The following is a 56,432-nucleotide window of genomic DNA, read 5'->3' on the forward strand; positions in this document are numbered from 1 at the left end:
CTGAACCTGGCGCAGATGATGAAACAGAAGGATGAAAGCGTGACCGGCCTGACCAAGGGCATCGAGTACCTGTTCCGCAAGAACAAGGTCGACTGGGTCAAGGGCTGGGGCCGCCTGGACGGCGTCGGCAAGGTCGTCGTCAAGGCCGAGGACGGCAGCGAAACCACCTTGCAGGCCAAGGACATCGTCATCGCCACCGGCTCCGAACCGACCCCGCTGCCGGGCGTGACCATCGACAACCAGCGCATCATCGACTCCACCGGCGCCCTCTCCCTGCCCCAGGTGCCCAAGCACCTGATCGTGATCGGCGCCGGCGTGATCGGCCTGGAGCTGGGTTCGGTGTGGCGCCGCCTCGGTGCCGAGGTGACGGTGATCGAGTACCTCGACCGCATCTGCCCAGGCACCGACGAAGAAACCGCCAAGACCCTGCAAAAGGCGCTGGCCAAGCAAGGCATGGCCTTCAAGCTCGGCAGCAAGGTCACCCAGGCCAGCGCTTCGGCCGATGGTGTCAGCCTGACCCTGGAGCCTGCCGCTGGCGGCAGCGCCGAAACCCTGCAGGCCGACTACGTGCTGGTGGCCATCGGTCGTCGCCCGTATACCCAGGGCCTGAACCTGGAGAGCGTGGGCCTGGAGACCGACAAGCGCGGCATGCTGGCCAACGACCATCACCGCAGTTCGGTCCCGGGCATCTGGGTGATCGGCGACGTCACCTCCGGCCCGATGCTGGCGCACAAGGCCGAGGATGAAGCCGTGGCCTGCATCGAACGCATCCACGGCAAGCCGCACGAGGTCAATTACAACCTGATCCCGGGCGTCATCTATACCCGCCCGGAGCTGGCCACTGTCGGCAAGACCGAAGAGCAGCTCAAGGCCGAAGGCCGTGCCTACAAGGTCGGCAAGTTCCCCTTCACGGCCAACAGCCGCGCCAAGATCAACCATGAGACCGAAGGCTTCGCCAAGGTTCTCGCCGACGCCAACACCGACGAGGTGCTGGGTGTGCACTTGGTCGGCCCGAGCGTCAGCGAGATGATCGGCGAGTTCTGCGTGGCCATGGAGTTCTCGGCCTCGGCCGAAGACATCGCCCTTACCTGCCACCCGCACCCGACCCGTTCCGAGGCCCTGCGCCAGGCGGCGATGAATGTGGATGGGATGGCGATGCAGATCTGATCGGCAAGTCTGTCGTTCATCCATGTGGGAGCGGGTTTACCCGCGAAGATGACACCTCGGTGCCTGGCACGGGCTATGCCCGTGTTCGCGGGTAAACCCGCTCCCACAAGGATCGCTCAACTGTTTGAATAGCGAGCAAGACAGTTGCACTGACATCCGCCCATCAGCCGTGCGCCAGCTTCTGCTCCACACCCTCCCGGAACCGCGACGCCAGGAACGGCGTGATATCCAGCGGCAACGCCTCGTTGTGGACAACCTTGTCCAGCAGCACCCCGGTGATCGCCGACGTCAGGATCCCGGTGCGGAAGTGTCCACAGGCATTGAAGTACCCCTCGACATTATCCACAGGCCCGAGGATCGGCAGCTCATCCGGCGACCCCGGGCGTAGCCCGGCCCAGGTGCGCTTGAGGTTCACCTGCGCCAGCTCCGGCACACAACGGATGGCCCCCTGCACCAGCCCACTGATCTCCGGGAAGGTGTTGCTGACATCGAAGCCTTTCTCTTCAGTGGTACTGCCGATCAGGATCTCGCCATTGTCCTTCTGCGCCATGTAGCAATCGCTGGTAGTGATGCAGCCATCGAGCAGCTTGGGCAGGCGCTCGGTCAGCACGATCTGGCCCTTTACCGGCTTGACCGGAATGCTCAGGCCCGTCGCCCACTCGCTCAGCTCGGCAGCCCAGGCGCCCGCGGCGTTGATCAGTGTGTGGCAGTGGAACTCGCCGGCTTCGGCAGTGCGCACGCCCTTGATCCGCGAGCCTTCATGCAGCACCCCGGTGATATTCACGTTGGGGTACAGGTCGACACCGTTCTGCCGCGCCGCCTCCAGGAAAGCATCGCCCAGTCGGAACGGGCTCACCTGGTGATCGCAGAGGAACTCCAGCGCGCCATTGGCCTGCTGCGTCACCGCTGGCTCCGAGGCCCGCAGCGCGTCGCGATCGAGCCAGCGTACCTGGTCGGCCAGGTGGGGGATCTGCTTGACGATGTGCTCGGCGTACAGTTGGTCCTCGTCATCCTGGATGATGTACTTGAGCCCGGTGCGCTCGAACTTGAAGTCCATGCCGTGGCGCTCGATCAGCTCGCGGTGCAGCTGTGGATAAATCGCGTTGGACTGCAGGGCGAAGTCGAAGAAGCACGGCGGCAGGATATGCGGGGTACTGGAGTCGACCACCACCGCCGCGCCATTGGCCTCGCGCTTGCTGCGCGAGGACATCATGCGAAAGAAGATCACCCCACAGCCCAGCCCCACCGATTCGCCGATGGCCCACAGGCCACCCGCCGATGCGCGCGTGGCGTTGCCCGGGCGCTTGCTGTCGATCAGGGCGATTTTCAGGTTGCTGCGTTTGGACAGCTGGTAGGCGCAGGACGCGCCGATCACGCCGCCACCGGCGATGATGATGTCGTAGTGCTTGGCCATGCTCAGGCCTCCGTGCCGAGGTGTGCGAATGCGGAAAACGGGATCGGGTCCACCGGGAAGCGCGGGCGCAGCCAGCCGACATCCTGGCGCCCGGTGACGCTACGCAGGCGATCGCTGCAGTAACCGACGCACATGCGCCCCTGGCAGTCGCCCATGCTCACCCGGGTGCGCATCTTCAGGCTGGCCATGTCCTGCACGCCCTGTTCCAGCGCCAGGTCGATCTGCTCGCGGGTGACGTGTTCGCAACGGCAGATCACCGTGTCGGCCTGGGGCAGTTCGACCTGCGCAGCCCCCCGTGCGGTGAAGCGTTCCACGCCCGCGCGGAAGCGCTTGATCGCGGCGAGCTTGCCCAGATACAGCTCGCGCCGTTCGATGGCCTGTTCGGCATTGAGCTTGCCCATCTGCAGGAGCATCGACAGTGCAGCGATACGCCCGGTCAGCATCGCCGCCTCGCCACCACGGATACCGGCCATGTCACCCGCCAGGTGAGTGTTCGGGCGGCTGCTCTGCTGCCACACGTTGCACACCGCGCGCAGGTAGCCGTCTTCGCTGAAACCGTGTTCCAGGCCCAGTTGCTGGCTGAGCTGGGTGCGTGGGATGAAGCCGTAGCCCACCGCCAGCGTCTGCACCGTCTCGCGCTGGACGCGGGTCATGTCCGGCTTCCAGTCCTGGGTGTAGGGCGCGACGCTGACCTCGCACAGCTCATCCTCGCCCGTGGCCCCCACCACGCCCCAACCGTAGTGCATGGGGATGCCGTTGAGCTTCATGTAGGCGAGCATGCTCAGGCCATCGAGGAACAGCTGCGGCTTGTTCATCAGCGCCAGGCTTTCCTTGGCGATGCGGTTGAACGCGCAGGCTTCATATACCCCGCTGACCTTGGCCCCGGCGGCATGCAGCTGGCACGCAACCAAGGGCAGCAACGGCCCGGTGCCGGCGATCAAGGTGCTGCCCAGCGGCTTGACCACGCCGCTCTTGATCTGCAACTGCAGCCCGCCCAGCAGGATCACCCCCGGCAGGGTCCAGCCGGGGAACGGCACATTGCGCTCGTGGCAGCCGGCGGCCAGCAGCAGGTGGGAATAGTCGATCTCGTGCAGTTGCTCGTCGCCATCGAGCACCATCAGGCGCTGGTCATCGCCGCCCACCACGCGGTGGTTGAGGCGCAGGTCGATATGGCTGGCGCTGACGGCAAAGTCCTCGTGCAGGGTGTTCAGGGCCTTGGCGTAGCGCGGGCCTAGGTAACCGAGGTCGATGCCGGCACGCAACGGGCCGCGGTAAACCACCCCACCTGGGCGCGAGGCTTCGTCGAACAGCAGGCTGTCGACGCCGTGGGCGGCCAGCTCGATGGCCGCCCCCATGCCAGCTGAGCCAGCACCGACGATCACTGGGCGAAGGCTCATGAGCGGGCCTCCCCGTGCATGCGGTTCACTTCGGTCTCGATCTGCATGCCCGGCTTGACCACCGTCTGGCACGCCCGGCGCTTGGGCCGCCCGTCAATCTGCACCAGGCAGCAGTGGCACACACCCATGCCGCAAAAGGCGCCGCTGAGCTGGTCGTGGTCATTGCGCGCCAGCTGGCGCAGGCCAATGGCATTGAGCACGCTGAGGACGGTCTCCCCCGCGCTGGCCACTGCCGGCAGGCCATTGACCAGCAGGGTCATTTCCGCGCCTTCCAATGGCTGGATATCGTGCTTTCGTTGCAACGTCTGCATTTCCTGTCGTCCTTGATGACTGGTGGGTCGGGGGACGTTAGGGCAAACGCTGAGTGAAAACATTGATCCATGCCAGACGCATGATGTTGGAAATTTCCTGGGCGACGGACGTGCGACGGACTTCACGTAAGTCGTGGGATTCGAGAACGCGACCCTGGAAAAGACAAATGGGGCCGCTTTGCGGCCCTTCGCGGGTAAACCCGCTCCCACAGATTTCGCGCCAGCTTGAGGCTTTACGCAATCCTGTGGGAGCGGGTTCACCCGCGAAGGGCTGCAAAGCAGCCCCATTAGTGGCGATGAAACGTTAACTGTTTGGCATGAGCGCAGAGCCTGTCTGTTACTCCACCGTCACCGACTTGGCCAGGTTACGCGGCTGGTCAACGTCGGTGCCCTTGAGCACGGCAACGTAGTACGACAGCAGCTGCAGCGGGATGGTGTAGAGGATCGGTGCCAGGGCGTCAGCGATGTGCGGCACCTTGATCACATGGGTGCCCTCGCCGTTGCTCATGCCGGCGTGCTCGTCAGCGAACACCACCAGCTCGCCGCCACGGGCGCGCACTTCCTGCAGGTTGGACTTGAGCTTTTCCAGCAGCTCGTTGTTCGGCGCCACGGTGACCACCGGCATGTCGTTGTCGACCAGCGCCAAGGGGCCGTGCTTGAGCTCACCGGCCGGGTAGGCTTCGGCGTGGATATAGGAAATTTCCTTGAGCTTGAGCGCACCTTCCATGGCCACCGGGTACTGCGCGCCCCGGCCAAGGAACAGGGTGTGGTGCTTGTCGGCGAACAGCTCGGCGATCTTCTCCACCACGCCGTCCATCGCCAGGGCTTCGCTCAGGCGGGCCGGCAGGCGGCGCAGTTCTTCAACCAGTTCGGCTTCGACGCCGGCCTGCAGCGTGCCGCGCACCTGGCCCAGGGCCAGGGTCAGCAGCATCAGCGACACCAGCTGGGTGGTGAAGGCCTTGGTGGAGGCGACGCCGATTTCCGGGCCGGCCAGGGTCAGCAGGGTCAGGTCGGATTCGCGCACCAGCGAGCTGATGCCCTTGTTGCAGATCGCCAGGCTACCGAGGAAGCCCAGTTCCTTGGCATTGCGCAGGGCGGCCAGGGTATCGGCGGTTTCGCCGGACTGCGAGATGGAGACGAACAGGGTGTCCTGCTGCACCACCACCTTGCGGTAGCGGAACTCGCTGGCCACTTCCACCTGGCAGGGAATGCCGGCCAGCTCTTCGAGCCAGTAACGGGCGACCATGCCGGCGTGGTAGCTGGTACCACAGGCGACGATCTGCACGTTGCGCACCTTGGCGAACAACTCGGCGGCCTGGGGGCCGAAAGCCTGGACCATCACGTGGTCCTTGGCCAGACGGCCTTCGAGGGTGCGCTGCACCACGGTCGGTTGCTCGTGGATCTCCTTGAGCATGAAGTGGCGATAGTTGCCCTTCTCCGCGGCTTCGGCGCCTTCGTGGTACTGCACCGTCTCGCGCTGAACCGGCTGGCCGGCCTGGTCCCAGATCTGTACCTGGTCACGGCGGATTTCGGCGATGTCACCCTCTTCCAGGTACATGAAGCGGTCGGTGACCTGGCGCAGGGCCAACTGGTCGGACGCCAGGAAGTTCTCGCCATGGCCCAGGCCGATCACCAGCGGGCTACCGCTGCGGGCAGCTACCAGGCGGTCCGGCTGGCTGGCGCTGATCACGGCCAGGCCATAGGCGCCATGCAGGCGCTTGACCGCAGCCTTGAGGGCGTCGGTCAGGTCCGGAATGGTCTTGAGCAGGTGGTGGATCAGGTGAACGATCACCTCGGTGTCGGTTTGCGAGGTGAACACGTAACCCAGCTGCTTGAGCTCTTCGCGCAGGGCTTCGTGGTTTTCGATGATGCCGTTGTGCACCACGGCCACGTCATGGCCAGAGAAGTGCGGGTGGGCGTTGGCCTCGGTCGGTGCACCGTGGGTGGCCCAACGGGTGTGGGCGATACCCAGCTGCCCGGCCAGCGGTTCGGCGCTGACGGCGGCTTGCAGTTCGCTGACCTTGCCGATACGGCGACGGCGCTCAAGGCCGCCCTGCTGGCTGTAGACGGCCAGGCCGGCACTGTCATAGCCACGGTACTCGAGGCGCTTGAGGCCTTCGATGAGGATTGCTGTGATATTGCGCTCGGCAACGGCACCAACGATTCCACACATAAGTTGTTGCTCCTAGCTGATAGCGGCGCAGATCAGATTGATGCCGCGGGCTTGAATGCGGTCGCGTGCCTCGGCGGGCAGGCGATCATCGGTAATAAGGGTACTGACGCTGCTCCAGGGCAGCTCCAGGTTGGGGATCTTGCGGCCGACCTTGTCCGACTCGACCATCACGATCACCTCGCGGGCCACCTCGGCCATGACCCGGCTCAGGCCCAGCAGTTCGTTGAAGGTGGTGGTGCCACGCTCCAGGTCGATGCCGTCGGCGCCGATGAACAGCTGGTCGAAATCGTATGAGCGTAGAACCTGCTCGGCCACCTGGCCCTGGAACGACTCCGAATGCGGGTCCCATGTGCCGCCGGTCATCAGCAGCACCGGCTCGTGTTCCTGCTCGCTGATGGCGCGGGCCACATTGAGCGAGTTGGTCATCACCACCAGGCCAGGCTGGCGCCCGAGCTGGGGAATCATCGCCGCAGTGGTGCTGCCGCTGTCGATGATGATGCGCGCGTGCTCACGGATGCGTTCGACTGCGGCCCGGGCGATGGCCTGCTTGTACTGGGACACCGGCTGTACCGTCTCCGCCAGCAGCTCCTGGGGCATGGTCACTGCACCACCGTAGCGGCGCAACAGCAGGCCGTTGGCTTCCAGGGCGGCGAGGTCCTTGCGGATGGTCACCTCCGAGGTTTCGAAACGTTTGGCCAGGGCGTCGACGCTCACTTCGCCCTGCTCGGAGAGCACAGCCAGGATGTTGTGGCGACGTTGAGGGGTGTTTCGTTTCGACATGGCTGCTTTAAGTTTCGATTCGAAAGTTAGGTGGCGCAATCAAAACCTAAAATCGATGTTCAGTCAAGACACGGGCACACATCGTGAGCGCTGGCTTGCTCCACGAATGGACATCGACGTTATCGCGGGGCAAGCCCGCTCCCACAGTGATTGAGCAAGCACCGACAAAAAAGCCGGCTTATTCACATAAGCCGGCTTTCGATCGAAACCGCTGTGGATAACTCAGCCCTTCTTGATCTTCTCCGGCCGTTTCCAGCCTTCGATGTTGCGTTGCCGTGCACGCGCCACGCCCAACTGGCCGGCCGGGACCGTCTGGGTGATGGTCGAGCCTGCGGCAGTGGTGGCACCGGCCTGGATTTCCACAGGCGCCACCAGTGAGTTGTTGGAGCCGATGAACACGTCCTCGCCCATCACAGTGCGGAACTTGTTGGCGCCGTCGTAGTTGCAGGTGATGGTGCCCGCACCGATGTTGGTACGCGCGCCGATCTCGGCATCGCCCAGGTAAGTCAGGTGGCCAGCCTTGGCACCTTCGCCCAGGTGGGCGTTCTTCAGCTCGACGAAGTTACCCACATGGGCCTTTGCCTCCAGCACGCTGCCTGGGCGCAGGCGAGCGAACGGGCCGGCATCGCTGCCTTCGCCCATCACGGCACCGTCAAGATGGCTGTTGGCCTTGATCACCACGCCCTTGCGCAGGGTGCTGTCCTTGATCACGCAGTTGGGACCGATCTGTACGTTGTCCTCGATGACCACCTTGCCCTCGAGGATGACGTTGATATCGATCAGCACATCGCGCCCGACGCTGACCTCACCACGCACATCGAAACGCGCCGGGTCGCGCAGGGTGACGCCCTGGGCCATCAGACGGTGACCAGCGCGCAGTTGATAGTGACGCTCAAGCTCCGCCAGCTGGCGGCGGTCGTTGGCACCCTGCACTTCCATCGGGTCGTGGGGCTGCTCGGTGGCGACCACCAGGCCATCGGCCACAGCCATGGCGATCACGTCGGTGAGGTAGTACTCGCCCTGGGCGTTGTTGTTGGACAGCCGGCCCATCCAGTCGGCCAGGCGAGCCGCCGGCATGGCGAGGATACCGGTGTTGCCCTCTTTGATCGCCTTCTGTGCTTCGCTGGCATCCTTGTGCTCGACGATTGCGCTGACCGCGCCTTGCTCGTTACGAACAATGCGGCCATAGCCGGTCGGGTCGGCGAGGTTGACCGTCAGCAGGCCCAGCTGGCTGGCGCTGACCTTGGCCAGCAGGCGCTGCAGGGTTTCCACCTCGATCAGCGGCACATCGCCATACAGCACCAGCACGGTATCGGCGGTGACCGCCGGCAGGGCCTGGGCGACAGCGTGGCCAGTGCCCAGCTGCTTGTCCTGCATGACGAAGTTCAGGTCGTCGGCGGCCAGGCGTTCACGCACAAGCTCGGCACCGTGGCCAATGACCACGTGGATGCCCGTGGGCTGCAGTTGGCGAGCGCTGTGGATAACATGGCCAAGCATGGAGTTGCCGGCTACCGGGTGCAGCACCTTGGGCAGTGCCGAGCGCATACGGGTGCCTTGGCCTGCGGCGAGAATGACGATATCGAGGGACATTGACTGGCTACCAATCCTGGGCGGTCAGGGAAATGACCGGGGACTAAATTCTTGAAAAAGAAAAAGGGTAGCCGAGGCTACCCTTTTACTCAATCGCAGCGGAAGTGACCGGCAAATGCCAGGTTACTTGCCTTTGCGCATTTGCTGGACAGTACGCAGCTGAGCTGCAGCCTCGGCCAGACGTGCAGCAGCAGCGCCGTAGTCGAAGTCCGAGCCTTTAGTGTTCAGCGCGTTCTCAGCAGCCTTGAGGGCTTCCTGAGCCTGAGCTTCGTCCAGGTCGGCAGCGCGCTGCACGGTGTCGGCAAGAACCTTGACCATGTTCGGCTGCACTTCGAGGAAGCCACCGGAGATGTAGAACACCTCTTGAGTGCCACCCTGCTTGGTCAGCGTGATCGGACCAGGCTTGAGATTGGTGATCAGCGGCGCGTGGCCCGGAGCGATACCAAGATCACCCAGGTTACCGTGCGCAACTACCATCTCGACCAGGCCGGAGAAGATCTCTCCTTCCGCGCTGACGATGTCGCAATGGACTGTCATAGCCATCTGCTTGCCTCAACCTGATAGCGCCCCTTGCGGGGCGCATGAATTACAGTTTCTTGGCTTTCTCGATCGCTTCGTCGATGCTGCCGACCATGTAGAACGCTTGTTCTGGCAGGTGGTCGTAGTCACCTTTGAGGATGCCGCTGAAGCCAGCGATGGTGTCCTTGAGCGAAACGTACTTGCCTGGCGAGCCGGTGAAGACTTCGGCCACGAAGAACGGCTGCGACAGGAAGCGCTGGATCTTACGAGCGCGGGCTACCAGTTGCTTGTCGGTCTCGGACAGTTCGTCCATACCCAGGATCGCGATGATGTCTTTCAGCTCTTTGTAGCGCTGCAGAACATACTGAACGCCACGAGCGGTGTCGTAGTGCTCGTTGCCGATCACGTTCGGGTCCAGCTGGCGCGAAGTCGAGTCCAGTGGGTCGACCGCTGGGTAGATACCCAGGGAGGCGATGTCACGGGACAGAACGACGGTGGCGTCCAAGTGGGCGAAGGTGGTCGCTGGCGACGGGTCGGTCAGGTCGTCCGCAGGTACGTATACGGCCTGGACGGAGGTGATCGAACCTTCCTTGGTGGAGGTGATGCGCTCTTGCAGAACGCCCATCTCTTCAGCCAGGGTCGGCTGGTAACCTACTGCCGAAGGCATACGGCCCAGCAGTGCGGATACTTCGGTACCGGCCAGGGTGTAACGATAGATGTTGTCGACGAACAGCAGAACGTCGTTACCTTCGTCACGGAACTTCTCAGCCATGGTCAGGCCGGTCAGCGCTACGCGCAGACGGTTTCCTGGTGGCTCGTTCATCTGACCGTAGACCAAGGCTACTTTGTCGAGAACGTTGGAGTCCTTCATCTCGTGGTAGAAGTCGTTACCCTCACGAGTACGCTCACCCACACCAGCGAACACGGAGTAACCGCTGTGTTCCATGGCGATGTTACGGATCAGTTCCATCATGTTTACGGTCTTGCCAACACCGGCACCACCGAACAGACCAACCTTACCACCCTTGGCGAACGGGCAAACCAGGTCGATAACCTTGATGCCGGTTTCCAGCAGGTCGTTGCCGCCTGCCTGGTCAGCGAACGAAGGCGCTGGCTGGTGGATACCGCGACGCTCTTCTTCGCCGATCGGGCCGGCTTCGTCGATTGGGTTGCCCAGAACGTCCATGATACGGCCCAGAGTGGCCTTACCAACTGGAACGGAAATGGCAGCGCCGGTGTCGACGACATCCAGACCGCGCTTCAGGCCTTCGGTCGAGCCCATCGCAATGGTACGAACCACGCCGTCGCCCAGCTGCTGCTGAACTTCCAGGGTGGTTTCCGCGCCTTGTACTTTCAGCGCGTTGTAAACACTCGGCACGACGTCACGTGGGAATTCCACGTCGATGACGGCGCCGATGATTTGAACGATACGTCCGCTACTCATAGCTGGATCCTCTGAATTTTTGAACCGTTAAACCGCGGCAGCGCCGCCGACGATTTCCGAGATCTCCTGGGTGATCGCAGCCTGACGCGCCTTGTTGTAGATCAACTGCAGCTCTTTGATCAAATCACCGGCGTTGTCTGTGGCGTTCTTCATGGCGATCATCCGGGCCGCTTGTTCAGCAGCGTTGTTCTCGACCACCGCCTGGTATACCTGCGACTCCACGTAACGCACCATCAAGCCGTCCAGCAGCTCTTTTGCGTCGGGTTCGTACAGGTAATCCCAGTGATGCTTGAGATCCTGATCCGGGGTTGCCACCAACGGTACCAATTGCTCGACCGTCGGTTTTTGGGTCATGGTGTTGATGAACTTGTTCGAAACCACCGAAAGGCGATCGATACGGCCGTCCAGGTAGGCGTCCAGCATCACTTTGACGGAGCCGATCAGATCGTTGATCGATGGCTCTTCGCCCAGGTGGCTGATCGCTGCTACGACGTTGCCGCCAAAGATGCGGAAGAAAGTCGCACCCTTGCTGCCGATCACGCACAGGTCGATTTCCACGCCCTGTTCGCGGTTTGCGCTCATGTCCTTGACCAGGGCCTTGAACAGGTTGGTGTTCAAGCCACCGCACAGACCACGGTCACTGCTCACCACGATATAACCGGCGCGCTTTACAGGGCGCTCGATCATGAACGGGTGGCGGTATTCCGGGTTGGCGTTGGCCAGATGACCGATCACCTGGCGGATACGCTCCGCGTAAGGACGGCTAGCAGCCATGCGCATTTGTGCCTTGCGCATCTTGCTTACCGCCACTTTCTCCATGGCGCTGGTAATTTTTTGCGTGCTTTTGATGCTCGCAATCTTACTGCGAATCTCTTTTGCGCCTGCCATGTATCACCTATCAGGTTAGCAAGCGGGGGCCGGAGCCCCCGCTGCGGCTTACCAGGTCTGGGTGGCCTTGAACTTCTCGATACCGGCTTTCATGCCAGCGTCGATTTCGTCGTTGAAGTCACCCTTCACGTTGATCTTGGCCATCAGTTCGGCGTGATCACGGTTGAAGAAGGCGATCAGCGCTTGCTCGAAGCTGCCGACCTTGGAGACTTCTACGTCAGTCAGGAAACCACGCTCAGCGGCGTACAGCGACAGGGCCATGTCGGCGATCGACATTGGCGCGTACTGCTTCTGCTTCATCAGCTCGGTTACGCGCTGACCATGCTCCAGCTGCTTGCGGGTCGCTTCGTCCAGATCGGAAGCGAACTGGGCGAATGCAGCCAGTTCACGGTACTGAGCCAGAGCGGTACGGATACCACCGGACAGTTTCTTGATGATCTTGGTCTGAGCGGCACCACCTACGCGGGATACCGAAACACCGGCGTTCACTGCAGGGCGGATGCCCGAGTTGAACATGGCCGATTCCAGGAAGATCTGACCGTCGGTGATCGAGATCACGTTGGTCGGAACGAACGCGGAAACGTCGCCAGCCTGGGTTTCGATGATCGGCAGAGCGGTCAGGGAACCGGTTTTGCCGGTAACTGCGCCGTTGGTGAACTTCTCTACGTACTCTTCCGAAACGCGCGATGCACGCTCCAGCAGACGGGAGTGGAGATAGAACACGTCGCCTGGGTACGCTTCACGTCCTGGTGGACGGCGCAGCAGCAGGGAGATCTGACGGTAGGCAACGGCCTGCTTGGACAGGTCATCGTAAACGATCAGGGCATCTTCACCGCGGTCACGGAAGAACTCGCCCATGGTGCAGCCGGCGTATGGCGCCAGGAACTGCAGTGCGGCGGATTCCGAAGCACTGGCAACGACCACGATGGTGTTGGCCAGGGCGCCGGCTTCTTCCAGCTTGCGAACGATGTTGGCAACGGTGGAACGCTTTTGGCCGACTGCAACATAAACGCAGAAAATACCGGAGTCTTTCTGGTTGATGATGGCGTCGATGGCCATGGCGGTCTTGCCGATCTGGCGGTCACCGATGATCAGCTCGCGCTGGCCACGGCCGACAGGGATCATGGCGTCGACGGACTTGTAGCCAGTCTGTACAGGCTGGTCTACCGACTTACGCCAGATCACGCCTGGTGCCACTTTCTCGACTGCGTCGGTCTGGGTGTTGCCCAGAGGACCTTTACCGTCGATCGGGTTGCCCAGTGCGTCAACGACGCGACCCAGCAGTTCCTTACCAACCGGAACTTCCAGGATGCGGCCGGTGCACTTGGCGCTCATGCCTTCGGCGAGGGTGTCATAGGCACCCAGGATCACTGCACCGACGGAGTCTTGCTCCAGGTTCAGGGCCATACCGAAGACGCTGCCCGGGAACTCGATCATTTCGCCGTACATGACGTCGGCCAGACCGTGGATCCGCACGATACCGTCGGAAACCGAAACAACGGTACCTTCGTTACGGGCTTGGGAGCCGACATCGAGTTTCTCGATGCGACCCTTGATGATTTCACTAATTTCGGAAGGATTGAGTTGCTGCATTGCTCTGCTGCCCCTTCAAACTCAAGATTTCAATGCTTCGGCCAGTTTCGCGATTTTGCCGCGAACCGAGCCATCGATTACCAGGTCGCCGGCGCGGATAACGACGCCACCGATCAGGCTGGCATCCTCCGTCGCGTGCAGGCGCACTTCCCGGCTGAGCCGTGCACTGAGAACCTTGGCGAGTTTGTCTTGCTGTTCTTGGTTCAACGCAAAAGCACTGGTGACTTCCACGTCCACGGATTTCTCTTGCTCGGCCTTGTACAGGTCGAACAGAGCGGCAATCTCCGGCAGAAGCAGGAGACGGTCGTTTTCCGCGGCAACATGAATGAAATTCTGTGCCTGAGTGTCGAACTTGTCACCGCACACTTCGATGAATGCGGCGGCCTTGTTTGCGCTAGTCAGTTGCGGGGCCTTGAGCAGGCGCTGCATGGTGTCGTCTTGCGACACCGCAGCAGCCAGGCCGAGCATGGCTGACCAATTGGCCAGTTGCTGATGGGCCTGGGCGTGCTCGAAGGCAGCCTTAGCGTAAGGTCGGGCCAACGTGGTCAGTTCTGCCATGATCGCCCTCGCTTAAATTTCAGCGGCCAGTTTGTTAACCAGCTCCGCATGCGCGTTTTGATCGATTGTGGCGCCAAGGATCTTTTCAGCACCGCCAACAGCCAGGGCACCCACTTGGGCACGCAGGGCGTCTTTGACGCTGTTAATTTCCTGTTCGATCTCGGCTAGAGCCTGGGCCTTCACACGGTCAGCTTCGACGCGAGCCTGTTCACGGGCCTCGTCTACAAGCTGAGCAGCGCGCTTCTTGCTTTGCTCAATGATTTCAGCTGCCTGTGCCTTCGCTTCACGCAGTTGCTGACCCGCTTTCTCTTGGGCCAGCTCCAGGTCGCGAGCTGCGCGGTTGGCAGCGTCCAAGCCGTCGGCAATCTTCTTTTGACGCTCTTGCAGAGCAGTGATGACCGGAGGCCATACATACTTCATGCAGAAGAGTACAAAAATCAGGAAAGCAACGGATTGGCCAATCAGGGTTGCATTAATGTTCACGCCAACACCTCGCTCGGTCTTTGTTCATCACAGCAATCAACTCGTAAAAAACGAGTGATTAGCCGGCGATCTGACCAACGAAGGGGTTTGCGAAGGTGAAGAACAGAGCGATACCAACACCGATCATGGTTACGGCGTCGAGCAGACCGGCAACGATGAACATTTTGACCTGCAGCATTGGAACCATTTCTGGCTGGCGAGCAGCGCCTTCCAGGAATTTGCCGCCCAGCAGGCCGAAACCAATGGCGGTACCCAGAGCACCCAGGCCGATCAGCAGAGCAACAGCGATAGCGGTCAGACCAACTACAGTTTCCATCTTTCCTCCCGACTTTTACGTCGTATTGGTTAGGTTTTTAGTTTGAAGCGGTAAAACAAATCGTTTGGTACAGCATGCCCTTGCGGACTTTTTAAGCCCTCCCCCCAAACGGGCGGGGAAGGCTATCAGACACGCCAGGCGGTCTTAATGGTTATCTTCGTGCGCCATCGACAGGTAGACGATGGTCAGCATCATGAAGATGAAGGCTTGCAGGGTGATGATCAGGATGTGGAACACCGCCCACGCCCATTGCAGCACCACACCCAGGCCGGACAGCCACAGCAGGCCGGAACCGAACATCACCGCGATCAGGATGAACACCAGTTCGCCGGCGTACATGTTGCCGAACAGACGCAGTGCAAGCGAGATCGGCTTGGCGATCAGGGTGACGAATTCGAGCAGGAAGTTCACCGGGATCAACAGGATCTGAACGAAGATGTTCTTGCTGCCGAACGGGTGCAGGGTCAGCTCGCCGATGAAGCCGCCGAGGCCCTTGACCTTGATGCTGTAGAAGATAATCAGGGCGAACACGCTGAAGGCCATGGCCAGCGTGGCGTTCGGGTCGGTGGTCGACACCGCGCGGAACGGAATGTGCGGATCACCGGAGATCAGGATCGCCAGCTGAGGAATCCAGTCGACCGGTACCAGGTCGACGGCGTTCATCAGGAATACCCAGACGAAAATGGTCAGCGCCAGCGGTGCGATCACCGGGCTGCGGCCGTGGAAGGAGTCCTTCACGCTGCCGTGAACGAAATCGACCATCACTTCGACGAAGTTCTGCAGTCCGCCAGGCTGGCCGGAGGTCGCCTTCTTCGCCGCCATGCGGAAGATGAACAGGAAGATCAGACCCAGCGCAACGGACCAGCCAAGGGTGTCCACGTGGAACGCCCAGAAGCCCATTGCCTTGGCTTCTGCAGCCGAATGGGCGAAGCCCCAGCTGCCGTCTGGTAGTTGACCGTAGGTCAGGTTCTGCAAGTGGTGCTGGATATAGCCCGAAGCGGTTTCTGCTGCCATGGTTGCCTCAAACGCCCTAAGGTCTCGAAAGTCTTTTATTCATCAGCAGGGGCGCGAACCAGCTGACCATAAGGGTCAGCACGAAGACGCCGAATACTGCCAACGGCGCCAATGGCTTCACTCCTGCGAAGGTCAGTGCGAACAGCACTGCCGTCAAAATCATCTTGCCTGCCTCGCCAGCGTAAAACGACTTGACGATGGCCTGCGCCGCTCGGGCTCCGCTGAAGCGAAAAGCCTTCCAGGCGAAATACATATTGGGCAGCCAGGCAATCAGTCCCCCGCAGAGGCCTGAATATCCACTGACTCCCCCTTTCCACTGCCACAACACCAATGTTGCCAGCAGCAGTACAACAAATTGAGCCAGCAGTACCGGAAAAACCGCCCAGCGATGGAAAGGCAGGCGGTTTGGCGTGCGGATTTCCATCACAACTGCTCCTCGGAAGTCGACTACCTGGTCAGCAATGACTTGGCATAATTTGTGCCGACAAAATGCGCGCAGAGTATAGGGGCGGATTAACCCCTATTCAACTATTGGGTAGTGATTTCCGACTGCGCGCTACAACGGGAATTGTTTCAGCGGATGTGAGCAAGCACACCTTGCAACTCGTCAAGCGAGTTGTAACGGATGACCAACTGGCCCTTGCCCTTGTTGCCATGGCGGATTTGCACCGCCGAGCCCAGGCGCTCTGCCAGACGCTGTTCGAGGCGGGCGATATCCGGATCAGGTTTGCTCGGTTCGACCGGATCAGGTTTGCCGTTGAGCCACTGGCGCACCAGTGCCTCGGTTTGGCGCACGGTAAGGCCACGTGCGACAACATGACGCGCCCCTTCTTCCTGTCGAGCTTCGTCCAGGCCGAGCAAGGCACGGGCATGGCCCATTTCCAGGTCGCCGTGGGCGAGCATGGTCTTGATCGCTTCGGGCAGCGCGATCAGGCGCAGCAAGTTGGCCACGGTCACCCGCGACTTGCCGACGGCATCGGCCACCTGCTGCTGGGTGAGTTCGAACTCGTGCTGCAGGCGCTGCAGGGCAATCGCCTCCTCCAGCGGGTTGAGGTCTTCACGCTGGATGTTCTCGATCAGCGCCATGGCGATGGCGGCTTCGTCGGGCACCTCGCGGACCATGGCCGGGATGCTGTCCAGGCCAGCCTGCTGGGTGGCGCGCCAGCGGCGCTCACCGGCGATGATCTCGTAACGGTTGTCGCCGATCGGGCGGACCACGATCGGTTGCATGACGCCGTGGTTGCGGATCGAGTGCGCCAGTTCTTCCAGCGCCTCGGGATCCATGTCACGGCGAGGCTGATACTTGCCGCGCTGGATCAGCTCGACCGGCAGATGTTGCAGTTCTTTCTGGTCGATCTTGACAGCCTGCTCTTCGAGCGCGCTGACGGAAGGACCACTGAGCAGTGCATCCAACCCACGTCCGAGACCTCGTTTCTTGATGGCCATGCGGATTCCTTAAGTTGTTTGTGCAGTGCGTGATGGACGGCGCTGACGGCGAACCAGTTCCCCTGCAAGCGCAAGATAGGCGAGCGCGCCACGGGATTGCTTGTCGTAGGCCAGCGCCGGCATGCCGAAGCTCGGCGCCTCGGCCAGGCGGATGTTGCGAGGGATCACCGTGTCGTACAGCTGGTCGCCGAAGTGCTCCTTGAGCTGCGCCGAAACATCGTTGTTCAGGCTCAGGCGCGGGTCGTACATGGTCCGCAACAGGCCTTCGATCTTCAGCGCCGGGTTCAACCGTGCGGCGATGCGCTTGATGTTATCCACAAGGTCGCTGAGACCTTCCAGTGCGTAGTACTCGCACTGCATGGGGATGATCACGCCATCGGAGGCGACCAGGGCGTTGAGGGTCAGCATCGACAGCGACGGCGGGCAGTCGATGAGGATGTAGTCGTAGCTCTCGCGGATCGGCGCCAGGGCGTTGCGCAGGCGGCTTTCCTTCATCTGCATCTCGAGCAGTACCACCTCGGCGGCGGTCAGGTCGCGGTTGGCCGGCAGCAGCTGGTAACCACCGTGCTCGGAGTAGTGCATGGCCTGGGTCAGGTCGCACTCCCCGATCAGCAGGTCGTACACCGAATGTTCGAGCTCGTGTTTATCCACACCGCTGCCCATGGTGGCGTTGCCCTGCGGATCGAGGTCGATCAGCAGCACGCGGCGCTTGGTCGCGGCCAGCGATGCGGCGAGATTGATACAGGTGGTGGTCTTGCCCACACCACCTTTCTGGTTCGCGATTGCGAATACCTTAGCCATTGTTGCGTGTGTTCCCAGTCATGCCTTGCGGCGCAGTATCAGCAGATGGCGCTGGCCCTGGCAACCTGGAACGGTCAGGGCCTGCTCGCTTTCCACTGTGAAGTCTGCGGGCAATGCTACCAGTTCATCGGCAGGATGCAGCCCTTTCATTGCAAGCCATTGCGTGCGGGCGTCACCCAGGTGGCGGGTCCAGTTGGTGAAATTTTCCATGCTGCTGAAAGCGCGCGAGACGATCCCGCAGAACGGCTGCTCGGGCTGAACCTCTTCTACCCGGCTGTGGATAACCGTGAGGTTGTCCAGCTTCAGCTCCATTTTCACCTGGGTCAGGAAGCGGGTCTTCTTGCCGTTGCTGTCGAGCACCGTCACTTGCTTGTGCGGATGCAGGATAGCCAACGGGATGCCGGGCATGCCGCCACCGCTGCCGACATCCAGCCAACGCTGGGTGTCATTGTGGATAAACGGCATGACGCTGAGGCTGTCGAGCAGGTGGCGCGACACCATCTCGTCCGGGTTACGCACAGCGGTGAGGTTGTAGGCCTTGTTCCATTTGATCAACAGGGCCAGGTAGCCCAGCAGCAGTTCGTGCTGCTGCGCGCTCAGCTCGACGCCGAGCTGGCGCGCACCTGTGGACAACTCTTCGGCGTGTTGCGGGGTGACCAGGGAACTCAAGCGCTTTGCTCCAATTCGCGGCCTGCGCCGCGTTTTTTCAAGTGAATCAGCAACAGGGAAATCGCCGCAGGCGTGACACCCGGGATACGTGAAGCCTGGCCAAGCGTTTCTGGACGGGTTTCGCCCAGCTTGCCCTGGATCTCCTTGGACAAGCCGGAAATCGAGGTGTAGTCGATATCCACAGGCAGGCGAGTGTCTTCACTGGCACGCAGCCGGGCGATCTCGTCCTGCTGACGGTCGATGTAGCCGGCGTACTTGGTCTTGATCTCGACCTGCTCGGCAACCTGTGGATCGATCACTTCGCCGCCGGTGGCTTCGATCAGGCCTGCGTAGTCGATTTCTGGGCGAGCCAGCAGGTTGAGCAGGCTGTACTCATGGTTCAGTGGGGTCGCGAACTTATCCACAATGGCCTGGCCTTGTGGCGTGCCCGGGCGTACCCAGGTGCTTTTCAGGCGCTGCTCTTCGCGCTCGATGCCTTCGCGCTTGGCGCTGAAGGCGGCCCAGCGCTCGTCGTCGATCAAACCCAGCTCGCGGCCTTTCTCGGTCAGGCGCAGGTCGGCGTTGTCTTCGCGCAGGATCAGCCGGTATTCGGCGCGCGAGGTGAACATGCGGTAGGGCTCTTGGGTACCCAGGGTGATCAGGTCGTCGACCAGCACACCGATGTAGGCCTCGTCACGGCGCGGGCACCAGCTTTCGCGGCCCTGCGCGCGCAACGCGGCGTTGGTCCCGGCCAGCAGGCCCTGGGCGCCGGCCTCTTCGTAACCGGTGGTGCCGTTGATCTGGCCCGCGAAGAACAGGCCGCCGATGACCTTGGTCTCGAGGCTGTACTTGAGGTCGCGCGGGTCGAAGTAGTCGTACTCGATGGCGTAGCCAGGGCGAACGATGTGGGCGTTTTCCATGCCGCGGATCGAGCGCACCAGCTCCAGCTGCACGTCGAACGGCAGCGAAGTCGAGATGCCGTTGGGGTACAGCTCATGGGTGGTCAGGCCTTCCGGCTCGATGAACACCTGGTGGCTTTCCTTGTCGGCGAAGCGGTGGATCTTGTCCTCGATCGACGGGCAATAGCGCGGGCCGATGCCTTCGATCACACCCGAGTACATCGGCGAGCGGTCGAGGTTCGAGGCAATGATTTCGTGGGTGCGCGCATTGGTGTGGGTAATCCAGCAGCTCACCTGGCGCGGGTGCATCTGGGCATTGCCCATGAACGACATCACCGGGATCGGCGTGTCGCCGGGCTGCTCGGTCATTACCGAGAAATCCACGGAGCGGCCATCGATGCGCGGCGGTGTGCCGGTTTTCAGCCGGCCGACGCGCAGCGGCAGTTCGCGCATGCGATGGGCCAGGGCAATCGAAGGCGGGTCGCCGGCGCGACCGCCGGAATGATTCTGCAGGCCTATGTGGATAAGTCCACCGAGGAAAGTGCCGGTGGTCAGTACCACGCTCTCGGCGAAGAAACGCAGGCCCATCTGCGTGACCACGCCCTTCACCTGGTCCTGCTCGACGATCAGGTCGTCGCAGGACTGCTGGAATATCCACAGGTTCGGCTGGTTTTCCAGGATTTCGCGCACCACTGCCTTGTAGATGGCGCGGTCGGCCTGTGCGCGGGTGGCACGTACGGCCGGGCCCTTGCGGTTGTTCAGGATGCGGAACTGGATACCGCTCTTGTCGGTGGCCAGCGCCATGGCGCCGCCGAGCGCGTCGATCTCTTTGACCAGATGGCTTTTACCGATGCCACCGATGGCCGGGTTGCAGCTCATGTGACCGAGGGTTTCCACGTTATGGGTCAACAGCAGGGTTTTCACACCCATGCGTGCAGACGCAAGCGCAGCCTCGGTACCGGCATGGCCGCCGCCGATGACGATCACTTCAAAACGGGAAGGGAAATCCACCACGCACCTCGTGCCTGTTTTTACGAATAGAGAAGGTAAGCGGACAAGTATAGGGACTTACCCCCCTTCAAAGAAACCGTCTGAGCAAATTTTGACCAGGCTGTGGATGAGTGGCAGGCAATAGAAATCAAAGAAGAAAAATTTATAAAAGCTTTGTTTTTATGTTTATGTTTAGGGGCCTACCTGTCTGTTGATAACTACATGTAGGCCTTTAACTACGTGATGTACAGCGATTCATAACCCTGGGTCTAAGTAGCCCTGTGGGGTCTGGACAAGGTTGTTTAACCTGTGGATGAAAGTAGTGGTTACCCACAGGCCGCGTTTTCCTCAACAAAAAAGCGCGGTTATCAACGGAGCTGAAGGCGAGTTTTCCACAGAGCACAGGCGAGCGATCGCCGGCCTGTTGATGAAAAATTCAGGCGACGAACGGTCGTATAGGGAGGGATCAGGAGGGGGGTTACCGCAGGCTCCCCCGCAACAAGCGCCAGGCAGCGCTTGCCGGGGGAGCCGGGAAGGGATTACTTGCCGATGCAGAAGCTGGAGAAGATTCGCCCCAGCAGATCGTCTGAGCTGAATGCCCCGGTGATTTCACCCAGGGCTTGCTGAGCCTGACGCAGATCTTCGGCCAGCAACTCACCAGCGCCGGCAAGGGTCAGCTGAGCACGGCCATGTTCAAGATGGCTACTGGCGTGGCGCAGCGCTTCCAGGTGGCGACGGCGTGCGCTGAAGCTGCTTTCCGCAGTCTGTTCGTAGCCCATGCAGGCCTTGAGATGATCACGCAGCAAGTCCAGGCCCATGTCGCTGTCATTGGCACTCAGGGTGATGGTTGCATGCCCGTCGTCGCTCAGCTCCAGGCCAACCTGCTCGCCACTGAGGTCGGCCTTGTTGCGGATCAGCGTGACCTTGGATGGATCCGGGCGCTGATCGAGGAATTCTGGCCACAGGGCAAAAGGATCGCTGGCTTCAGGCGCCGTGGAGTCGACCACCAACAGCACCCGATCGGCCTCGTTGATGGCCTTCAACGCCCTCTCTACACCGATCTTTTCCACATGGTCATCGGTATCGCGCAGGCCTGCGGTGTCGACCACGTGCAGCGGCATGCCGTCGATGTGGATATGTTCACGCAGGATGTCCCGGGTGGTGCCGGCGATATCGGTGACGATCGCCGCTTCACGGCCGGCCAGCTGGTTGAGCAGGCTGGACTTGCCGGCGTTCGGCCGGCCAGCGATGACCACGGTCATGCCATCGCGCAGCAAGGCGCCCTGCCCGGCTTCGCGCTGCACTGTGGACAACTCGCTGCGCACATCATCGAGCATGCGCAACACATGGCCATCGGCGAGGAAGTCGATTTCCTCTTCTGGAAAGTCGATGGCGGCTTCGACATAGATACGCAAGGCAATCAGCGCCTCGGTCAGCCCATGCACACGCTTGGAGAACGCCCCCTGCAGCGAGCGCAAGGCGTTGCGCGCGGCCTGGGTAGAGCTCGCCTCGATCAGGTCGGCAATGGCCTCGGCCTGGGCCAGGTCGAGCTTGTCATTGAGGAAAGCACGCTCGCTGAACTCGCCCGGCCGCGCCAGGCGGCAGCCCAGTTGCAGGCAGCGCTGCAGCAGCATGTCCATTACCACGGGGCCGCCATGGCCCTGCAGCTCCAGCACATCCTCGCCGGTGAACGAATTCGGCCCGGGGAAGAACAACGCGATGCCCTCGTCCAGCACCAGGCCATCGGCATCGCGGAACGGGCCGTAGTGGGCGTGGCGCGGGGTCAGGCTGCGGCCGGTGATGGTCTGCCCGGCCTGGCTGGCCAACGGGCCGGACAAGCGGACGATACCGACACCGCCGCGGCCCTGGGCAGTGGCGATGGCGGCGATGGTTTCACGCACAGTATTCATGCTCGAAGCCTCTACAACGAATTCGAATGACAGATAGCAAAAACGCCCCACGAGGGGGCGTTTTTATTCACAGGCTAGCGTAGCGGCCTGTCAAGCGGCTGCGTTTTTGGTCGCGGCCTCGATACGGCGAGTGATGTACCACTGCTGGCTGATCGACAGGCAGTTGTTCACAACCCAGTACAGCACCAGGCCAGCCGGGAACCACAGGAAGAAGAAGGTGAAGATGATCGGCATCATTTTCATCACCTTGGCCTGCATCGGATCCGGCGGAGTCGGGTTCAGGCGCTGCTGGATGAACATGGTCGCGCCCATGATGATCGGCAGGATGAAGAACGGATCCTTGATCGACAGGTCGGTGATCCACAGCAGCCATGGGGCCTGGCGCATCTCGACGCTTTCCAGCAGTACCCAGTACAGGGCCAGGAACACCGGCATCTGCACCAGGATCGGCAGGCAGCCGCCCAGCGGGTTGATCTTCTCTTTCTTGTACAGCTCCATCATCGCCTGGGACATCTTCTGGCGATCGTCACCGAAGCGTTCCTTCAGTGCGGCAAGCTTCGGCGCCACGGCACGCATGCGCGCCATCGAGCGATAGCTGGCAGCCGACAGCGGGAAGAACAGGCCCTTGATGAGCATGGTCAGGACGATGATCGACCAGCCCCAGTTACCCAGCAGGCTGTGGATATGTTGCAGCAGCCAGAAGATCGGCTGGGCAATGAACCACAGGAAGCCGTAGTCGACGGTCAGTTCCAGGCCTGGGGACAACTCTTTGAGCTTGGACTGGATCTTCGGGCCGGCGTACAGCATGGCGCTGGTTTCGACCTTGCCGCCAGCAGGAACGCTGAGTGCCGGGCCGGTGTAACCGATGATGTAGTTGCCCTGGCTGTCCTTGCGGGTCTGGACGGCGTTGTTGTCGCCCTTGGCCGGGATCCAGGCGGTCACGAAGTAGTGCTGCAGCCAGGCTACCCAGCCGCCGGTCACATTTTCTTTCAAACTGCCCTTGTCGATGTCTTTCATCGACACTTTCTTGTACGGCTCGGCAGCTGTCCACAGGGCGGCGCCCAGGTAGGTAGCGGTGCCGGTGGCAGTGCTCGACGACGGGTCGCCGCTGGCATCGCGCTTGAGCTGGGCAAACAGGTTGCCGTTCCACGCTTGGCCGCTCTGGTTGTCGATCAGGTAGCTGACGGTCAGGTCGTACTCACCGCGCTTGAGGCTGAAGCGCTTGATGTAGTTGACGCCGTTCTCGCTGAACTTCAGGTCGACTACCAGTTGATCCTGGCGGTCGGCCAGCTGGAAGCTCTTCTGCTCCGCGGCATACAGCGGGCGACCGGTGGCACGGGCATCCGGGCCGTTGGCGCCGGTCAGGCCGCTTTGCGCCAGGTAGACACGCTCGCCACCGTTGTCGAACAGCTGGAACGGAATGTCCGGATGGTCCTGGCGGCGTGGGTATTTCGGCAGGGTCAGCTGGACGATGTCACCACCGACCGGGTCGATAGCCAGGTCCAGGACGTCGGTCTTGATCCGGATCAGGTCCTTGCTCAGTGCAACCGGAGCAAGTTCCGCAGGGCTGGATTCAGCATTGGCGCTCGGCACATCGGCGCTGGCGCCGGCGGTTCCGGCCGGGACGGTATCCGGCAGGGCCGGGGCAGCAGTGCTGGCAGCAGTATTCTGAGTCGGCAGGGCAGCCTGGCCATAGTCCTGGTTCCATTTCAGGACCATGACGTAGGACACGATTGCCAGGGCGACGATCAGGATCGTGCGTTTAATATCCATGATTACTCGGCTATCGAAGAAGTTCGGGAGGAAGGAGCTGGTGGAACGGGATCGAAACCGCCGTCGTTCCACGGATTACAACGCCCCAGGCGACGAACGGCCAGCCACCCACCACGCAACAGGCCATGGTTTTCGATGGCTTCGTATGCGTAACAGGAACAGCTGGGATAGAAACGACAGTGACTGGCCATCAGGGGGCTGATGGCGTAACGGTAGAACTGGATCGGAACGAGGGCCAGTTTACGCATTGTGACTGTCTACCCCTGCGGGATTGGCGTTGACCGCTGGAGAGGGCCGACTGCGAGCCAGTCGCTTCCAGAGCTTGCCAAAGTGTTGGTGCAATTCTGGGTTTTCCACTTCGCCCAACCCCTTGCGCGCGACGATCACGATATCCAAACCCGCCAACAGCTGCTGGTTCAGGCGGAACGAATCGCGCATCAGGCGTTTCAGGCGATTGCGTTGAACGGCGAGCTTGACGCTCTTTTTGCCGATCACCAGGCCGAGGCGTGGGTGATCGAGGCCGTTCTCGCGGGCAAGGATAAGCAGGTTTTTCCCTGGAACCTTGCCGGTTGGGGAGTCGAAGACCGCTTTGAAGTGTCGGGGTGTAAGCAGTCGCTTTTCCCGACTGAAGTCCTGACTCACCACCTGTGCCGAAAAATCAAATGGCCAGACGCTTACGGCCTTTGGCACGACGACGCGACAGAACGGCGCGGCCGTTCTTGGTGGCCATACGGGCACGGAAACCGTGGGTGCGTGCGCGCTTGATGGTGCTTGGTTGGAAAGTACGTTTCATGGCGTGTTACCTGGGTTGGTCGACAACGGGCCGGAAGGGCCCCCTTTTTAAGAGATCGGCGATTCTAGAGAAAGCAAGCCCATAGGTCAATTTCCAACCAGTCATTCCTTATGAAGGGTGCCCAGTGGTCAGCGGTCAGGCCAGGTCAAAGGAAGGGCTTCCTACCAACGCTCAAAATGTAAAAAAAAAGAAAGGCATATAAAAAGCTTTTCTGAAGAACTTATAGATCTTAAGTGGATAACCTTCTGTGGATAACACGTCACAGCCCACTATTTGCAAGCTGTACAGAGATTTGAAACCTTGTCGGTAACAGGTGTCTTGTCTGTGCCGGGCCTGCGTACAACCTGTGCAGCAAAAGACCATTTATCCACAGGTGAATTATCCACAGGGCAGGCCCCAGGGTTGTGCATAGCCCTCATGCGGTGTTATCCACAGGGCTTATTCACACCGCAAGATGATGTTTTGGTCGGATTTTGGCTTATTCACCGGGTCTGCATAGGGCCTCATATGTGGATAACTGACCGCCCGCCCGGTACAATGGCGGTTTGTTTTGCCTCATCCGGCTTTCAACTCAGGGGATATCCGTGTCAGTGGAACTTTGGCAGCAGTGCGTGGAGCTTCTGCGCGATGAACTGCCTGCCCAGCAATTCAACACCTGGATCCGTCCGCTACAGGTCGAAGCCGAAGGCGACGAGTTGCGCGTCTACGCGCCCAACCGCTTCGTGCTCGATTGGGTCAATGAAAAGTACCTGGGTCGTCTGCTCGAGCTGTTGGGCGAACACGGCAACGGCATTGCGCCGGCGCTTTCCTTATTAATAGGTAGCCGTCGTAGTTCTGCTGCGCGGGCTGCCCCGAATGCGCCGGTGAGCGCTGCCGTCGCCGCAACCTTGGCGCAGCAGGCTCAGGTTCAGCCTGCTGCGCCGATCGTGCTGCCGAGCGAGCCGGTCATGGCGCAGGTGGCCGAGCCGGTTGCCAGCGGTATTGAAGAGTCCGCTTCGCGCAACAGCTTCGACAGCATGGCTGAGCCCAGCGCGGCGCCTGCTGCAACGGGCCGCACCGAGCAACGTACGGTGCAGGTCGAAGGCGCGCTCAAGCACACCAGCTACCTGAACCGCACCTTCACCTTCGAAACCTTCGTGGAAGGTAAGTCGAACCAGTTGGCCCGTGCGGCTGCCTGGCAGGTCGCGGACAACCCCAAGCACGGCTACAACCCACTGTTCCTGTATGGCGGTGTCGGCCTGGGTAAAACGCACTTGATGCATGCTGTGGGTAACCACCTGCTGAAGAAGAACCCGAATGCCAAGGTCGTCTACCTGCATTCCGAGCGCTTCGTCGCCGACATGGTCAAGGCCTTGCAGCTGAACGCGATCAACGAATTCAAGCGCTTCTACCGTTCGGTCGATGCGCTGCTGATCGACGACATCCAGTTCTTCGCCCGCAAGGAGCGTTCGCAGGAAGAGTTTTTCCACACCTTCAACGCCCTGCTCGAGGGCGGTCAGCAGGTGATTCTCACCAGCGACCGCTACCCGAAAGAGATCGAAGGCCTGGAAGAGCGCCTGAAGTCGCGCTTCGGTTGGGGCCTGACGGTGGCTGTCGAGCCGCCAGAGCTGGAAACCCGTGTGGCGATCCTGATGAAGAAGGCCGACCAGGCCAAGGTCGAACTGCCGCACGATGCCGCGTTCTTCATCGCCCAACGCATCCGTTCCAACGTGCGTGAACTCGAAGGCGCCTTGAAGCGGGTGATCGCTCACTCGCACTTCATGGGCCGCGATATCACCATCGAGCTGATTCGTGAATCGCTCAAGGATCTGCTGGCGCTGCAGGACAAACTGGTGAGTGTGGATAACATCCAGCGCACCGTGGCCGAGTACTACAAGATCAAGATCTCCGATCTGCTGTCCAAGCGCCGTTCGCGCTCGGTAGCGCGCCCGCGCCAGGTGGCCATGGCCCTGTCGAAGGAGCTGACCAACCACAGCTTGCCGGAAATCGGCGACATGTTTGGCGGCCGCGACCATACCACCGTGCTGCACGCCTGCCGCAAGATCAACGAATTGAAGGAATCCGACGCGGACATCCGCGAGGACTACAAGAACCTGCTGCGTACACTGACGACCTGATGACCGTCTGCGTAGCTAATTGAAGGCAAGGGACTAGACCATGCATTTCACCATTCAACGCGAAGCCCTGTTGAAACCCCTGCAACTGGTCGCAGGCGTCGTCGAGCGCCGCCAGACCTTGCCGGTCCTGTCCAACGTCCTGCTGGTCGTACAAGGCCAGCAGCTGTCGTTGACCGGTACCGACCTGGAAGTCGAACTGGTTGGCCGCGTTCAGCTGGAAGAGCCTGCCGAGCCGGGCGAGATCACTGTCCCGGCGCGCAAGCTGATGGACATCTGCAAGAGCCTGCCCAGCGATGCGCTGATCGACATCAAGGTCGACGAGCAGAAGTTGCTGGTCAAGGCCGGCCGCAGCCGCTTCACGCTATCCACCCTGCCTGCCAATGACTTCCCGACCGTGGAAGAAGGCCCGGGCTCGCTGACCTGCAACCTGGAACAGAGCAAGCTGCGTCGCCTCATCGAGCGCACCAGCTTCGCCATGGCCCAGCAAGATGTGCGCTACTACCTCAACGGCATGCTGCTGGAAGTGTCGACCGACACCCTGCGCGCGGTAGCCACCGATGGCCACCGCCTGGCCCTGTGCGCCATGCAGGCGCCGATCGGCCAGGCCGAGCGTCACCAGGTCATCGTGCCTCGTAAAGGTATCCTTGAGCTGGCGCGCCTGCTCACCGACCCGGAAGGCATGGTCAGCATCGTCCTTGGCCAGCACCACATTCGCGCGACCACCGGTGAGTTCACCTTCACCTCCAAGCTGGTCGACGGCAAGTTCCCGGACTACGAGCGCGTGTTGCCAAAAGGCGGCGACAAGCTGGTGGTCGGCGATCGTCAGGCTCTGCGCGAGGCGTTCAGCCGCACCGCGATCCTGTCGAACGAGAAGTACCGTGGTATTCGCCTGCAACTGGCGGCTGGCCAGTTGAAGATCCAGGCCAACAACCCTGAGCAGGAAGAAGCGGAAGAAGAGATCAGCGTCGACTACAACGGCAGCTCGTTGGAGATCGGTTTCAACGTCAGCTACCTGCTGGACGTGCTGGGTGTCATGACCACTGAACAGGTGCGCCTGATTCTGTCGGACTCCAACAGCAGCGCCCTGGTACAGGAAGCCGGCAATGATGACTCGTCCTACGTTGTCATGCCGATGCGTCTGTAACTCGTAGCAGGCGAAATGTCCCTTCTACGTCTTTCGGTCACCGCGGTGCGCAACCTGCACCCGGTGACCCTCTCACCCTCCCCCCGCATCAACATCCTGTACGGCGACAATGGCAGCGGTAAAACCAGCGTGCTCGAAGCCGTGCACTTGCTTGGGCTGGCGCGCTCGTTCCGTAGCACGCGGCTGAACCCGGTCATTCAATACGAACAGCCCACCTGCACGGTCTTTGGCCAGGTAGAACTGGCTGAAGGTGGCACAAGCAACCTGGGTGTTTCTCGTGAACGCCAAGGTGATTTCACCATCCGCATTGACGGGCAGAACGCACGCAGCGCTGCGCAGCTTGCCGAAATGCTGCCCCTGCAGTTGATCAACCCCGACAGTTTCAGGTTGCTCGAAGGTGCTCCCAAGGTACGCCGGCAGTTCCTCGACTGGGGCGTGTTCCACGTGGAACCACGCTTCATGGCCACCTGGCAACGCCTGCAGAAGGCCCTGCGGCAGCGGAACTCATGGCTGCGGCATGGTACACTTGACGCCGTTTCGCAAGCCGCCTGGGATCGAGAGTTGTGTCTCGCCAGTGCGGAGATAGATGAATACCGTCGCAACTATATCAAGGCCTTGAAGCCCGTCTTCGAGCGAACCCTGAGCGAACTGGTCGAGCTGGAAGGGTTGACCCTGAGCTACTACCGAGGCTGGGACAAGGACCGGGAACTCAACGAAGTCCTCGCTACCTCTCTCCTTCGTGATCAGCAGATGGGCCATACCCAGGCCGGGCCACAGCGTGCTGATCTGCGCCTTCGATTGGGGGCAAACAACGCTGCCGACATCCTTTCGCGCGGGCAGCAGAAGCTGGTTGTCTGCGCCCTGCGAATTGCCCAGGGCCATCTGGTTAGCCAGGCTCGTCGCGGTCAGTGTATTTATCTGGTGGATGACTTGCCGTCCGAACTGGACGAGCAGCACCGCCGCGCACTGTGCCGCTTGCTTGAAGAATTGAACTGCCAGGTGTTCATCACCTGTGTAGACCACGAATTTCTGAGGGAAGGCTGGCAAACGGAAACGCCAGTCGCTTTGTTCCACGTGGAACAGGGCCGTATCACCCAGACCCACGACCATCGGGAGTGAAGGCATGAGCGAAAATCAAACGTACGACTCCTCCAGCATTAAAGTGCTGAAAGGGCTGGATGCCGTACGCAAGCGTCCCGGCATGTACATTGGCGACACCGATGACGGCAGCGGCCTGCACCACATGGTGTTCGAGGTGGTCGACAACTCCATCGACGAGGCCCTGGCCGGGCACTGCGATGACATCACCGTCATCATTCACACCGACGAATCCATCAGTGTCCGCGACAACGGCCGTGGTATCCCGGTCGACGTGCACAAAGAAGAAGGCGTGTCGGCAGCCGAGGTCATCATGACCGTGCTGCACGCTGGCGGTAAGTTCGACGACAACTCCTATAAGGTCTCCGGCGGTCTGCACGGTGTAGGTGTTTCCGTGGTGAACGCGCTGTCCGAGAAACTGGTGCTCACCGTTCGCCGCAGCGGCAAGATCTGGGAACAGACCTACGTTCATGGTGTGCCACAGGCACCGATGGCCGTGGTCGGTGAAAGCGAATCCACCGGTACCCACATCCACTTCAAGCCTTCGGCTGAAACCTTCAAGAACATCCACTTCAGCTGGGACATTCTCGCCAAGCGTATTCGCGAACTGTCCTTCCTGAACTCAGGCGTTGGCATCCTGCTCAAGGATGAACGCAGCGGCAAGGAAGAGTTCTTCAAATACGAAGGCGGCCTGCGCGCATTCGTCGAGTACCTGAACACCAACAAGACCCCGGTCAACTCCCAGGTCTTCCACTTCAACGTCCAGCGTGAAGATGGTGTCGGTGTCGAAGTCGCCCTGCAGTGGAACGACAGCTTCAACGAAAACCTGCTGTGCTTCACCAACAACATCCCGCAGCGCGATGGTGGTACCCACCTGGTCGGCTTCCGCTCCTCGCTCACCCGTAGCCTCAACAGCTACATCGAGCAGGAAGGCCTGGCCAAGAAGAACAAGGTCGCCACCACCGGTGACGACGCCCGCGAAGGCCTGACCGCGATCATCTCGGTCAAGGTGCCGGACCCCAAGTTCAGCTCGCAGACCAAGGACAAGCTGGTTTCCTCGGAGGTGAAAACCGCCGTGGAGCAGGAGATGAACAAGTACTTCGCTGACTTCCTGTTGGAGAACCCCAACGAAGCCAAGGCCGTTGTCGGCAAGATGATCGACGCTGCCCGTGCCCGTGAAGCCGCGCGCAAGGCCCGTGAGATGACCCGCCGCAAAGGCGCGCTGGACATCGCCGGCCTGCCGGGCAAACTGGCGGACTGCCAGGAGAAGGACCCTGCCCTCTCCGAACTGTACCTGGTGGAGGGTGACTCCGCAGGTGGTTCGGCCAAGCAAGGCCGCAACCGTCGCACCCAGGCGATCCTGCCGCTCAAGGGCAAAATCCTCAACGTCGAGAAAGCCCGCTTCGACAAGATGATCTCGTCGCAAGAGGTCGGTACCTTGATCACCGCCCTGGGCTGTGGCATCGGCCGCGAAGAGTACAACATCGACAAGTTGCGCTATCACAACATCATCATCATGACCGATGCTGACGTCGACGGCTCGCACATCCGTACCCTGCTGCTGACCTTCTTCTTCCGTCAGCTGCCAGAGCTGGTCGAGCGTGGCTACATCTACATCGCTCAGCCGCCGCTGTACAAGGTGAAGAAAGGCAAGCAGGAGCAGTACATCAAGGACGACGAGGCCATGGAAGAGTACATGACCCAGTCGGCCCTGGAAGATGCCAGCCTTCACCTGGATGAGTCGGCACCTGCCGTTTCGGGTGTACAGCTCGAATCGCTGGTGAACGAATTCCGCGCCGTGATGAAGACACTCAAGCGCCTGTCGCGCCTGTACCCAGAAGAGCTGACCGAGCACTTCATCTACCTGCCAAAAGTCACCCTCGAGCAACTGGCTGACAAGGCACAGATGGACGAGTGGCTGAAAGCCTTCCAGCTGCGCCTGGACAACAGCCAGCGTTCCGGTTTGGCGTACAAGGCTGCCTTGCACGAAGACAAGGAACGTAATATCTGGCTGCCCGTGGTGGAAACCACCTCCCACGGCTTGGCCAGCTACGTGACCTTCAACCGTGATTTCTTCGGCAGCAATGACTACCGCAGCGTCGTCACCCTCGGTGAAAACCTCAGTACCTTGTTGGGTGAGGGTGCCTACGTCAAGCGTGGCGAGCGTCGCAAGTCGATCACCGAGTTCAAGGAAGCGCTCGACTGGCTGATGAACGAAAGCACCAAGCGTCACACCATCCAGCGCTACAAAGGGCTGGGTGAGATGAACCCTGACCAGCTGTGGGAAACCACCATGGACCCGACCGTGCGCCGCATGCTCAAGGTCACCATTGAAGATGCGATCGCCGCTGACCAGCTGTTCAACACCTTGATGGGTGACGCGGTCGAACCGCGTCGTGAGTTCATTGAGAGCAACGCGCTGTCGGTGTCCAACCTGGACTTCTGATCCAGCTGACTGCGCGATATCCGAAAAGGCCAACCCATTTGGGTTGGCCTTTTTCGTTCCCCGTGGAACAGGATCCTACGGCTCTGATCCCTGGACAGTGTTCCACGTGGAACGCTTCAAAGTCCCAAGGCTTTGAGACGCCGATAAAGCGTACGTTCGCTCATGCCCAGATGCGCTGCGAGTTCGCTGCGAGACCCTCTGAAGGTTTCCAGCGCATGGGCCAGCTGCGGCATTTCATGTTTCCCGCGACCACGCAAAGCCTGGTGATCAACCACCGGATGAAGGCCCTCGGGAAGATGCTCGGGACGGATCAGACCGTCATCGGCAAACAGCCGAGCCCGCTCCAGGATATTTCGCAGCTCGCGAATATTACCGGGGAAGCTATGCAGGGTCAGTCGTTCAAGCGCTTCAGCGGTTACCTTGGGCGACTGCTTGCCCGCCATCCTTTGCAACAGGCTTTCACAGAGCAAAGGCAAGTCTTCAGCCCGCTCGCGCAAGGCCGGTAACCGTATCGGGAAACCGCTGATGCGGTAATACAGGTCTTCCCGGAATGTGCCACTAGCAGCCATTTCCTTGAGTGGCTTGTGGGTTGCCGAAACCAGACGAAAATCCGAATGCACCGTGCGCGTGCTGCCGACCGGGCGGAAACTGCCGGACTCGATCAAGCGCAGCAGTTTCACCTGCATGGCCAGCGGCACTTCGCCGATTTCGTCAAGGAACAGGGTGCCGCCATGGGCCGCTTCAGCCAGGCCGATCTTGCGTTGAGTAGCGCCTGTGAAGGCGCCCTTCTCATAGCCGAACAATTCGCTCTCGAACAAAGACTCGGTCAAACCCGTACAGTCCACCACTACCAACGGCCCGTTGGCTCGGGGGCTTCCCAGGTGCAACGCGCGGGCGAACAGCTCCTTGCCCGTACCAGACTCACCTTGCAGCAATACCGGGATTTGCGCCGGCGCCGCCCGTTGCAAGCTGGCGACCGCTGCTTTGAAGGCCGCTGCACGCCCGACTAAACCCTGCTCCTGAGGTTGCGCCGATGCCAGGGTGACGCTGGTCAGGCGCTCGACGAAGGCCACCACCCTACCCTGATCGTCGAGGATCGGCCTCAGCTCCACATCCACATGTTCCGGTCCGCGAGGCGTGTGGTGGATATGCAGCACACGCTCGGGGACTTTGCTGTCCAGCGATTTGCGCAGCGGGCAGTGCTCACCGGCCTGGTCGCAGGGCACTGCGTAGTGGTGCGAGACTCGGTGGCATTTCTCGCCCACAGGCGCATGATCGTCGCTGCCGAACTGACGTCGGTAAGCAGCATTGGCGGCAAGGATGTTGTAGTCGGTGTCCAGGATGATGCTAGGGAGCAGATCGTGTTCGAGGTAGGACACCAGCGCGAGAATCGCGGGATGGGAAGCGGCAAGCATGACAGCACCAGATAAAAGACCCGCCGAGCGTAGCAAGGACTGCCAATCACTGCCATTGGCTGACAGTCGACTGCCAGCAACTGTCACCTTTGCCTGCGGGGCGCGCCGCTTTCGCGCAGGCTGTCCCGACGCAATGCCGCAGTTACGGGGCAGCGCGCCTATCAGAAAGGCATGGCATGCATCTTGATAAAGCACCGTTCACTGCCTAAGCCTTCAAGGAGGCACGGTGGATAACTGGAGAGCGCAATGATCATCGGCAACAACCTTCATGTTGAAGCATTCTTCGACAAGACCACCTCGACCATCAGTTACCTGGTGATGGACGGCGAGACGCGTCAGTGTGCGTTGATCGACAGCGTGCTCGACTACGACCCAAAGTCCGGGCGCACCTGCACGGCGTCCGCGGACCAATTGATTGCCCGCGTGAATGAGCTGGGCGCCAAGGTTCAGTGGATCCTGGAAACTCACGTGCATGCCGACCACTTGTCTGCGGCGGCCTACCTCAAGGAAAAACTTGGCGGCCATACCGGCATCGGTGCGCTGATCACCCAGGTGCAGAAAGTGTTCGGCACCCTGTTCAACGCCGAGCCCGGGTTCGCCCGCGACGGCAGCCAGTTCGATGTGCTGTTCGTCGATGAGGAAGGCTTTCGCATCGGCAACCTGCATGCCCGCGCCTTGCACACCCCCGGGCATACGCCGGCCTGCATGAGCTACATGGTCCAGGACGCCGGCGAGACCGCCGTGTTCGTTGGCGACACTCTGTTCACGCCCGACTACGGCACTGCCCGTTGCGACTTCCCCGGCGCCAGCGCGACTACCTTGTACCAGTCGATCCGTCGGCTGCTGGCCTTCCCTGACCAGACGCAGTTGTTCATGTGCCACGACTACCTGCCGGGCGGCCGTGAGCTGCGCTACGTCACCACGGTGGCCGAGCAACGTGCCGACAACATTCATATTCATGAAGGCGTCAGCCAGGACAGCTTCGTGGCGATGCGCGAAGCCCGTGACAAGACCCTGGACATGCCCGTGCTGATCCTGCCATCGGTACAGATCAACATGCGCAGCGGCCAGTATCCCGAGCCCGAGGAAAACGGCGTGAGCTACTTGAAGATCCCGCTGAACAAACTGTAAAGCGCATCACCTACATAACGAGATTCAAAGGAACACCGCCATGCCTGCCTTGCTGTCCCCTGCTGATTCATCCCCTGCCGACCACCACAAAGTGGTGATAGTCGGTGCCGGTGCCGCCGGTATCGCCACCGCCTCGAGCTTGATCGCCCGCGACCCGTCACTGGACATCGCCTTGATCGACCCCGCCGATGTGCACTACTACCAGCCTGGCTGGACCATGGTCGGCGCCGGTGTGTTCAAGGCACCGAGCACCGCCCACACCATGGCCGCCACCCTGCCCCGTGGCGTGCGCTGGATCAAGGCGCGGGTCGAAGGTTTCGACCCGCATGGGCAACTGGTCATGCTCGAAGGAGGTCGAGCCGTCAGTTACGAACAGCTGGTGGTGTGCCCGGGCCTCAAGCTCGACTGGAGCGCCATCGAAGGCCTGAGCGATACACTCGGCCGCAACGGTGTCACGTCCAACTACCGCTACGACCTGGCGCCCTACACATGGGAGCTGGTGCAGACGCTCAAGCAAGGCCGTGCCCTGTTCACCCAGCCGCCGATGCCGATCAAATGCGCGGGTGCGCCGCAGAAGGCCCTGTACCTGTCGTGCGATCACTGGTTGCGCAATGGCCGGCTCGGCGATATCAGGGCCAGCTTCTTCAACGCCGGCGCCGTGCTGTTCGGCGTGCCGGACTACGTGCCGGCCTTGATGAGCTACATCGACAAGTACGGCGTCGACCTCAACTATCAACATCGCCTGACGGCGGTAGATGGCCCGAACAAGCGCGCCACCTTCGTGCGCACACTGCCAGATGGCAGCAGCGAAACCCGCGTCGAGGCCTTCGACATGCTGCATGTGGTGCCGCCGCAAGTGGCGCCGGACTTTATCCGCCAGAGCCCGCTGGCCGATGCCGCTGGCTGGGTGGATGTCGACCCGCACACCCTGCGCCACCGCCAGTTCGGCAATATCCACGCCTTGGGCGACGTGGCCAACACCAGTAACGCCAAGACCGCCGCCGCTGCCCGCAAGCAGGCACCGGTGGTGGCCAACAACGTGCTGGTGGCCCTTGGGCGCCTGCCGACCTTGGCGCAATACGACGGCTATGGTTCCTGCCCGCTGACAGTGGAGCGCGGCAAGATTGTCCTGGCCGAGTTCACCTATGGCGGCAAGGTGGCGCCGAGCTTCCCGCGCTGGTTGCTCGACGGGCGCAAGCCGACCCGGCTGGCCTGGCTGTTGAAAGCGCAGATCCTGCCGCCGCTGTACTGGAAGGCCATGCTCAAGGGCCGTGAATGGATGGCGCGGCCGCAGCCGCTGGTGGTCGAGGCGCAGCAGTGATCGAACAGCAGCTGCTGGGCGCCGGGCTCGGCGCAATCATTGGCGCGGTGCTGGCACTGACCGGCGCCGGTGGCGGCATCCTCGCGGTGCCGCTGCTGGTGTTCGGCTTGGGCCTGAGCATGGTCGAGGCGGCGCCGATCGGCCTGCTCGCCGTTGGCCTGGCGGCGGCGGTGGGCGCCCTGCTCGGCTTGCGCGAAGGGCTGGTACGTTATCGCGCGGCCCTGTTCATCGCCCTGATCGGCATCGCCGCCTCGCCCTTTGGCCTGATGCTCGCCCATCAATTGCCCAATACACCCTTGGCCCTGGTGTTCGCCGGGGTGCTGGTTTACGCCTGCCTGCGCATCTGGCGCAAGGCGGCCAGGCAACTGCGCGGCGAAGCCAATGACGCCCATCGTTTCATCGAGCCCTGCGTGCTCAACCCCTTGCAAGGCCGCTTGCGCTGGACCTTGCCCTGCGCCAGGGCCCTGGCCTTTACTGGGCTGATGTCGGGGTTGTTGTCCGGCCTGCTGGGCGTGGGCGGTGGTTTCGTGATCATCCCGGCATTGAACCGCTACACCAACCTGCGCATGACCAGCATCGTCGCCACCTCGCTGGCCGTGATCGCCCTGGTGTCCACCGGTAGCGTGGTGAGCGCCAGCGTGGCCGGTGTGATGCACTGGCAGGTGGGTGTGCCCTTCGCCATCGGTGCGGTCATCGGCCTGCTGCTGGCACGGCCGCTCGCCGCCCGCATCGCCGGCCCACGCCTGCAGCAGCTTTTCGCCGTGGCGGGCTGGGCAGCTGCGCTGCTACTGGCCGGCAAGGCGCTACTCGGCTAGCAGCTCATCCTGCTCGGCGGCGCACAGCGCCAGCAGGTAATCCCACACCACCCGCAGGCGCACCGACTTGTGCAGTTCGCGGCGGGTGCAGATCCAGTAGCTGCGCTGGATGGTTTCGCTGGGCAGCACCCGCACCAGCTTCGGGTCGTGGCGGGCCATGTAGTTGGGCAGCACGGCGATGCCCAGCCCGGCCTGGGCGGCATGCTGCTGGGCGATTACGCTGGTGCTGCGAAACGCTACGCTGGGTGTGCGGCAGAAGCTGTTGAGGAACAGCAGTTCCTGGCTGAACAACAAGTCGTCGACGTAACCGATCCAGCTGTGCCGGGCCAGGTCTTCGCGGTTGCGCAATGGCGGTGCGCGGTCCAGGTAGGCTTGGCTGGCGTACAGCGCCAGGCGGTAGTCGGTGAGCTTGCGGGTGATCAGCAGGTCGGCGTTGGGGCGCTCCAGGTGGATGCTGATTTCGGCCTCGCGGTTGAGGATGCTGACGAAGCGCGGCACCGCCACCAGCTCCACTTCCAGCCCCGGGTAGCGCTCGAACAACGCGTTCATCCGCGGGGTGAAGAACATGATGCCGATGCCTTCGGTGACACCCAGGCGAATCTTGCCCAAGGGGGTGATGGCTTGGGTGATTTCCTCCTGCGCCAGCAGGGCGACGTTCTCCATGGCCTCGGCGTGCTTGAGCAGTGCCTGGCCGGAGGGGGTGAGGTCGTAGCCTTGGGCGTGCTGGACGAACAGCGCCGTGCCCAGGCTTTTCTCGATGCTCTCGATATGCCGGGCCACGGTGCTGTGGGTGGTGTTGAGGCGCTTGGCGGCGGTCAGCAGCCGGCCGCTGCGCTGCAACTCGAGGAAAAACCGCAGATCGTTCCAGTCGAACATGCTGATCCCTTTGGCTGTTCGTACTGGCCTTTTCGCGGGTAAACCCGCTCCCACAGGTGCTGCGCAGATGCTGACAGTTGCGCTGTATCTGTGGGAGCGGGTTTACCCGCGAAGAGGCCGGCTCAGGCAGACCGCTGTGCTAAAACGCACAACGGCTGCGCAAAATCTCGTGTTTCCTCAGCGAAATTAATCAATAAGATGGACCGGGACAAGAATAATAATCAGGCGCGAGGTTGCACATGCCATCAGCCGATTCTGTCTACGACTACGTGGTCGTGGGTGCCGGGCCCGCCGGTTGCCTGCTGGCCAACCGTCTGTCCGCCGACCCTGCCTGCCGCGTCCTGCTGCTGGAAGCCGGGGGCCGCGACAACTATCCCTGGATTCACATCCCCGTCGGTTACCTCTACTGCATCGGCAACCCCCGTACCGACTGGTGCTTCAAGACCGAAGCGCAACCCGGCCTGAACGGCCGTGCCCTGGGTTATCCACGGGGCAAGGTGCTCGGCGGCTGTTCCTCGATCAACGGCATGATCTACATGCGCGGCCAGGCTGCCGACTACGACCGTTGGGCCGAGCAAGGCAACGACGGCTGGGCATGGAAGGACGTGCTGCCGTTGTTCAAGCAAAGCGAAAACCACTTCGCCGGCGCCAGCGACAGCCATGGCGGTGACGGCGAATGGCGGGTTGAACAGCAGCGCTACAGCTGGCCGATCCTCGATGCCTTCCGCGATGCCGCCGAGCAGAGTGGCATCGCCAAGGTCGACGACTTCAACACCGGCGACAACGCCGGCTGTGGATACTTTCAGGTCAACCAGCGCCGCGGTGTGCGCTGGAACTCGGCCAAGGCTTTCCTCAAACCCATCCTCAAACGGCCCAATCTGACCGTATTGACCGGCGTCGAGGTCGATCAGGTGCTGCTCAGCAACACGCGCGCCCGGGCGGTGAAAGCGCGCTGGCAAGGCGGGTGGCATGAGTTCGGCGCTCGCCGCGAGATCATTCTTTGCGCAGGTTCTGTAGGGTCGCCCGGTATCCTGCAACGCTCAGGCATCGGCCCGCGCAAGCTGCTCGAAGGGCTGGGCATCGGCGTGCGGCACGACATGCCCGGCGTCGGCGGCAACCTGCAGGACCACCTGCAACTGCGGCTGATCTACCAGATCGACAACACCCGTACCCTCAACCAGATGGCCAACAGCCTGTGGGGCAAACTGGGCATGGGCCTGCGTTACGCCTATGACCGCAGCGGCCCGCTGGCCATGGCGCCCAGCCAGTTGGGGGCATTCGTGCGTTCGGGCCCGGAGCAGGCCAGCGCCAACCTGCAATACCACGTGCAGCCCCTGTCGCTGGAACGCTTCGGTGAGCCGCTGCATCGCTTCCCGGCCTTCACCGCCTCGGTGTGCAACCTGCGCCCGGTCAGCCGTGGGCGTATCGATATCCGCTCGGCGGACATGCACGCCACACCCCTGATCGACCCCAACTACCTCAGTGCGCCCGAAGACCTGCAGGTGGCGGCAGATGCCATCCGCATGACCCGGCGCATCGTCCAGGCCCCTGCCCTGGCCGCCTTTGCCCCCCGCGAATACCTGCCCGGCCCCGCCCTGCAGAGTGAAGAAGACCTGCACCAGGCCGCCGGCCAGATCGGCACCACCATCTTCCACCCGGTGGGCACCTGCCGCATGGGCAATGGCGCACTGGACGTTGTGGATAACCAGCTGCGCGTGCACGGCATTCCCGGCCTGCGCGTGGCCGACGCATCGATCATGCCGCAGATCGTCTCCGGCAATACCTGTTCACCCACGTTGATGATCGCCGAGAAGGCGGCGCAACTGATCCTCAAGGGGGCCCGTACCCAGACCAACCTCAGCGACTCCAGCGCGATACCGACGCCCTGACCCGGGTGTTTGCAACAGCGACGGCGCGTGGTCGGAGGCCGTCGGCAGTGGAACAACAAGAATAATCACTGTGGCCCTCGGGCCGAGGACAGCAACGATGTCGGACTACATCCAGGAACAGGGGGCGGCGGCGAGCAGCTCCAGCGGTCGTGAAGAACGCAAGATCATTTTCGCGTCATCCCTCGGGACGGTGTTCGAGTGGTATGACTTTTTTCTCTATGGCGCGCTGGCCGCGGTCATCAGCAAGCAGTTCTTTGCTGGGGTCAACGACACCACCGCCTTCATCTTCGCCCTGATGGCCTTCGCCGCCGGCTTCCTGGTGCGCCCGTTCGGCGCCCTGGTGTTTGGTCGGCTGGGTGACATGATCGGGCGCAAGTACACCTTCCTGGTGACCATCGTGCTGATGGGCCTGTCGACCTTCGCGGTCGGCCTGCTGCCCACCTACGCCAGTATCGGTATTGCCGCACCGATCATCCTGGTGATACTGCGCATGCTCCAGGGCCTGGCCCTGGGCGGCGAATACGGCGGCGCCGCCACCTATGTGGCCGAGCACGCGCCGCACGGCAAGCGTGGTTTCCACACCGGCTTCATCCAGTCCACCGCCACCCTCGGCCTGCTGCTGTCGCTGACCGTGGTGCTGGCCAGCCGTTACATCAGCGGCGACCAGTTCGAAACCTGGGGCTGGCGCCTGCCGTTCCTGCTGTCGATCTTCCTGCTGGCGATCTCCACCTGGATCCGCATGAGCATGCATGAATCGCCAGCCTTCGTGAAAATGAAGGCCCAGGGCAAGGTGAGCAAGTCGCCGATCCGCGAGTCGTTCACCTCGTGGCCCAACCTCAAGGTGGTGCTGACCGCGCTGTTCAGCATCAACGCCGGGCAAGCGGTGACCTTCTATACCGCACAGTTCTACGTGCTGTTCTTCATGACTCAGATGCTCAAGATGGACCCGGCACAAGCCAACACCCTGTTGATCATCAGCGTGATCATCGGTGCGCCGTTCTTCGTGTTCTTCGGTTGGCTGTCGGACCGTGTCGGGCGCAAGCCGATCCTGATGATCGGGCTGCTGCTGGCCACCGTCTGCTACTTCCCGATGTTCAAGGCCCTGAGCCATTACGCCAACCCGCAGATCGACGCCGCCAGCCGCCAGGCACCGATCGTGGTGAATGCCAACCCGCAGGGCTGCACCTTCCAGTTCGACCCGGTGGGCAAGGCGCGCTTCGACAGCCCGTGCGACAAGGTCAAGACCTTCCTGGTCAAGCAGGGCCTGCCCTACAGCTCGGTTGACGCCGCGGGCAGCGACGTTTCGGTGAGCATCGGCGACAAGACCATCAACGGCTTCGACGAAGCAGCCATGCGCAGCGCCATCGAGGCGGCCGGCTACCCGGCCAAGGCCGATCCAGCCCAGGTGAACCAGGTGATGGTGGTGGTGCTGATTGTCGCCATGATCCTCATTGCCACCATGACCTATGGGCCACTGGCGGCGGTGATGGTCGAGCTGTTCCCTACCCGCATCCGCTACACCTCGATGTCCCTGCCCTACCACATCGGCAATGGCTGGTTCGGTGGTTTCCTGCCGACGGTGTCGTTCGCGTTGGTGGTGTACACCGGGGATATCTTCTACGGGCTGTGGTACCCGGTATTGATCACCGGGGTGAGCCTGGTGGTGGGGATTTTCTGCCTGAAAGAAACCAAGGATGTGGATATCGACAAGGTCTGAGTTTTTCACTGGGCCTTCGCGGGTAAACCCGCTCCCACAGGTTGTGGGAGCGGGTTTACCCGCGAAGAAGCCAGCAGCGATTTCAGCCCATAAAAAAACCGGCGTAAAAGCCGGTTTTTTTATAGCGCGAAAAAACTTATGCACGATTTTCGCAAAAACGTCATACAGAGAAATAAATAGCTAATTCAATCACTTAGCATCTATTTCAGACGAATCATGCAAAACTTGCTAACAAGTTATCCACAGATCGTCAGGCCGGCTGCTGCTCAGGATTTTCAGCCACTGGCGGCAGCGAACCCATGGCCCGCTGGGCCGCTTCGTTCCAGGCCTGGGCACGGTCGTTGAGCTCGGCAATGGCGCGTGGCCCAGTGCCGACTGCATACATCGGTTCGCCGATCACCATCTCGATGGTGCCCGAGCGCTTGCCCCAGCCTTCACGGGGCCAGAACTTGCCGGCGTTGTGGGCAATCGGCAGCACCGGCAGGCCGGCGTTCACCGCCAGGGCGGTACCGCCGCGGGAGAACTTGCCGATTTGGCCGTGAGGCACGCGGGTGCCTTCGGGGAAGATCAGCACCCAGGTGCCCTGCTTGAGCAGCTCGTCGCCTTGGCTGGCGACCTGGCGCAGGGCCTCTTTCGGGTTCTTGCGGTCGATGGCGATCGGCCGCAGCATGGCCATGGCCCAGCCGAAGAACGGCACGTACAGCAGCTCACGCTTGAGCACCTGGCTCAGCGGCGAGAAATAGGCCGACAGGAAGAACGTCTCCCAGGTGCTCTGGTGGTTCGACAAGATTACGCAGGGCACCTTCGGCACGTGCTCGGCACCGGTGATCTTGTAATCGATGCCCAGGACCGTACGCACCAGGAACAGCGCGCAGCGGCACCAGTACACGTTGATGAACCGATAGCGCTTGGCGAACGGCAAGAACGGTGCAACGAAGAAGCTCAGCGAGCACCACAGCAGCGAACTGGTGCCCAACAGCAGGTAAAAAAGAAAGATTCTGATCGCCTGCAGGATCGACATAGTGGCATGTACCGTTGCGGGGCAGGCCCGCCTAAGGACAACGCGCCGCTGGGGCGCGCCGTTTAAATGAGTTGTCTGGCGATGGCGGCCAGATCGTCAAAAATCAGTGTGTTCTGCGGGATGCCTTTTTCAAGCGTCCGCTCACCCTTGCCGGTTTTCACCAGCACCGGTTGTGCATCGACGGCCAGCGCCGCCTCCAGGTCACCTTTGCTGTCACCGACGAACCATACATCGGTCAGTGGCACCTGGTAGTGCTCGGCAATCGCCCGCAGCATCCCGGGCTTGGGCTTGCGGCATTCGCAACCCTCGTCCGGCCCATGCGGGCAATGCACGATATAGCCCACCTCGCCACCCTGCTCGGCCACCAGTGCGCGCAGGCGCGCATGCATGGCCTCGAGGGTCGCCAGCGAGTAATAGCCGCGGGCAATGCCGGACTGGTTGGTGGCCACGGCCACCGTCCAGCCGGCCTTGCTCAACTGCGCGATGGCCTCGATCGAGCCGGGAATGGGGATCCACTCGTCCAGCGACTTGATGTAGGCGTCGGAGTCGTGATTGATCACCCCGTCACGATCGAGAATCAGCAGTTTCAAGGCTTACCCCAGCAGCGAAATGTCGGCCACGCCCAGGAACAGGCCGCGCAGGCGGCTGAGCAGGGCATAACGGTTGGCGCGCACCTTGGCATCCTCGGCGTTGACCAGCACCGCCTCGAAGAAGGCGTCGACCGGGTCGCGCAGGGCGGCCAGGCGGGCCAGCGCTTCGTTGTACTGACGCGCGGCCGCCATCGGTTGCACGGCCTGGTCGGCCTGCTGGATGGCCGAGTACAGCGAGAACTCGTTGGCGTTGTCGAAGTACTTCGGCTCGACCTGGTCGGCGATGGCGCCTTCGGCCTTGCTCAGCAGGTTCGACACGCGCTTGTTCGCCGCCGCCAGGGCACCGGCTTCCGGCAGCTTGCGGAACGCCTGCACGGCCTGCACGCGCTGGTCGAAGTCCAGGGCGGAGCCCGGCTTCAGGGCACGCACCGACAGGTAGGTGGCAACGTCGATGCCTTCGTCTTCATAGCGCGCACGCAGGCGGTCGAAGATGAACTCCAGCACCTGTTCGGACAGGCCGGCGGCCTTGACCTTGGCACCGAACTGCTTGACCGCGAACTCGACCGCGCTGGTCAGGTCCAGGTCCAGCTGTTTCTCGATCAGGATGCGCAGCACGCCGAGGGCGGCACGGCGCAGGGCGTACGGGTCCTTGCTGCCGGTGGGCAGCATGCCGATGCCGAAGATGCCGACCAGGGTGTCGAGCTTGTCGGCGATGGCCACGGCAGCACCGGTGAGGGTCTGCGGCAGCTCGGCGCCAGCACCGCGCGGCATGTACTGCTCGTTCAGCGCCAGGGCGACGTCTTCTGGCTCGCCATCGTTGAGGGCGTAGTAGTAGCCGGCGATGCCCTGCATCTCAGGGAACTCGCCAACCATTTCCGAGGCCAGGTCGCACTTGGACAGCAGGCCGGCGCGGCCGGCGTTGGCAGCACTGCCGCCGAGGAACGGGGCAATGAAGGCGGCCAGCTTGGAGACGCGCTCGGCTTTGTCGAACACGGTGCCCAGCTGAGCCTGGAACACCACGTTCTTCAGGCGCTCGTTGAAGCTTTCCAGCGGCTGCTTCTTGTCCTGCTTGAAGAAGAACTCGGCGTCGGTCAGGCGCGGGCGCACGACCTTTTCGTTACCTTGCACGATCTGCTTCGGATCGCGGCTCTCGACGTTGGCCACGGTGATGAAGCGCGGCAGCAGCTTGCCTTCGTTGTCCAGCAGGCAGAAGTACTTCTGGTTGTCCTGCATGGTGGTGATCAGGGCTTCCTGCGGCACCTCGAGGAAACGCTCCTCGAACGAGCACACCAGCGGCACCGGCCACTCGACCAGCGCGGTCACCTCGTCCAGCAGCGCCGGCGGCACGATCGCGGTGCCTTCCTGCTGCATGGCCAGTTCGGCGGTACGCTTGCTGATCAGCTCGCGACGCTCGGCGAAGTCGGCCAGCACGTAGGCTTTGCGCAGGTCTTCGACGTAGTTGGCCGGGGTGGTGATAACCACGTTTTCCGGGTGGTGGAAGCGATGGCCACGGGACTCACGGCCAGCCTTCTGGGCGAGGATGGTGCAGTCGACGACCTGGTCACCGAGCAGCATCACCAGCCACTGGGTCGGGCGCACGAACTCTTCACGGCTGGAGCCCCAGCGCATGCGCTTGGGGATCGGCAGGTCGTTGAGCGAGTCTTCGATGATGGTTGGCAGCAGGCTGGCGGTCGCCTTGCCCGGGATGTGCTGGGAGAAGCGCAGCTTCGGGCCGCTCTGGTCGATGTCCGACAGCTCCACACCGCACTTCTTGGCAAAGCCCAGGGCGGCCTGGGTCGGCTCGCCGTCCTTGAAAGCAGCCTGCATGGGCGGGCCATCGATATTGATGCTGCGGTCTGGCTGCTGCACGTCGAGCTGGCGGATCAGCACGGCCAGGCGGCGCGGCGCGGCGTAGACCTGCTTGGCGGTGTAGTTCAGGCCGGCGGCCTGCAGGCCTTTCTCGATACCTGCAAGGAAGGCGTCGCCCAGCGACGACAGGGCCTTGGGTGGCAGCTCTTCGGTGCCCAGTTCAACCAGGAAATCTTGAGCACTCATTGTGCAGCCTCCAGCTTAGCCAACACTTCGTCACGCAGTTCAGGGGTGGCCATCGGGAAGCCCAGGCGTGCGCGGGCTTGCAGATAGCTTTGCGCCACGTCACGGGCGAGCGTGCGTACACGCAGGATGTAGCGCTGGCGCTCGGTTACCGAGATGGCGCGGCGGGCGTCCAGCAGGTTGAAGGTGTGCGAGGCCTTCAGGACCATTTCATAGGTCGGCAGCGGCAGCTCCAGCTTGATCAGGCGGTTCGCTTCGCTTTCATAGAAGTCGAACAGTTCGAACAGCTTCTCGACGTTGGCGTGCTCGAAGTTGTAGGTCGACTGCTCCACTTCGTTCTGGTGGAACACGTCGCCATAGGTGACCTTGCCGAACGGGCCGTCGGCCCACACCAGGTCGTAGACCGAGTCCACGCCCTGGATGTACATGGCCAGGCGCTCCAGGCCGTAGGTGATTTCACCGGTGACCGGGTAGCACTCGATGCCGCCGACCTGCTGGAAGTAGGTGAACTGGGTCACCTCCATGCCGTTCAGCCAGATTTCCCAGCCCAGGCCCCAGGCGCCGAGGGTTGGCGATTCCCAGTTGTCTTCGACGAAGCGAATGTCGTGAACCAGTGGGTCCAGGCCGATGGCTTTCAGCGAGCCCAGATACAGCTCCTGGAAGTTCGCCGGGTTCGGCTTGAGCACCACCTGGAACTGGTAGTAGTGCTGCAGGCGGTTGGGGTTTTCGCCATACCGCCCGTCGGCAGGGCGACGGCTAGGCTGCACATAGGCGGCGTTCCAGGTTTCCGGGCCGACGGCGCGCAGGAACGTGGCGGTATGGAAAGTGCCGGCGCCTACTTCCATATCGTAGGGCTGAAGCACCACACAACCTTGAGCTGCCCAGTAGTTCTGCAGGGCGAGGATCAGGTCTTGGAAGGTACGCACGGCTGGCGTAGGCTGGCTCACGAAATTCACCTGTATCTGGGGATGCGGATGTAAAGAGCGGGAGTATAACCCGTTTCGCCTCGCCCTCTACTCATTGGAGCCTTATGCCACGCTGCTTTTGGTGTTCCGACGACCCGTTGTACCAGGCCTACCACGATCAGGAGTGGGGAACGCCGCAACGTGACCCGGCGTTGCTGTTCGAGATGCTTTTGCTCGAAGGGTTCCAGGCGGGCTTGTCGTGGATCACGGTCTTGAAGAAGCGCGAGCGTTATCGCGAGGTGTTGCACGGCTTCGACCCGCTGAAACTCTCGCAGCTCAGCGATGAGCGCATCGAGGAGCTGATGCTCGATGCCGGCATCATCCGCAACCGCCTCAAGCTCAAGGCCGTGCGGCGCAATGCACTGGCCTGGCTGGCTGTGGATAACCCTGCCGAGTGGCTGTGGTCGTTCGTGGGCGGTGAACCGAAGATCAACCATTTCACCGGCCGCAGCGAGGTACCGGCGGTCACCGAGGAAGCCAAGGCCATGAGCAAAGCCTTGCAGAAAGCCGGCTTCACCTTCGTCGGCCCGACCATCTGCTACGCCTTCATGCAGGCCACCGGCATGGTCATGGACCACACCACCGACTGCGATCGCTACGCCGCGCTGGTGCGCTGACGGGGTACAATGCGCGCCTTGCTGAAATAAGGAATTCGCCTGTGGAAAAGTTCAAGGGCGCCCTGATGGTCGGGGTGCTGCGACTGTTCGCCAAGTTGCCCTGGGGCGCGGTGCAGCGCGTTGGCGCCGGCATCGGCTGGCTGATGTGGAAGATCCCCAACGGCTCGCGCAACGTGGTGCGCATCAACCTGGCCAAGTGCTTCCCCGAGATGAACCCGGCCGAGCGTGAGCAACTGGTGGGCCGTGCGCTTAAAGACATCGGCAAGTCGTTCGTCGAAAGTGCCTGCGCCTGGATCTGGCCGCCGCAACGCTCGCTGGAACTGGTCAAGGAAGTGCACGGCCTGGAAGTGCTGGAGCAGGCCCTGGCCTCGGGCAAAGGCGTGGTCGGTATCACCAGCCACCTGGGCAACTGGGAAGTGCTCAACCACTTCTATTGCAACCAATGCAAACCGATCATCTTCTTCCGCCCGCCGAAGTTGAAAGCCGTGGATGACCTGCTGCGTGAGCAGCGCGTGCAGATGGGCAACCGCGTGGCGCCTTCGACCAAGGAAGGCATTCTCAGCATCATCAAGGAAGTGCGCCGTGGTGGCCAGGTGGGTATTCCGGCCGACCCGGAGCCGGCCGAGTCCGCCGGGGTGTTCGTGCCGTTCCTGGGGACCCAGGCGCTGACCAGCAAGTTCGTGCCGAACATGCTGGCCGGTGGCAAGGCGGTGGGGGTTTTCCTGCATGCCCTGCGCCTGCCGGACGGCTCGGGCTTCAAGGTGTTCCTTGAGGCGGCGCCGGAAGAGATGTACAGCACCGACGTCAACGTGTCGGCAGCGGCGATGAGCAAAGTGGTCGAGCGTTATGTGCGCGAGTACCCGAGCCAGTACATGTGGAGCATGAAGCGCTTCAAGAAGCGCCCGGCCGGCGAGCCGCGCTGGTATTGAGATTTTTGGGGGCGCTTTGCGCCCCTTTCGCCGGCAAGCCGGCTCCCACAAGGATAGCAAATGACCTGTGGGAGCTGGCTTGCCAGCGATAGGGCTGCAAAGCAGCCCCGGCAATCTCAGACCTTGTTCAGCTTCTTCAAGAACACCGCCATTTCCTTCTCGGCCTGCTTGTCGCCATGGGCCTGCGCCGCCTCGATGCCCTCCTCCCAGGCTTTGCGCGCCCCAGCCAGATCCCCCTGCAGCTGATACGCCTTGCCCAGCAGCTTCCACGCCGCCGAATACTTCGGGTCCTGCTTCACGCAACTGGCCAGGTGCACCGCCGCCTCAGCGCCATTGCCTTCATCCAGCCAGGCCTTGCCCAGGCCAAAGCGCAGCAGCGGGTTATCCACACCCTTGGCCAGCATCTTCTCCAGCGATTCGCGCATTGGTTTCTCTCCCGGATCCATGATGTTGCGGGCGCCTGTGGGAGCGGGTTCACCCGCGAATGCGTCGGTGAATCGATAATCGCATTCGCGGGTAAACCCGCTCCCACAGGGGGTCGGCTATCTCTTCTAGCAGGGCTCGGCTATCTCTTTTAGAAGAAGCTCAAGCCCACGTGGAACAGCTTCTCCACGTCCCGAATATGCTTTTTATCCACAACGAACAGGATCACATGGTCGCCCGACTCGATCACCGTGTCGTCATGGGCGATCAGCACTTCCTCGTCGCGGATGATCGCGCCGATGGTGGTGCCCGGCGGCAGGGCGATGTCCTCGATGGCTTTGCCCACCACTTTGCTCGACTTCGCATCGCCATGGGCCACGGCCTCGATGGCCTCGGCCGCGCCACGGCGCAGTGAGTGCACGCTGACGATATCGCCGCGGCGCACGTGGGCCAGCAGCGTGCCGATGGTGGCCAGCTGCGGGCTGATGGCGATGTCGATGTCGCCACCCTGCACCAGGTCGACATAGGCCGGGTTGTTGATGATGGTCATCACCTTGCGCGCGCCCAGGCGCTTGGCCAGCAGCGACGCCATGATGTTGGCCTCGTCGTCGTTGGTCAGGGCCAGGAAGATGTCGGCGTCGGCGATGTTCTCTTCGAGCATCAGGTCCTTGTCCGAGGCGCTGCCCTGCAGCACCACGGTGCTTTCCAGGGTGTCGGAAAGGTGCCGGCAGCGCGCCGGGTTCATCTCGATGATCTTCACCTGGTAGCGGCTTTCGATGGCCTCGGCCAGGCGCTCGCCGATCTGCCCGCCACCGGCGATCACCACGCGCTTGTTGGTTTCGTCGATGCGCCGCAGTTCGCCCATCACCGCACGGATGTCCTTCTTCGCGGCAATGAAGAACACTTCGTCGTCGGCTTCGATCACCGTGTCGCCGCGGGGCGTGATTGGCCGGTCGCGGCGGAAGATCGCCGCCACGCGGGTGTCGACGTTGGGCATGTGGGCGCGGATCTGGCGCAGTTGCTGGCCCACCAGCGGCCCGCCGTAATAGGCCCTGACCGCCACCAGCTGGGCCTTGCCCTCGGCGAAGTCGATCACCTGCAGCGAACCTGGGTGTTCGATCAGGCGCTTGATGTAGTTGGTCACCACCTGCTCGGGGCTGATCAGCACGTCCACCGGGATGTGGTCGTTGTCGAACAGCTCCTCGCGGGTGAGGTAGGCCGATTCGCGCACCCGGGCGATCTTGGTCGGGGTGTGGAACAGCGAGTAGGCCACCTGGCAGGCGACCATGTTGGTCTCGTCACTGTTGGTCACCGCCACCAGCATGTCGGCGTCGTCGGCACCGGCCTGGCGCAGTACCGTCGGCAGCGATGCGCGGCCTTGCACGGTACGGATGTCCAGACGGTCGCCCAGGTCGCGCAGGCGCTCGCTGTCGGTGTCGACCACGGTGATGTCGTTGGCTTCGCTGGCCAGGTGTTCCGCCAGCGTACCGCCTACCTGCCCCGCGCCGAGGATGATGATCTTCATCCACTACTCCCTAGGTTCTTGTGCTTACCGCGAGGCGGCGATCTTGATCAGCTTGGCATAGTAGAAACCGTCGTGGCCGCCCTCCTGGGCCAGCAGCTGGCGCCCGTGGGGCTGACGCAGGCCGGCCTCGGTCGCCAGGTCCAGCTCGCGGGCACCGGGGGTGCGGGCCAGGAAGGCGTCGATCACTTCGGTGTTCTCGGTGGGCAGGCTGGAGCAGGTGGCGTACAGCAGCATGCCGCCCACTTCCAGGGTCGGCCACAGGGCATCGAGCAGTTCGCCTTGCAGCGCGGCCAGGGCCGGGATGTCGTCGGCCTGGCGGGTCAGCTTGATGTCCGGGTGGCGGCGGATCACGCCGGTGGCCGAGCAGGGGGCGTCGAGCAGGATGCGCTGGAACTGTTTGCCGTCCCACCAGCTGGCGGTGTCGCGGGCGTCGCAGGCGATCAGCTCGGCATCGAGCTGGAGGCGGTCGAGGTTCTCGCGCACGCGGGTCAGGCGCTTGGCCTCGAGGTCGATGGCGACCATGTGCGCAAGCTTCGGCTCGGCTTCGAGCAAGTGGCAGGTTTTACCGCCCGGGGCGCAGCAGGCGTCGAGCACGCGTTGGCCGGGGGCCAGTTCCAGCAGGTCGGCGGACAACTGCGCGGCTTCGTCCTGCACGCTGACCCAACCCTCGGCGAAGCCCGGCAGGCCGCGCACGTCGCAGGCTTCGGCCAGCACGATGCCGTCACGGCTGTACTGGCAGGCGCTGGCCTGGATACCGGCCTCGGCCAGCAGGGCGAGGTAAGCGTCGCGGCTGTGGTGGCGGCGGTTGATGCGCAGGATCATCGGCGGGTGGGCGTTGTTGGCGGCGCAGATGGCTTCCCATTGCTCCGGCCAGAAGGCCTTGAGCGACTTCTGCAGCCAGCGCGGGTGGGCGGTGCGCGCCACCGGGTCGCGCTCCATGTCGGCGAGCAGTGCCTCGCCCTCGCGCTGGGCGCGGCGCAACACGGCATTGAGCAGGGCCTTGGCCCACGGCTTCTTCAGCTTGTCGGCGCAGCCTACGGTTTCGCCGATGGCGGCGTGGGCCGGGATGCGGGTGTAGAACAGCTGGTACAGGCCGACCAACAGCAGCGCCTGCACATCGGCATCGGCGGCCTTGAACGGCTTCTGCAACAGTTGTGCGGCCAGCAGGTCCAGGCGCGGCTGCCAGCGGGCGGTGCCGAAGGCCAGGTCCTGGGTGAGGCCACGGTCGCGATCATCGACCTTGTCCAGTTGCGCCGGCAGCGAGCTGTTCAGCGAAGCCTTGCCGCTGAGCACGGCGGCCAAGGCACGGGCGGCAGCCAGACGTGGATTCATTGGCCGAGCACCTTGCCACTGGCGAATTTCTCGCGGCGGCTGTTGAACAGGTCGGCGAAGTTGAGGGCCTTGCCACCCGGCAGTTGCAGGCGGGTCAGGCTCAGGGCCTGCTCACCGCAGGCGACCACCAGGCCGTCCTTGCTGGCCGACAGGATTGCGCCTGGGGCGCCCTGGGCTGTGGACAACTTGGCGGCCAGTACCTTCACGCTTTCGCCGTCCAGGGTGCTGTGGCACACAGGCCAAGGGTTGAAGGCGCGGATCAGGCGCTCAAGCTCCACGGCCGGGCGGCTCCAGTCGATGCGCGCTTCGTCTTTGTTCAGCTTGTGTGCGTAGGTGGCCAGGGCATCGTCTTGCACTTCACCTTGCAGGCTGCCATCGGCCAGGCCGGCGATGGCCTGGATCACCGCAGGCGGGCCCATTTCGGCGAGGCGGTCGTGCAAGGTGCCGCCGGTGTCGTCGGCGCTGATCGGCGTGACCACCTTGAGCAGCATCGGGCCGGTATCCAGGCCAGCCTCCATGCGCATCACGGTCACGCCGCTCTCGGCGTCACCCGCCTCCACGGCACGCTGGATCGGTGCCGCACCGCGCCAGCGCGGCAGCAGCGAGGCATGGCTGTTGATGCAACCCAGGCGCGGGATATCCAGCACCGCTTGCGGCAGGATCAGGCCGTAGGCGACCACCACCATCAGGTCCGGCTTCAGTGCGGCGAGCTCGGCCTGCGCATCGGCATTGCGCAGGGTCTGCGGCTGGTACACCGGGATGTCATGGGCCACGGCCAGGGCCTTGACCGCGCTCGGCATGAGCTTCTGGCCACGGCCGGCAGGGCGGTCCGGCTGGGTGTAGACGGCCACGATCTCGTACGGGCTGTCGAGCAGGGCCTTGAGGTGTTCGGCGGCAAACTCAGGGGTGCCAGCAAAGACGATGCGCATGGAGTTCTCGCTTCTCGAAAAAGAAAAAGGCTTGCCGGAGCAAGCCTTCTGGAAGGTGGGGATCAGGCTTGCTGGCGGTGCTGCTTTTCCAGCTTCTTCTTGATCCGGTCGCGCTTGAGCTGCGACAGGTAGTCGACGAACAGCTTGCCGTTGAGGTGATCGAATTCGTGCTGCACGCACACCGCCAGCAGGCCTTCGGCTTCGAGCTCGTAGGGCTTGCCGTCGCGGTCCTGGGCCTTGACCCGGACGCGCAGCGGGCGGTCGACGTTTTCGTAGAAGCCCGGCACCGACAGGCAGCCTTCCTGGTACTGGCCCATGTCGTGGGTCAGTTCTTCGACGCTGGGGTTGATGAAGACGCGCGGCTCGCTGCGATCTTCGCTCAGGTCCATCACCACGACTTGCTGGTGAACGTTGACCTGGGTCGCCGCCAGGCCGATGCCTGGGGCCTCGTACATGGTTTCGAACATGTCGTCGATCAGCTGACGCAGGGCGTCGTCGAACACCGTTACCGGTTTGGCAATGGTACGCAGGCGCGGATCGGGGAATTCGAGAATGTTCAAAATGGCCATAGGGGTCAGGCAGTCACTGTGCGGTCGGTTGAAAACTGAGCACACATAATAAAGGGAAAAGGTGGCCAAGGCACCTGTGAAAGCTCGGCTAGGGTGTGAAAGGGCGGCTTATTGCCGATTTGATGGACAGCTTTTCAAAGCGTTATCAACACAGTTATCCACAGCTTGTGCCACGCCGATGGCCCCTTTTCGATCAAGGATGATCCCCTATGACTACACCCCGTTCGTCGCCTTGCCCGCCTGCCGAACTGGAGGCGCGGCTGCGTCTGCATCGCCTCCCCGACACTGGCCTGCGCCGTTTCCATACCCTCATCGAAGCCTTCGGCAATGCCTCGTCGGCACTGAGCGCGCCGGCCAGTGCCTGGCGTGCGCTGGGGCTGCCTGCTGCCAGCATCGATGCCCGGCGCAGCCCCGAGGTGCGCGACGGTGCATTGGCTGCAATGGCCTGGTTAGAGCGCCCGGGCCAGCATTTGCTGATGTGGGACGGGCCTGGGTATCCCGCGTTGCTCGGTGAAATCGACGACCCGCCGCCCTTGCTGTTCGTCGCCGGCGACCCGGCTTTGCTGGAGCGCCCGCAGTTGGCGATAGTGGGCAGCAGGCGTGCTTCACCTCCGGCGCTGGATACCGCAGGTGCGTTCGCGCGTTGCCTTGCGCAAGCCGGTTTCACCATCACCAGCGGGCTGGCGCTGGGCGTTGACGGTGCCGCTCATCGGGCCGCATTGAAGGCCGGCGGGCACACTATCGGGGTGCTCGGCACGGGGTTGCAAAAACTTTATCCACAGCGCCACCGCGACCTCGCCCGAGCGATGCTCGACAGCGGTAGTGCGCTGGTTTCCGAGTACCCCCTGGACGCCGGGCCGTTGGCGGGCAACTTCCCCCGGCGTAACCGGATCATTAGTGGGCTGTCGCTGGGTGTGCTGGTGGTCGAGGCGAGCATTGCCAGTGGCTCGTTGATCACCGCCCGGCTTGCCGCCGAACAAGGGCGTGAGGTGTATGCCATCCCCGGTTCCATTCACCACCCCGGCGCCAAGGGCTGTCACCAATTGATCCGCGACGGTGCGTTGCTGGTGGAGAGCGTGGAACAGATCCTCGACAGCCTGCGCGGCTGGCAGAACCTGCCGCCCGCGCCTGTGGGCAAACCCGATCATCCCCTGCTCGCCTTGCTCCATGCTGCGCCCCACACTACCGAGGGCTTGGCCCACAGCAGCGGCCAGCCGTTGGCCCAGGTGCTGGCCAGCCTGACCGAGCTGGAGCTTGAGGGCCGGGTGAGTAATGAAGCCGGGCGTTGGTTTGCAAGGTCCGGCTAAGTAAACTGCGCGCAAGGCTTATATGTGGAGTGACAACAAATGGTGAGCAGTTGGCGTGTGCAACAAGCTGCGCGTGAGATCAAGGCGGGTGCGGTGATCGCCTATCCAACGGAAGCGGTCTGGGGCCTGGGCTGCGACCCGTGGAACGAAGACGCGGTGTATCGCCTGCTGGCGCTCAAGTCGCGGCCTGTGGATAAAGGCCTGATCCTGGTCGCTGACAGCATCCACCAGTTCGACTTCCTGTTCGAGGACTTCCCCCAGGACTGGATCGACCGCATGGCCGCCACCTGGCCGGGGCCGAACACCTGGTTGGTACCGCACCAGGACCTGCTGCCCGAGTGGGTGACCGGGCAGCATGACAGCGTGGCGCTGCGGGTCAGTGACCATCCACAGGTGCGGGAGCTGTGCGCGTTGGTCGGGCCGTTGATTTCCACCTCCTGCAACCCGGCCGGGCGCCCGGCGGCCAAGAGCCGGTTGCGGGTGGAGCAGTATTTCCACAAGCAGCTGGACATGGTGCTGGGTGGGGCGTTGGGCGGGCGGAAGAATCCGAGTGTGATTAGGGATTTGGCGACCGGTGAGGTTGTGCGCCCGGGCTGAAGCTCTAAACCCTGTGAGCAACCTTTGTGGGAGCTGGCTTGCCAGCGATGAGGCCAGCAGGGGCAACATCATTGCCTGAACTGGCCCTATCGCTGGCAAGCCAGCTCCCACAGGGGCGGTGCTGGGAGGCGATTTTTGAACTGACGGCCCGCAAGCCCAAGGCGGAGCTCTATTCCATCGTGCCTAAGTAGGGATAGAAAAAAGCCCAAAAATAATGGCCGCTTAAGCGGCCAAAGGGTAAGGATGCACTCGCCCGGATAACTTGAAACTCAACCGGCGCACCAGCACAACCTCAGTGACGAGGCTACGTTTGTGGATCTAATGGGTCAAGCAGCCAGCCTTTTCTCTGACATGCGGCGCAGCTCGCTACGGTTTGGCATCAGTGTTATCTGATTCTGATCCCACAGACTGTCCATTTGAAAATTAGCGAAATATCCTACGCACCCTGTCGACCGCCATTACCTTCTCACTGGGAACTCCTGCCTCTAGGCTCCAGACCGTCGCCGAATAACTTGGCGACCGGGTGTGGTAACCCGAGCTGGGAGAGATCTTGGCAGTCAATGGTGGCTGCATGCGGGAGGCCTCGTGCCTGCCGGGTTTTGAGATCTCTCCCGGTTTACCACCCCGTATGCAGCTGCCACCTATCCGTGTGGTAACGGATGCGTGTCGGCCTAGACGCGAGATCTCATGATGAAAAAGATCGTCCCGGATCCACCCCTCCCCAACACCTCCACCCACCCCTTCGGCCGCTGCGATGCAGGCCATCCGCCCCTCTTTTCCGTGAACCCTGATGTCCCAGCACACGACGCCCTGGTGCATGTAGCGCTCTACCTGCGCTGCGCCTACGACACCGGTATCAAGGCGCTCGACCACCTGCGGGATGAGGGGCGGGGCATGTACTGGTCTAGCCTGCATTCGCTGGAAATGGCGGAGGGGTTGGTGGAGGCGATGCTTGATGGCATCGAGTCGGCGCCACCGGTCAAGAATTCCACCGGCTGAACTGACGCAATCGCGGGGCAAGCCCGCTCCCACAAGGGCCACGCATAACCTGTGGGAGCGGGTTCACCCGCGAACACCGGCGAAGCCGGTGCCATACACCGCAGCGCCTGCTTCGCGGGTAAACCCGCTCCCACAGGGTGCGCGGTGTCAGGGAGAAAAGACTAAATGCAAGAAACCCAATATCTATTGAGCTCACGTAGCAATACGCAGCGATTGCGCTCGTCAGTGGAACAGCTTCGTGCCGGTGCGATTGTTTTGCATGAGCTGTGGATTGATGAAAGTACCTGTGGAATCCAGCGTTCGCGGGGCAGGCCGCAACGGCGAACTGCCCCGCGATAGGGCCTTCAAGGCAGCAAAACAGTCGAACCCACCGTCCGCCGCGCCGACAACTCGCTCTGCGCCTTGGCCGCCTCACTCAACGGATACCGCTGCTGGATATCCACCACCAGCTTGCCGCTGGCGATCATCGCGAACAGGTCATCGGCCATGGCCTGGGTGTTCTCGGCGTTGTTGGCATAGCTCGCCAGCGTCGGCCGGGTGACATACAGCGAACCCTTCTGCGACAAGATCCCCAGGTTCACCCCGGTCACCGCGCCAGAGGCATTGCCGAAGCTCACCATCAACCCACGCGGCTTCAGGCAATCCAGCGAAGTCAGCCAGGTATCCGCCCCCACGCCGTCGTACACCACCGGGCATTTCTGACCGTCGGTCAGTTCCAGCACCCGCTGGGCCACGTCTTCACGGCTGTAGTCGATGGTCGCCCAGGCCCCGAGTGCCTTGGCCCGTTCGGCCTTCTCGGCAGAGCTGACAGTACCGATCAGCTTGGCGCCCAACGCTTTGGCCCACTGGCAAGCCAGCGAACCCACACCACCGGCAGCCGCATGGAACAGCACGAAATCACCCGGCTGCACGGCATAGGTCTGCTTGAGCAAATACTGCGTGGTCAGCCCCTTGAGCATCACCGCCGCCGCCTGCTCGAAGCTGATCGCCTCCGGCAGCTTGACCAGGTTGGCCTCCGGCAGCGTGTGCACCTCGCTGTAGGCCCCCAGCGGCCCACCGGCATAAGCCACGCGGTCACCCACCTTGATCCGGCTGACGCCCTCGCCCACTGCCTCGACCACCCCAGCCGCTTCGGTACCCAGCCCGGAAGGCAGCGACGGCGGTGCATAGAGCCCGCCACGGAAATAGGTGTCGATGAAGTTCAGGCCGATTGCATGGTTGCGCACACGCACCTGCTGCGGGCCGGGCGGGGCCGGGTCGAATTCCACCAGCTGCAACACTTCCGGGCCGCCATGCTGGCTGAACTGGATACGCTTGGCCATCACACACTCCTGTCTTGAGGGTTGCAAAGGCCCTCTATCGGACGCCTTTGCTTGATCGCCGTCAACTGCGGCGCGGGGTTTGCCGGTGGTATGCTACGCGGCGAATTTTCCCCGCTCCTTCCAGGTGACCCGATGACCAGCCGCACCGAGGCCGTGAAAGCCTACCTGCTCGACCTGCAAGACCGCATCTGCACTGCCCTCGAGAACGAAGACGGCGGCGCCCGCTTCGTCGAGGATGCCTGGGTGCGCGATGCCGGCGGCGGCGGTCGCACGCGGGTGATCGGCGACGGCAAGGTGATCGAGAAAGGCGGCGTCAACTTCTCCCACGTGTTCGGCAGCGGCCTGCCGCCGTCGGCCAGTGCCCACCGCCCGGAGCTGG

The 56,432-nt window shown here is 62.3% G+C and carries 52 protein-coding genes (2 of these 52 cut by a window edge); 16 read left to right on the forward strand and 36 right to left on the reverse strand.

All coding sequences use genetic code 11. From position 1 onward, the window contains the following. Positions 1-1,167: the 3' portion of a dihydrolipoyl dehydrogenase gene (lpdA, locus tag ACQ4N9_RS01455; protein ID WP_390969646.1), read on the forward strand. Its footprint begins 234 nt before the window's first position; the window shows 1,167 of its 1,401 coding nt (coding positions 235-1,401); the start codon falls outside the window, past its left edge; it ends in the stop codon at positions 1,165-1,167. A 163-nt stretch (positions 1,168-1,330) separates the two neighbouring features. Here lpdA and hcnC read toward each other — a convergent pair whose 3' ends face one another. The 24 genes from hcnC to rpmH all read right to left on the reverse strand — a co-directional run bounded on the left by hcnC (position 1,331) and on the right by rpmH (position 24,907). Next, on the reverse strand, positions 1,331-2,581 hold the full coding sequence (hcnC, locus tag ACQ4N9_RS01460; RefSeq protein WP_390969648.1) for a cyanide-forming glycine dehydrogenase subunit HcnC: 1,251 nt from the start codon (positions 2,579-2,581) through the stop codon (positions 1,331-1,333). A gap of 2 nt (positions 2,582-2,583) precedes the next feature. Beyond that, positions 2,584-3,978 carry a cyanide-forming glycine dehydrogenase subunit HcnB gene (hcnB, locus tag ACQ4N9_RS01465; protein ID WP_390969651.1) on the reverse strand — a complete coding sequence of 465 codons (1,395 nt, stop codon included), beginning with the start codon at positions 3,976-3,978 and terminating at the stop codon, positions 2,584-2,586. Continuing rightward, entirely contained in the window at positions 3,975-4,289 is a 315-nt protein-coding gene (gene hcnA, locus ACQ4N9_RS01470) for a cyanide-forming glycine dehydrogenase subunit HcnA (RefSeq protein WP_125466121.1), read from the reverse strand. The genes hcnB and hcnA overlap by 4 nt, the downstream gene beginning before the upstream one ends. Before the next feature lie 337 nt (positions 4,290-4,626). Next, positions 4,627-6,462 carry a glutamine--fructose-6-phosphate transaminase (isomerizing) gene (gene glmS, locus ACQ4N9_RS01475; protein WP_390969653.1) on the reverse strand — a complete coding sequence of 612 codons (1,836 nt, stop codon included), beginning with the start codon at positions 6,460-6,462 and terminating at the stop codon, positions 4,627-4,629. 12 nt (positions 6,463-6,474) lie between these two features. Then, positions 6,475-7,242 carry a DeoR/GlpR family DNA-binding transcription regulator gene (locus ACQ4N9_RS01480; RefSeq protein WP_390969654.1) on the reverse strand — a complete coding sequence of 256 codons (768 nt, stop codon included), beginning with the start codon at positions 7,240-7,242 and terminating at the stop codon, positions 6,475-6,477. Between the two features lie 222 nt (positions 7,243-7,464). Continuing rightward, a complete protein-coding gene (gene glmU / locus ACQ4N9_RS01485) occupies positions 7,465-8,832 on the reverse strand; it encodes a bifunctional UDP-N-acetylglucosamine diphosphorylase/glucosamine-1-phosphate N-acetyltransferase GlmU (RefSeq protein WP_390969656.1) in 1,368 nt (455 codons plus the stop codon). A gap of 123 nt (positions 8,833-8,955) precedes the next feature. Beyond that, positions 8,956-9,375 (reverse strand): F0F1 ATP synthase subunit epsilon, encoded by a 420-nt coding sequence (locus ACQ4N9_RS01490; RefSeq protein ID WP_110994045.1) that lies wholly within the window; start codon positions 9,373-9,375, stop codon positions 8,956-8,958. 43 nt (positions 9,376-9,418) lie between these two features. Next, positions 9,419-10,795 (reverse strand): F0F1 ATP synthase subunit beta, encoded by a 1,377-nt coding sequence (atpD, locus tag ACQ4N9_RS01495; RefSeq protein WP_016489910.1) that lies wholly within the window; start codon positions 10,793-10,795, stop codon positions 9,419-9,421. 27 nt (positions 10,796-10,822) lie between these two features. After that, positions 10,823-11,683: a F0F1 ATP synthase subunit gamma gene (gene atpG, locus ACQ4N9_RS01500; RefSeq protein WP_003253195.1), complete on the reverse strand. Its 861-nt coding sequence runs from the start codon at positions 11,681-11,683 to the stop codon at positions 10,823-10,825. Between the two features lie 48 nt (positions 11,684-11,731). Further along, positions 11,732-13,276, reverse strand: a complete 1,545-nt coding sequence (gene atpA, locus ACQ4N9_RS01505) for a F0F1 ATP synthase subunit alpha (RefSeq protein WP_110994047.1) — start codon at positions 13,274-13,276, stop codon at positions 11,732-11,734. Positions 13,277-13,297: 21 nt separating this feature from the next. After that, positions 13,298-13,834: a F0F1 ATP synthase subunit delta gene (locus tag ACQ4N9_RS01510; protein ID WP_110994048.1), complete on the reverse strand. Its 537-nt coding sequence runs from the start codon at positions 13,832-13,834 to the stop codon at positions 13,298-13,300. 12 nt (positions 13,835-13,846) lie between these two features. Next, positions 13,847-14,317, reverse strand: coding sequence for a F0F1 ATP synthase subunit B (locus ACQ4N9_RS01515; protein ID WP_390970128.1), 471 nt, complete (start codon positions 14,315-14,317; stop codon positions 13,847-13,849). A gap of 58 nt (positions 14,318-14,375) precedes the next feature. After that, on the reverse strand, positions 14,376-14,633 hold the full coding sequence (gene atpE / locus ACQ4N9_RS01520) for a F0F1 ATP synthase subunit C (protein WP_003097235.1): 258 nt from the start codon (positions 14,631-14,633) through the stop codon (positions 14,376-14,378). 144 nt (positions 14,634-14,777) lie between these two features. Next, positions 14,778-15,647, reverse strand: a complete 870-nt coding sequence (gene atpB, locus ACQ4N9_RS01525; RefSeq protein ID WP_232885467.1) for a F0F1 ATP synthase subunit A — start codon at positions 15,645-15,647, stop codon at positions 14,778-14,780. A gap of 16 nt (positions 15,648-15,663) precedes the next feature. Next, positions 15,664-16,071 (reverse strand): F0F1 ATP synthase subunit I, encoded by a 408-nt coding sequence (locus ACQ4N9_RS01530; RefSeq protein ID WP_110994051.1) that lies wholly within the window; start codon positions 16,069-16,071, stop codon positions 15,664-15,666. Positions 16,072-16,220: 149 nt separating this feature from the next. Continuing rightward, positions 16,221-17,093: a ParB/RepB/Spo0J family partition protein gene (locus tag ACQ4N9_RS01535; protein WP_390970127.1), complete on the reverse strand. Its 873-nt coding sequence runs from the start codon at positions 17,091-17,093 to the stop codon at positions 16,221-16,223. 9 nt (positions 17,094-17,102) lie between these two features. Then, positions 17,103-17,894: a ParA family protein gene (locus ACQ4N9_RS01540; RefSeq protein ID WP_110994053.1), complete on the reverse strand. Its 792-nt coding sequence runs from the start codon at positions 17,892-17,894 to the stop codon at positions 17,103-17,105. A gap of 18 nt (positions 17,895-17,912) precedes the next feature. Further along, complete coding sequence (rsmG, locus tag ACQ4N9_RS01545; RefSeq protein WP_110994054.1) at positions 17,913-18,563, reverse strand: 16S rRNA (guanine(527)-N(7))-methyltransferase RsmG; 651 nt, start codon at positions 18,561-18,563, stop codon at positions 17,913-17,915. Then, a complete protein-coding gene (mnmG, locus tag ACQ4N9_RS01550) occupies positions 18,560-20,452 on the reverse strand; it encodes a tRNA uridine-5-carboxymethylaminomethyl(34) synthesis enzyme MnmG (RefSeq protein WP_347150383.1) in 1,893 nt (630 codons plus the stop codon). The genes rsmG and mnmG overlap by 4 nt, the downstream gene beginning before the upstream one ends. A gap of 518 nt (positions 20,453-20,970) precedes the next feature. Beyond that, positions 20,971-22,341 carry a tRNA uridine-5-carboxymethylaminomethyl(34) synthesis GTPase MnmE gene (gene mnmE / locus ACQ4N9_RS01555; RefSeq protein ID WP_390970126.1) on the reverse strand — a complete coding sequence of 457 codons (1,371 nt, stop codon included), beginning with the start codon at positions 22,339-22,341 and terminating at the stop codon, positions 20,971-20,973. 90 nt (positions 22,342-22,431) lie between these two features. Next, on the reverse strand, positions 22,432-24,114 hold the full coding sequence (gene yidC / locus ACQ4N9_RS01560; RefSeq protein WP_390970125.1) for a membrane protein insertase YidC: 1,683 nt from the start codon (positions 24,112-24,114) through the stop codon (positions 22,432-22,434). A 2-nt stretch (positions 24,115-24,116) separates the two neighbouring features. Further along, entirely contained in the window at positions 24,117-24,362 is a 246-nt protein-coding gene (yidD, locus tag ACQ4N9_RS01565; RefSeq protein WP_101322785.1) for a membrane protein insertion efficiency factor YidD, read from the reverse strand. Next, a complete protein-coding gene (gene rnpA, locus ACQ4N9_RS01570; RefSeq protein WP_110994058.1) occupies positions 24,355-24,759 on the reverse strand; it encodes a ribonuclease P protein component in 405 nt (134 codons plus the stop codon). The genes yidD and rnpA overlap by 8 nt, the downstream gene beginning before the upstream one ends. 13 nt (positions 24,760-24,772) lie before the next feature. Further along, entirely contained in the window at positions 24,773-24,907 is a 135-nt protein-coding gene (rpmH, locus tag ACQ4N9_RS01575) for a 50S ribosomal protein L34 (protein WP_003253163.1), read from the reverse strand. 584 nt (positions 24,908-25,491) lie between these two features. On the opposite strand from rpmH, the gene dnaA reads away from it, so the two are divergent. Genes dnaA through gyrB form a run of 4 tightly spaced genes read left to right on the forward strand, consistent with a single transcriptional unit; the run spans position 25,492 to position 31,712 of the window. Then, positions 25,492-27,024, forward strand: a complete 1,533-nt coding sequence (dnaA, locus tag ACQ4N9_RS01580; RefSeq protein WP_347150385.1) for a chromosomal replication initiator protein DnaA — start codon at positions 25,492-25,494, stop codon at positions 27,022-27,024. A gap of 40 nt (positions 27,025-27,064) precedes the next feature. Next, the gene (gene dnaN / locus ACQ4N9_RS01585) at positions 27,065-28,168 is read left to right on the forward strand and encodes a DNA polymerase III subunit beta (protein ID WP_153786809.1); all 1,104 of its coding nucleotides are present in this window, start codon (positions 27,065-27,067) and stop codon (positions 28,166-28,168) included. A gap of 15 nt (positions 28,169-28,183) precedes the next feature. After that, positions 28,184-29,287 (forward strand): DNA replication/repair protein RecF, encoded by a 1,104-nt coding sequence (recF, locus tag ACQ4N9_RS01590; RefSeq protein WP_110994061.1) that lies wholly within the window; start codon positions 28,184-28,186, stop codon positions 29,285-29,287. A gap of 4 nt (positions 29,288-29,291) precedes the next feature. Beyond that, on the forward strand, positions 29,292-31,712 hold the full coding sequence (gene gyrB / locus ACQ4N9_RS01595) for a DNA topoisomerase (ATP-hydrolyzing) subunit B (protein WP_390970124.1): 2,421 nt from the start codon (positions 29,292-29,294) through the stop codon (positions 31,710-31,712). Between the two features lie 116 nt (positions 31,713-31,828). Here gyrB and ACQ4N9_RS01600 read toward each other — a convergent pair whose 3' ends face one another. After that, entirely contained in the window at positions 31,829-33,127 is a 1,299-nt protein-coding gene (locus tag ACQ4N9_RS01600; protein WP_390970123.1) for a sigma-54 interaction domain-containing protein, read from the reverse strand. A 246-nt stretch (positions 33,128-33,373) separates the two neighbouring features. Between ACQ4N9_RS01600 and ACQ4N9_RS01605 the strand changes: the two genes are divergently transcribed. The 3 genes from ACQ4N9_RS01605 to ACQ4N9_RS01615 are packed head-to-tail and all read left to right on the forward strand — an operon-like array spanning position 33,374 to position 36,394. Further along, positions 33,374-34,258, forward strand: a complete 885-nt coding sequence (locus ACQ4N9_RS01605; protein WP_110994065.1) for an MBL fold metallo-hydrolase — start codon at positions 33,374-33,376, stop codon at positions 34,256-34,258. Positions 34,259-34,298: 40 nt separating this feature from the next. Continuing rightward, positions 34,299-35,579 (forward strand): NAD(P)/FAD-dependent oxidoreductase, encoded by a 1,281-nt coding sequence (locus ACQ4N9_RS01610; protein ID WP_390970120.1) that lies wholly within the window; start codon positions 34,299-34,301, stop codon positions 35,577-35,579. After that, positions 35,576-36,394, forward strand: a complete 819-nt coding sequence (locus ACQ4N9_RS01615; protein ID WP_390970118.1) for a sulfite exporter TauE/SafE family protein — start codon at positions 35,576-35,578, stop codon at positions 36,392-36,394. The genes ACQ4N9_RS01610 and ACQ4N9_RS01615 overlap by 4 nt, the downstream gene beginning before the upstream one ends. Here ACQ4N9_RS01615 and ACQ4N9_RS01620 read toward each other — a convergent pair. After that, positions 36,383-37,270 carry a LysR family transcriptional regulator gene (locus ACQ4N9_RS01620; protein WP_153786817.1) on the reverse strand — a complete coding sequence of 296 codons (888 nt, stop codon included), beginning with the start codon at positions 37,268-37,270 and terminating at the stop codon, positions 36,383-36,385. The two genes, ACQ4N9_RS01615 and ACQ4N9_RS01620, sit on opposite strands and share 12 nt — an antisense overlap. Before the next feature lie 239 nt (positions 37,271-37,509). Here ACQ4N9_RS01620 and ACQ4N9_RS01625 point away from each other — a divergent pair, with 239 nt between their 5' ends. Together ACQ4N9_RS01625 and ACQ4N9_RS01630 are read left to right on the forward strand one after the other, a co-directional pair. After that, positions 37,510-39,159: a GMC family oxidoreductase gene (locus tag ACQ4N9_RS01625; protein WP_390970113.1), complete on the forward strand. Its 1,650-nt coding sequence runs from the start codon at positions 37,510-37,512 to the stop codon at positions 39,157-39,159. Positions 39,160-39,256: 97 nt separating this feature from the next. After that, positions 39,257-40,876: an MFS transporter gene (locus ACQ4N9_RS01630; protein ID WP_322359727.1), complete on the forward strand. Its 1,620-nt coding sequence runs from the start codon at positions 39,257-39,259 to the stop codon at positions 40,874-40,876. Between the two features lie 250 nt (positions 40,877-41,126). Here the strand turns inward: ACQ4N9_RS01630 and ACQ4N9_RS01635 are convergent, their stop codons facing one another. The 4 genes from ACQ4N9_RS01635 to glyQ all read right to left on the reverse strand — a co-directional run bounded on the left by ACQ4N9_RS01635 (position 41,127) and on the right by glyQ (position 45,486). After that, entirely contained in the window at positions 41,127-41,897 is a 771-nt protein-coding gene (locus ACQ4N9_RS01635; protein WP_390970111.1) for a lysophospholipid acyltransferase family protein, read from the reverse strand. Positions 41,898-41,959: 62 nt separating this feature from the next. Continuing rightward, positions 41,960-42,487 carry a D-glycero-beta-D-manno-heptose 1,7-bisphosphate 7-phosphatase gene (gene gmhB, locus ACQ4N9_RS01640; protein WP_125462030.1) on the reverse strand — a complete coding sequence of 176 codons (528 nt, stop codon included), beginning with the start codon at positions 42,485-42,487 and terminating at the stop codon, positions 41,960-41,962. A gap of 3 nt (positions 42,488-42,490) precedes the next feature. Then, positions 42,491-44,542, reverse strand: a complete 2,052-nt coding sequence (gene glyS / locus ACQ4N9_RS01645) for a glycine--tRNA ligase subunit beta (protein WP_390970109.1) — start codon at positions 44,540-44,542, stop codon at positions 42,491-42,493. Beyond that, on the reverse strand, positions 44,539-45,486 hold the full coding sequence (gene glyQ, locus ACQ4N9_RS01650; protein WP_027592054.1) for a glycine--tRNA ligase subunit alpha: 948 nt from the start codon (positions 45,484-45,486) through the stop codon (positions 44,539-44,541). The genes glyS and glyQ overlap by 4 nt, the downstream gene beginning before the upstream one ends. Positions 45,487-45,569: 83 nt before the next feature. On the opposite strand from glyQ, the gene ACQ4N9_RS01655 reads away from it, so the two are divergent. Then, positions 45,570-46,121, forward strand: a complete 552-nt coding sequence (locus tag ACQ4N9_RS01655; protein WP_390970107.1) for a DNA-3-methyladenine glycosylase I — start codon at positions 45,570-45,572, stop codon at positions 46,119-46,121. 41 nt (positions 46,122-46,162) lie between these two features. Continuing rightward, on the forward strand, positions 46,163-47,050 hold the full coding sequence (locus ACQ4N9_RS01660; protein WP_390970105.1) for a lysophospholipid acyltransferase: 888 nt from the start codon (positions 46,163-46,165) through the stop codon (positions 47,048-47,050). 116 nt (positions 47,051-47,166) lie between these two features. Here ACQ4N9_RS01660 and ACQ4N9_RS01665 read toward each other — a convergent pair whose 3' ends face one another. The 5 genes from ACQ4N9_RS01665 to def all read right to left on the reverse strand — a co-directional run bounded on the left by ACQ4N9_RS01665 (position 47,167) and on the right by def (position 51,828). Continuing rightward, a complete protein-coding gene (locus tag ACQ4N9_RS01665; RefSeq protein ID WP_347150392.1) occupies positions 47,167-47,475 on the reverse strand; it encodes a tetratricopeptide repeat protein in 309 nt (102 codons plus the stop codon). Positions 47,476-47,624: 149 nt separating this feature from the next. Next, on the reverse strand, positions 47,625-48,998 hold the full coding sequence (gene trkA / locus ACQ4N9_RS01670; RefSeq protein WP_110994077.1) for a Trk system potassium transporter TrkA: 1,374 nt from the start codon (positions 48,996-48,998) through the stop codon (positions 47,625-47,627). 24 nt (positions 48,999-49,022) lie between these two features. Beyond that, positions 49,023-50,330, reverse strand: a complete 1,308-nt coding sequence (gene rsmB, locus ACQ4N9_RS01675) for a 16S rRNA (cytosine(967)-C(5))-methyltransferase RsmB (protein WP_390970103.1) — start codon at positions 50,328-50,330, stop codon at positions 49,023-49,025. Further along, positions 50,327-51,259 carry a methionyl-tRNA formyltransferase gene (gene fmt / locus ACQ4N9_RS01680; protein ID WP_390970101.1) on the reverse strand — a complete coding sequence of 311 codons (933 nt, stop codon included), beginning with the start codon at positions 51,257-51,259 and terminating at the stop codon, positions 50,327-50,329. The genes rsmB and fmt overlap by 4 nt, the downstream gene beginning before the upstream one ends. A gap of 62 nt (positions 51,260-51,321) precedes the next feature. After that, a complete protein-coding gene (gene def, locus ACQ4N9_RS01685; protein WP_110994080.1) occupies positions 51,322-51,828 on the reverse strand; it encodes a peptide deformylase in 507 nt (168 codons plus the stop codon). A 209-nt stretch (positions 51,829-52,037) separates the two neighbouring features. Between def and dprA the strand changes: the two genes are divergently transcribed. From dprA to ACQ4N9_RS01700, 3 genes are all read left to right on the forward strand, one after another. Next, positions 52,038-53,135, forward strand: coding sequence for a DNA-processing protein DprA (gene dprA, locus ACQ4N9_RS01690; RefSeq protein ID WP_258705437.1), 1,098 nt, complete (start codon positions 52,038-52,040; stop codon positions 53,133-53,135). Positions 53,136-53,174: 39 nt separating this feature from the next. Further along, entirely contained in the window at positions 53,175-53,732 is a 558-nt protein-coding gene (locus tag ACQ4N9_RS01695; protein WP_110994082.1) for an L-threonylcarbamoyladenylate synthase, read from the forward strand. Between the two features lie 687 nt (positions 53,733-54,419). Then, entirely contained in the window at positions 54,420-54,731 is a 312-nt protein-coding gene (locus ACQ4N9_RS01700) for a DUF3077 domain-containing protein (protein WP_390970098.1), read from the forward strand. A gap of 344 nt (positions 54,732-55,075) precedes the next feature. Here ACQ4N9_RS01700 and ACQ4N9_RS01705 read toward each other — a convergent pair whose 3' ends face one another. Beyond that, positions 55,076-56,053 (reverse strand): NADPH:quinone reductase, encoded by a 978-nt coding sequence (locus ACQ4N9_RS01705; RefSeq protein WP_323831213.1) that lies wholly within the window; start codon positions 56,051-56,053, stop codon positions 55,076-55,078. A gap of 132 nt (positions 56,054-56,185) precedes the next feature. Here ACQ4N9_RS01705 and hemF point away from each other — a divergent pair, with 132 nt between their 5' ends. After that, a protein-coding gene (gene hemF, locus ACQ4N9_RS01710; protein WP_390970096.1) for an oxygen-dependent coproporphyrinogen oxidase crosses the window boundary here: on the forward strand, positions 56,186-56,432 show its 5' end (the start). The gene runs 665 nt beyond the window's last position; only the first 247 of its 912 coding nucleotides appear in the window; its start codon is at positions 56,186-56,188; the stop codon falls past the right edge of the window.

Origin of the sequence: Pseudomonas sp. ES1, assembly GCF_050586605.1 — a bacterium.
Taxonomy (GTDB): domain Bacteria; phylum Pseudomonadota; class Gammaproteobacteria; order Pseudomonadales; family Pseudomonadaceae; genus Aquipseudomonas; species Aquipseudomonas sichuanensis.

What these genes read in the sequence shown, in the direction of transcription:
- glmU (WP_390969656.1), bottom strand. Translation starts at nt 8,832, where the DNA reads ATGTCCCTCGATATCGTCATTCTCGCCGCAGGCCAAGGCACCCGTATG.
- ACQ4N9_RS01630 (WP_322359727.1), top strand. Translation starts at nt 39,257, where the DNA reads ATGTCGGACTACATCCAGGAACAGGGGGCGGCGGCGAGCAGCTCCAGC.
- dnaN (WP_153786809.1), top strand. Translation starts at nt 27,065, where the DNA reads ATGCATTTCACCATTCAACGCGAAGCCCTGTTGAAACCCCTGCAACTG.
- ACQ4N9_RS01600 (WP_390970123.1), bottom strand. Translation starts at nt 33,127, where the DNA reads ATGCTTGCCGCTTCCCATCCCGCGATTCTCGCGCTGGTGTCCTACCTC.
- rpmH (WP_003253163.1), bottom strand. Translation starts at nt 24,907, where the DNA reads ATGAAACGTACTTTCCAACCAAGCACCATCAAGCGCGCACGCACCCAC.
- ACQ4N9_RS01665 (WP_347150392.1), bottom strand. Translation starts at nt 47,475, where the DNA reads ATGCGCGAATCGCTGGAGAAGATGCTGGCCAAGGGTGTGGATAACCCG.
- recF (WP_110994061.1), top strand. Translation starts at nt 28,184, where the DNA reads ATGTCCCTTCTACGTCTTTCGGTCACCGCGGTGCGCAACCTGCACCCG.
- rsmB (WP_390970103.1), bottom strand. Translation starts at nt 50,330, where the DNA reads ATGAATCCACGTCTGGCTGCCGCCCGTGCCTTGGCCGCCGTGCTCAGC.
- ACQ4N9_RS01700 (WP_390970098.1), top strand. Translation starts at nt 54,420, where the DNA reads ATGATGAAAAAGATCGTCCCGGATCCACCCCTCCCCAACACCTCCACC.
- trkA (WP_110994077.1), bottom strand. Translation starts at nt 48,998, where the DNA reads ATGAAGATCATCATCCTCGGCGCGGGGCAGGTAGGCGGTACGCTGGCG.
- ACQ4N9_RS01540 (WP_110994053.1), bottom strand. Translation starts at nt 17,894, where the DNA reads ATGGCTAAGGTATTCGCAATCGCGAACCAGAAAGGTGGTGTGGGCAAG.
- atpG (WP_003253195.1), bottom strand. Translation starts at nt 11,683, where the DNA reads ATGGCAGGCGCAAAAGAGATTCGCAGTAAGATTGCGAGCATCAAAAGC.
- gyrB (WP_390970124.1), top strand. Translation starts at nt 29,292, where the DNA reads ATGAGCGAAAATCAAACGTACGACTCCTCCAGCATTAAAGTGCTGAAA.
- def (WP_110994080.1), bottom strand. Translation starts at nt 51,828, where the DNA reads ATGGCCATTTTGAACATTCTCGAATTCCCCGATCCGCGCCTGCGTACC.
- atpA (WP_110994047.1), bottom strand. Translation starts at nt 13,276, where the DNA reads ATGCAGCAACTCAATCCTTCCGAAATTAGTGAAATCATCAAGGGTCGC.
- glmS (WP_390969653.1), bottom strand. Translation starts at nt 6,462, where the DNA reads ATGTGTGGAATCGTTGGTGCCGTTGCCGAGCGCAATATCACAGCAATC.
- ACQ4N9_RS01655 (WP_390970107.1), top strand. Translation starts at nt 45,570, where the DNA reads ATGCCACGCTGCTTTTGGTGTTCCGACGACCCGTTGTACCAGGCCTAC.
- ACQ4N9_RS01620 (WP_153786817.1), bottom strand. Translation starts at nt 37,270, where the DNA reads ATGTTCGACTGGAACGATCTGCGGTTTTTCCTCGAGTTGCAGCGCAGC.
- ACQ4N9_RS01530 (WP_110994051.1), bottom strand. Translation starts at nt 16,071, where the DNA reads ATGGAAATCCGCACGCCAAACCGCCTGCCTTTCCATCGCTGGGCGGTT.
- hcnA (WP_125466121.1), bottom strand. Translation starts at nt 4,289, where the DNA reads ATGCAGACGTTGCAACGAAAGCACGATATCCAGCCATTGGAAGGCGCG.
- atpD (WP_016489910.1), bottom strand. Translation starts at nt 10,795, where the DNA reads ATGAGTAGCGGACGTATCGTTCAAATCATCGGCGCCGTCATCGACGTG.
- ACQ4N9_RS01635 (WP_390970111.1), bottom strand. Translation starts at nt 41,897, where the DNA reads ATGTCGATCCTGCAGGCGATCAGAATCTTTCTTTTTTACCTGCTGTTG.
- yidD (WP_101322785.1), bottom strand. Translation starts at nt 24,362, where the DNA reads ATGCGTAAACTGGCCCTCGTTCCGATCCAGTTCTACCGTTACGCCATC.
- fmt (WP_390970101.1), bottom strand. Translation starts at nt 51,259, where the DNA reads ATGCGCATCGTCTTTGCTGGCACCCCTGAGTTTGCCGCCGAACACCTC.
- hcnC (WP_390969648.1), bottom strand. Translation starts at nt 2,581, where the DNA reads ATGGCCAAGCACTACGACATCATCATCGCCGGTGGCGGCGTGATCGGC.
- ACQ4N9_RS01705 (WP_323831213.1), bottom strand. Translation starts at nt 56,053, where the DNA reads ATGGCCAAGCGTATCCAGTTCAGCCAGCATGGCGGCCCGGAAGTGTTG.
- mnmE (WP_390970126.1), bottom strand. Translation starts at nt 22,341, where the DNA reads ATGAATACTGTGCGTGAAACCATCGCCGCCATCGCCACTGCCCAGGGC.
- ACQ4N9_RS01490 (WP_110994045.1), bottom strand. Translation starts at nt 9,375, where the DNA reads ATGGCTATGACAGTCCATTGCGACATCGTCAGCGCGGAAGGAGAGATC.
- yidC (WP_390970125.1), bottom strand. Translation starts at nt 24,114, where the DNA reads ATGGATATTAAACGCACGATCCTGATCGTCGCCCTGGCAATCGTGTCC.
- atpE (WP_003097235.1), bottom strand. Translation starts at nt 14,633, where the DNA reads ATGGAAACTGTAGTTGGTCTGACCGCTATCGCTGTTGCTCTGCTGATC.
- ACQ4N9_RS01610 (WP_390970120.1), top strand. Translation starts at nt 34,299, where the DNA reads ATGCCTGCCTTGCTGTCCCCTGCTGATTCATCCCCTGCCGACCACCAC.
- ACQ4N9_RS01535 (WP_390970127.1), bottom strand. Translation starts at nt 17,093, where the DNA reads ATGGCCATCAAGAAACGAGGTCTCGGACGTGGGTTGGATGCACTGCTC.
- ACQ4N9_RS01510 (WP_110994048.1), bottom strand. Translation starts at nt 13,834, where the DNA reads ATGGCAGAACTGACCACGTTGGCCCGACCTTACGCTAAGGCTGCCTTC.
- dprA (WP_258705437.1), top strand. Translation starts at nt 52,038, where the DNA reads ATGACTACACCCCGTTCGTCGCCTTGCCCGCCTGCCGAACTGGAGGCG.
- ACQ4N9_RS01605 (WP_110994065.1), top strand. Translation starts at nt 33,374, where the DNA reads ATGATCATCGGCAACAACCTTCATGTTGAAGCATTCTTCGACAAGACC.
- ACQ4N9_RS01695 (WP_110994082.1), top strand. Translation starts at nt 53,175, where the DNA reads ATGGTGAGCAGTTGGCGTGTGCAACAAGCTGCGCGTGAGATCAAGGCG.
- ACQ4N9_RS01480 (WP_390969654.1), bottom strand. Translation starts at nt 7,242, where the DNA reads ATGTCGAAACGAAACACCCCTCAACGTCGCCACAACATCCTGGCTGTG.
- hcnB (WP_390969651.1), bottom strand. Translation starts at nt 3,978, where the DNA reads ATGAGCCTTCGCCCAGTGATCGTCGGTGCTGGCTCAGCTGGCATGGGG.
- atpB (WP_232885467.1), bottom strand. Translation starts at nt 15,647, where the DNA reads ATGGCAGCAGAAACCGCTTCGGGCTATATCCAGCACCACTTGCAGAAC.
- glyS (WP_390970109.1), bottom strand. Translation starts at nt 44,542, where the DNA reads ATGAGTGCTCAAGATTTCCTGGTTGAACTGGGCACCGAAGAGCTGCCA.
- ACQ4N9_RS01625 (WP_390970113.1), top strand. Translation starts at nt 37,510, where the DNA reads ATGCCATCAGCCGATTCTGTCTACGACTACGTGGTCGTGGGTGCCGGG.